Annotated in this window: 39 protein-coding genes and 2 pseudogenes; 27 read left to right on the top strand and 14 right to left on the bottom strand. The window is 42.3% G+C overall.

The genetic code is table 11. From position 1 onward, the window contains the following. A partial coding sequence (locus tag PENNN9_RS08335) for a hypothetical protein (protein WP_058369233.1) occupies positions 1–747 on the top strand: 747 nt, incomplete at its 5' end. A 164-nt stretch (positions 748–911) separates the two neighbouring features. Here PENNN9_RS08335 and hemJ read toward each other — a convergent pair. The 6 genes from hemJ to serB all read right to left on the bottom strand — a co-directional run bounded on the left by hemJ (position 912) and on the right by serB (position 6517). Further along, positions 912–1346: a protoporphyrinogen oxidase HemJ gene (gene hemJ / locus PENNN9_RS08330; protein WP_058369232.1), complete on the bottom strand. Its 435-nt coding sequence runs from the start codon at positions 1344–1346 to the stop codon at positions 912–914. 108 nt (positions 1347–1454) lie between these two features. After that, entirely contained in the window at positions 1455–2537 is a 1083-nt protein-coding gene (bioB, locus tag PENNN9_RS08325; protein ID WP_058369231.1) for a biotin synthase BioB, read from the bottom strand. Positions 2538–2766: 229 nt separating this feature from the next. Continuing rightward, complete coding sequence (locus PENNN9_RS08320) at positions 2767–3273, bottom strand: SCP2 sterol-binding domain-containing protein (protein ID WP_058369230.1); 507 nt, start codon at positions 3271–3273, stop codon at positions 2767–2769. 320 nt (positions 3274–3593) lie between these two features. Further along, the gene (gene aciT, locus PENNN9_RS08315) at positions 3594–3980 is read right to left on the bottom strand and encodes an AciT family ciprofloxacin tolerance protein (RefSeq protein ID WP_058369238.1); all 387 of its coding nucleotides are present in this window, start codon (positions 3978–3980) and stop codon (positions 3594–3596) included. A gap of 223 nt (positions 3981–4203) precedes the next feature. Beyond that, the gene (locus PENNN9_RS08310) at positions 4204–5256 is read right to left on the bottom strand and encodes a DUF368 domain-containing protein (RefSeq protein WP_058369229.1); all 1053 of its coding nucleotides are present in this window, start codon (positions 5254–5256) and stop codon (positions 4204–4206) included. A 40-nt stretch (positions 5257–5296) separates the two neighbouring features. Continuing rightward, on the bottom strand, positions 5297–6517 hold the full coding sequence (gene serB / locus PENNN9_RS08305; protein WP_058369228.1) for a phosphoserine phosphatase SerB: 1221 nt from the start codon (positions 6515–6517) through the stop codon (positions 5297–5299). Positions 6518–6864: 347 nt separating this feature from the next. Here serB and PENNN9_RS08300 point away from each other — a divergent pair, with 347 nt between their 5' ends. From PENNN9_RS08300 to PENNN9_RS08280, 5 genes are all read left to right on the top strand, one after another. Further along, on the top strand, positions 6865–8409 hold the full coding sequence (locus tag PENNN9_RS08300) for a hypothetical protein (protein ID WP_058369227.1): 1545 nt from the start codon (positions 6865–6867) through the stop codon (positions 8407–8409). A gap of 188 nt (positions 8410–8597) precedes the next feature. After that, complete coding sequence (locus PENNN9_RS08295; RefSeq protein WP_058369226.1) at positions 8598–8840, top strand: PA3496 family putative envelope integrity protein; 243 nt, start codon at positions 8598–8600, stop codon at positions 8838–8840. A gap of 293 nt (positions 8841–9133) precedes the next feature. Beyond that, entirely contained in the window at positions 9134–9691 is a 558-nt protein-coding gene (locus tag PENNN9_RS08290) for a UPF0149 family protein (RefSeq protein WP_058369225.1), read from the top strand. A 34-nt stretch (positions 9692–9725) separates the two neighbouring features. Then, positions 9726–10163 carry a YbjQ family protein gene (locus PENNN9_RS08285; protein WP_305954758.1) on the top strand — a complete coding sequence of 146 codons (438 nt, stop codon included), beginning with the start codon at positions 9726–9728 and terminating at the stop codon, positions 10161–10163. Between the two features lie 64 nt (positions 10164–10227). Continuing rightward, the gene (locus PENNN9_RS08280; RefSeq protein ID WP_058369223.1) at positions 10228–10707 is read left to right on the top strand and encodes a YbjQ family protein; all 480 of its coding nucleotides are present in this window, start codon (positions 10228–10230) and stop codon (positions 10705–10707) included. Here the strand turns inward: PENNN9_RS08280 and PENNN9_RS08275 are convergent. Next, positions 10704–11816: a formate/nitrite transporter family protein gene (locus PENNN9_RS08275; protein WP_227511769.1), complete on the bottom strand. Its 1113-nt coding sequence runs from the start codon at positions 11814–11816 to the stop codon at positions 10704–10706. The genes PENNN9_RS08280 and PENNN9_RS08275 overlap by 4 nt on opposite strands. A 288-nt stretch (positions 11817–12104) precedes the next feature. Between PENNN9_RS08275 and PENNN9_RS08270 the strand changes: the two genes are divergently transcribed. The 3 genes from PENNN9_RS08270 (at position 12105) to PENNN9_RS08260 (ending at position 17581) form a co-directional block, all read left to right on the top strand. Then, the gene (locus PENNN9_RS08270) at positions 12105–15068 is read left to right on the top strand and encodes a valine--tRNA ligase (RefSeq protein WP_058369222.1); all 2964 of its coding nucleotides are present in this window, start codon (positions 12105–12107) and stop codon (positions 15066–15068) included. 240 nt (positions 15069–15308) lie between these two features. Continuing rightward, complete coding sequence (locus PENNN9_RS08265) at positions 15309–15587, top strand: hypothetical protein (RefSeq protein ID WP_058369221.1); 279 nt, start codon at positions 15309–15311, stop codon at positions 15585–15587. Positions 15588–15673: 86 nt separating this feature from the next. Further along, positions 15674–17581, top strand: coding sequence for a serine/threonine-protein kinase (locus tag PENNN9_RS08260; RefSeq protein WP_058369220.1), 1908 nt, complete (start codon positions 15674–15676; stop codon positions 17579–17581). Positions 17582–17896: 315 nt separating this feature from the next. On the opposite strand, the gene PENNN9_RS08255 is transcribed toward PENNN9_RS08260, so the two are convergent. The 5 genes and pseudogenes from PENNN9_RS08255 to PENNN9_RS08235 form a co-directional block, all read right to left on the bottom strand. Further along, complete coding sequence (locus tag PENNN9_RS08255) at positions 17897–18706, bottom strand: MipA/OmpV family protein (protein WP_058369219.1); 810 nt, start codon at positions 18704–18706, stop codon at positions 17897–17899. A 114-nt stretch (positions 18707–18820) separates the two neighbouring features. Beyond that, on the bottom strand, positions 18821–19732 hold the full coding sequence (locus PENNN9_RS08250; RefSeq protein ID WP_058369218.1) for a rhomboid family intramembrane serine protease: 912 nt from the start codon (positions 19730–19732) through the stop codon (positions 18821–18823). Positions 19733–19789: 57 nt separating this feature from the next. Beyond that, positions 19790–20998, bottom strand: coding sequence for an L-lactate dehydrogenase (locus PENNN9_RS08245; protein ID WP_058369217.1), 1209 nt, complete (start codon positions 20996–20998; stop codon positions 19790–19792). A 91-nt stretch (positions 20999–21089) separates the two neighbouring features. Next, positions 21090–22863: pseudogene (locus tag PENNN9_RS08240) on the bottom strand (L-lactate permease). A gap of 378 nt (positions 22864–23241) precedes the next feature. Then, positions 23242–23586, bottom strand: a complete 345-nt coding sequence (locus PENNN9_RS08235) for a glutaredoxin family protein (protein WP_227511768.1) — start codon at positions 23584–23586, stop codon at positions 23242–23244. Between the two features lie 152 nt (positions 23587–23738). On the opposite strand from PENNN9_RS08235, the gene mtgA reads away from it, so the two are divergent. Further along, the gene (mtgA, locus tag PENNN9_RS08230; RefSeq protein ID WP_058369216.1) at positions 23739–24425 is read left to right on the top strand and encodes a monofunctional biosynthetic peptidoglycan transglycosylase; all 687 of its coding nucleotides are present in this window, start codon (positions 23739–23741) and stop codon (positions 24423–24425) included. A 106-nt stretch (positions 24426–24531) separates the two neighbouring features. Next, positions 24532–26730 carry a polyphosphate kinase 1 gene (gene ppk1, locus PENNN9_RS08225; RefSeq protein ID WP_058369215.1) on the top strand — a complete coding sequence of 733 codons (2199 nt, stop codon included), beginning with the start codon at positions 24532–24534 and terminating at the stop codon, positions 26728–26730. 6 nt (positions 26731–26736) lie between these two features. Here ppk1 and PENNN9_RS08220 read toward each other — a convergent pair. Further along, a pseudogene (locus PENNN9_RS08220) lies at positions 26737–27283 on the bottom strand (DUF2058 domain-containing protein). 325 nt (positions 27284–27608) lie between these two features. Here PENNN9_RS08220 and PENNN9_RS12820 point away from each other — a divergent pair. The 4 genes from PENNN9_RS12820 to PENNN9_RS08205 all read left to right on the top strand — a co-directional run bounded on the left by PENNN9_RS12820 (position 27609) and on the right by PENNN9_RS08205 (position 28985). Then, positions 27609–27779, top strand: a complete 171-nt coding sequence (locus PENNN9_RS12820; protein WP_178379339.1) for a hypothetical protein — start codon at positions 27609–27611, stop codon at positions 27777–27779. A gap of 94 nt (positions 27780–27873) precedes the next feature. Beyond that, positions 27874–28125 carry a hypothetical protein gene (locus PENNN9_RS08215; protein ID WP_058369214.1) on the top strand — a complete coding sequence of 84 codons (252 nt, stop codon included), beginning with the start codon at positions 27874–27876 and terminating at the stop codon, positions 28123–28125. 70 nt (positions 28126–28195) lie between these two features. Beyond that, positions 28196–28678 (top strand): hypothetical protein, encoded by a 483-nt coding sequence (locus PENNN9_RS08210; protein WP_075102797.1) that lies wholly within the window; start codon positions 28196–28198, stop codon positions 28676–28678. Positions 28679–28766: 88 nt separating this feature from the next. Continuing rightward, positions 28767–28985, top strand: coding sequence for a hypothetical protein (locus PENNN9_RS08205; protein WP_058369213.1), 219 nt, complete (start codon positions 28767–28769; stop codon positions 28983–28985). Positions 28986–29190: 205 nt separating this feature from the next. Here the strand turns inward: PENNN9_RS08205 and PENNN9_RS08200 are convergent, their stop codons facing one another. Beyond that, on the bottom strand, positions 29191–29895 hold the full coding sequence (locus PENNN9_RS08200) for a tRNA-(ms[2]io[6]A)-hydroxylase (RefSeq protein WP_058369212.1): 705 nt from the start codon (positions 29893–29895) through the stop codon (positions 29191–29193). 688 nt (positions 29896–30583) lie between these two features. Here PENNN9_RS08200 and PENNN9_RS08195 point away from each other — a divergent pair. The 12 genes from PENNN9_RS08195 (at position 30584) to PENNN9_RS08140 (ending at position 46137) form a co-directional block, all read left to right on the top strand. Then, positions 30584–32782, top strand: a complete 2199-nt coding sequence (locus PENNN9_RS08195; protein ID WP_058369211.1) for a malate synthase G — start codon at positions 30584–30586, stop codon at positions 32780–32782. Between the two features lie 626 nt (positions 32783–33408). Further along, a complete protein-coding gene (locus PENNN9_RS08190) occupies positions 33409–34464 on the top strand; it encodes a porin (protein ID WP_058369210.1) in 1056 nt (351 codons plus the stop codon). A gap of 232 nt (positions 34465–34696) precedes the next feature. Continuing rightward, the gene (locus tag PENNN9_RS08185; RefSeq protein ID WP_227511767.1) at positions 34697–35791 is read left to right on the top strand and encodes a porin; all 1095 of its coding nucleotides are present in this window, start codon (positions 34697–34699) and stop codon (positions 35789–35791) included. Positions 35792–36021: 230 nt separating this feature from the next. Continuing rightward, entirely contained in the window at positions 36022–37656 is a 1635-nt protein-coding gene (locus tag PENNN9_RS08180) for a CTP synthase (RefSeq protein ID WP_058369208.1), read from the top strand. A gap of 222 nt (positions 37657–37878) precedes the next feature. Then, positions 37879–38754 carry a 3-deoxy-8-phosphooctulonate synthase gene (kdsA, locus tag PENNN9_RS08175; RefSeq protein ID WP_058369207.1) on the top strand — a complete coding sequence of 292 codons (876 nt, stop codon included), beginning with the start codon at positions 37879–37881 and terminating at the stop codon, positions 38752–38754. 24 nt (positions 38755–38778) lie between these two features. Continuing rightward, complete coding sequence (locus PENNN9_RS08170; RefSeq protein ID WP_058369206.1) at positions 38779–39033, top strand: heavy-metal-associated domain-containing protein; 255 nt, start codon at positions 38779–38781, stop codon at positions 39031–39033. A 179-nt stretch (positions 39034–39212) separates the two neighbouring features. Further along, positions 39213–39437 (top strand): heavy-metal-associated domain-containing protein, encoded by a 225-nt coding sequence (locus PENNN9_RS08165; RefSeq protein ID WP_058369205.1) that lies wholly within the window; start codon positions 39213–39215, stop codon positions 39435–39437. Between the two features lie 352 nt (positions 39438–39789). Then, positions 39790–42138, top strand: coding sequence for a heavy metal translocating P-type ATPase (locus PENNN9_RS08160; RefSeq protein WP_058369204.1), 2349 nt, complete (start codon positions 39790–39792; stop codon positions 42136–42138). A gap of 316 nt (positions 42139–42454) precedes the next feature. Next, positions 42455–43771: a phosphopyruvate hydratase gene (gene eno / locus PENNN9_RS08155; RefSeq protein ID WP_058369203.1), complete on the top strand. Its 1317-nt coding sequence runs from the start codon at positions 42455–42457 to the stop codon at positions 43769–43771. A 114-nt stretch (positions 43772–43885) separates the two neighbouring features. Continuing rightward, positions 43886–44194, top strand: a complete 309-nt coding sequence (locus PENNN9_RS08150) for an FtsB family cell division protein (protein WP_058369202.1) — start codon at positions 43886–43888, stop codon at positions 44192–44194. A 123-nt stretch (positions 44195–44317) separates the two neighbouring features. After that, positions 44318–45085 (top strand): IspD/TarI family cytidylyltransferase, encoded by a 768-nt coding sequence (locus PENNN9_RS08145; protein ID WP_058369201.1) that lies wholly within the window; start codon positions 44318–44320, stop codon positions 45083–45085. Positions 45086–45516: 431 nt separating this feature from the next. After that, on the top strand, positions 45517–46137 hold the full coding sequence (locus PENNN9_RS08140) for a BLUF domain-containing protein (protein WP_227511766.1): 621 nt from the start codon (positions 45517–45519) through the stop codon (positions 46135–46137). Positions 46138–46183 lie beyond the last annotated feature (46 nt).

The following is a 46183-nucleotide window of genomic DNA, read 5'->3' as shown; positions in this document are numbered from 1 at the left end:
GCATTATTGATACTTTTGAGTAGTGCAAGTTACGTCCATGCCGATAGTATGAGCGATCTTATCGCCCAAAAAACAGCACAGCCTGAGCTTGCAGTGCCGCGTGCCAAAATTAATACGCGCTCGACCATCCAGCGTACCCGTCCCAACTACTCAACTATTAATAATCCGAATTACACAAACACTCAGCCTACTTCGAATGCATATGGTTATCGTCAGCAGACGCAAAACAGGTCTGGAGCAAATACCTCCTATCGTTATCCTGAAGTGCAACGGCAAGCACCTACTGTCTTGCCTGCATTTTTATCAGGTAATTACGATAACGTCGATAGTGAGTATTTGCCACTGCTGAGCAGTGCTGAAAATCACAGCAGTATGGCCGCACGCGAGGTGATTAGTACGGCACGCAAGATGGCACTCAACGAGCGCGCTATCATTCAAGGCGGCTGCTGGGACTATCTAAATGAGGTGTTTAAGCGGGCAGGGGTCACTCGTGATACAGTACATAAAGGCGCCTATAGACAAGGCCCTTATGCCAATAGTAATGAGATTGAGATTGGTGACTGGCTTTATTATATCAATCATGGCTATAACGGTGTCGAGCATAGCGGACTGTTTGTCGGCTGGGTCGATGAAGCGGCTAAGCAAGCGCTGATACTCAGCTATGCTGGGGAAAATCGCCGCGAGCCTGCGCGCTATCGAGTTTATGATTTGAGTAATGTGTACCAAATCATGCGTCCAACTATCTAAGTAGGATATTCAATATCTTTTAGACAATAAAAAACGCCCGTATCTAAGTAGGATATTCAATATCTTTTAGACAATAAAAAACGCCCGTGACTGATAAAAGTTACGGACGTTTTTTATTGTTTAATAAAAGCTAGCGACAGTTTAACTAATTTTTCTAAATAACTTTAGAACGGTTTAACGACCACTAATATAACAATAATGACCAAGGCAAAGACTGGTATCTCATTAAACCAGCGCCAAAATTTATGGGTTTTATAATGCGGATTATCAATCAGTTTCTTTCGATAAAAACCACATGCGCCATGATAAGCTGACAGCAAAATGACTAGAAAAATCTTTACATGCAGCCAGCCTTGGGTTTTATATACTTCCCAGCCAAGTCCTACCATCCATAGACCTAAAATCCACGTTGCTATCATCGACGGGGTCATAATGCCGCGATATAGCTTACGCTCCATCACCGTAAAACGCTCTTGACTGATAAGATCATCACTCATGGCATGATAGACAAAAAGCCTTGGTAGATAAAAAATCGCCGCAAACCAGCAGACCATTGCAATGATGTGTGCTGCTTTAATCCAATTAAAATAATCTGGCATAGTTTTTCTCTTGTTATCTTGTCAATACTTATATGCGTCGTAAATAAACGCGGGCAAGCTTAACGCAGATTAATGGATAATGGTAGCAGCACATCGTTAAGATATCAGCTATTCTGCCAACACTACTTGTGATTGATGTCCGCTCATCGCATCCATAACAGGCACTTGCTTAGCTGCTCTTGGCGCTGCAAATTGGGCAGTTAAGCCCAGCTCACGCATTAGCCTATTATCATTAGATTGGCTGGCATTGCCTGTTGTTAACAGCTTGTCACCATAAAAAAATGAGTTGGCACCTGCCATAAAGGCCAAAGCCTGCTCAGCATCAGATAAGCTTTCACGCCCAGCAGATAGGCGTACATAGCTGCTCGGACAGCAGATACGCGTTACTGCAATCGTGCGAATCCATTCCAGCACCGATAGCTCACCCTCTGCTAGCACTTTATCACCGATGGGCGTGCCGGCAATAGGGACGAGCAGATTGACAGGAATAGACTCGGGTGCCTTGGGCATTTTAAGTAACTCATGTACCCAGTCGATGCGGTCTTCGCGGCTTTCACCCATACCTACAATATTACCACTACAGACGTTAATACCCGAGTCACGTACGTGCGCTAGCGTATCGAGACGCTCATCATAGCTACGCGTACTGACTACCTCCTCATAATAGCGACGCGAGGTGTCTAGATTGTGATTATAATAATCAAGCCCTGCATCGGCCAACTGTGCGGCTTGCTCAGGATTTAGCATACCTAGCGTCATGCAAGTCTCAAGCCCTAAGCTTTTGACTTCTTTAACCAGCTCGACCACATAAGGCATATCTTTGGCGCTTGGATGCTTCCATGCAGCACCCATACAAAATCGCGATGAGCCGCTAGCTTTAGCGCGCTTAGCCGCTGCGATCACTTTATCAACCTCTAAGCGCTTTTCTGCCTGCAACTTGGTCTTGTCACGATGATGACCTGACTGTGAGCAATAACCACAATCCTCAGGACAGTTGCCTGTCTTAATCGATAGCAAGGTACTAATCTGTACTTCATTAGCATCAAAGTTTTGGCGGTGAATCGTTTGCGCTTGTAATAATAAGTCCATTAACGGTAAATCAAACAGCTGCGCAATGTGTTCACGACTGTGTTTAACAGTATTATCATTGGCTTGAGGGTTAGGTTCTTGGATTGAAAGTAGTCCTGCCATGGGTTAAATCCTTTTAAGATAAGCTGAGAAAAACTCAGTTAAGTTAAGATAATTATTGAATAATGAGGCAATAAAAAGGTCGCGGTAACCGTAGTATACCGCAACCTTTTCGTAAAATCAGAACGCTATTGATAATGCTAGTAGATGGTATCTAAGATTATATTTATAACCCAGTTGTTTAATCACATGCCATCTTAATCACATAACATCTTTTCAAAATTACAGCGCCTTATTTACCGACTTTATGCTTTACCACACCAATCCAATGGTTGGCAAATTGCTGCGCTTTATAGGCGTAAGGTTTTGCTTTTTGGACGTAGGGTTTATAGTCTTCTGGAATAGCAGGTACGATGTGTTTAGCAAGCTTATTGAACCACATCATTAAGCTATAATCGCCCTCTATACTCAAGTTACCTTCTTGAACGGCTGTCATAAAGGCAGGCAGATCGCCTTTAGACAACAGCTTTACCCCCGTCATTGAATCTTTGAAATTAATCGTCAAATCTGGCTCATCGGCGTGACCACTACGTTGACTAAAAGTCCCATTATCAAAGTTAAAATGACGTGCAACGTTTGCTTCCACACTAGCGATCTCGATGGTAACTTTACGATCAGCCAGTAGCTTTTTGACATCTTCGTTATCGCTGTCAGCAAGCGTAGACAGACGATAGCCAACCACCGCCAACATCATATCTAATGGGTCAGATTTGATATCTAATACGGGAATAGTAAACATAGTCAGGCTCCTAAAATGAGTATAATAATAAGTAAGAAAAATGTAGGTATCGAATAAAGGCTACTTTATATTGGTTTGCACTACAATCATATAGGTAGAGTATAAACTATCTTCTACCTTTAATACTTTAGTAGTTGCGTAGAAGGTATTAGATATCGTGTAACAATACCTTGAATCAAGTATAGTGCTATTGCTTAACGGGTTTACGCATACAATATTTAGATGATAAGTAGCTTAGTATTATAAAATAATAGTGCTAAAAAATGCGCCGATATTAGGCGCAATGATTAACAATAAGTCATACACGAAAAAAGGAGCTACTAAAAGCGTGGCTGATAATGATCATCATAGATAGGTGTATGTTCAACGTAGCGTGCAGCAGCTCGTTTACGCTCTTGCTGTACTGTATGGCTCACGTCATCATAACGCAGCGCACGATATAACACCCAACCTGCTAACGGCAGCCAACTGATACCAAATGCTGCAACATAACTATGCCAATCAGATAAGCCAAAACCACTCATCAACGCGCTATGTAACATCTCAACACTGAGCCAATATATCATACCACCAAGCACATACCATAGTAGCCAACGCTGTGAAGTTAAGGCAATCACTATGATAAAGCTTGCCAATAGACCATAGCCAAGTAGCGCACTACCGCCTAACGTATCTACCCCAGCAACAGAAAATATAGTCACAAACATCATTCATCTCGCTATTCATAAGGTGAATTTCAATAAGACTATTATGCTGGTTTGCCATAAAAAGCTGAATAGGGTAGAGGCGACTTTACGACAACAGTTGTCGTCTGATTTATAGTGGCTGTTTTATAAGAAAAAAAGGTTTATTATAAAAAGTAAGCGCCTTATTGTTAGGCGCTTACGGTAAAGAATTATAGAAAAATTCAGCCATATTAAATGGTTAGGACTATTGCTTGATAGGTTGTACACGCTTGGTACGATTGCCCCACCATGATAGTGCTGTTACTAAGATTGCCCCAAGTAACATCAGTCCCAATGTCGTCAGCCATTGTGCTCCAGTTGGGTAATGCCAGGGCGCAACATTATTGACAGCCTCACTATTTAAAGTGCCTAAAGCATCTACTTTCCAAGGCCATACTTTAACCAGTGAGCCAGCAATAAAGCCAGTGAGCAGTGCTAATGTTCCCTGATAATATCGCGCTAACAACCATTTGAGCACCCGCGTAAAAATGAGTAGCCCAGTTGCCATTCCTGCCATTAAAGTAATAATAATAGTTAAATTAAGAGTATGGACAGCCTCCAATACCGTATCGTAAGCGCCCATCAGCAATAAAATAAATGACCCTGAAATACCAGGAAGTATCATCGCACAAATTGCAATCGCACCTGCAAAGAATAAATACGGTAAGCTTGGCGTCGTAGCGAGCAAGGGTAAGTTACTGATCACGACCGCTGTCACGATACCAATGACAAACAACCCTGCACGCGCAGCATTCCACCGCTTTATTTCACTTAATAAAATAACGACAGTCGCGACCACTAAACCAAAGAAAAATGACCAGATAAGTAGGGGTTGATTGTCGAGCAAGTGCTTGATTAGACCTGCTAAGGTGGCAAAGCTTGTGGCAATACCTAATAGCAAAAATAGCAAAAATGTCGCATCGACTTGTCGCCAGACAGCAAGTAAACCTTTGATACCGCCATGCTGACGAAACGCCTGCCAAAGGCTTGGGCCAATACTACCCAATGCATTAATTAGGCGCTCATAAATACCTGCAATCAGAGCGATAGTGCCGCCTGATACACCAGGTACGATATCAGCTGCGCCCATTGCCATGCCTTTAATATAGACCGCCACCAACTGCTTAGGGTTGTCTGCGTTTGCTACAGTAGCTGATGGGGTCGATGATAGGTCTGCTGGTAAGTCTGATAGAGGAGCTGCATCAGTCTTCGCGCTTGATGAAGGCGTGTCTGGCCGCGGGGATTGTGATGCCGTCATGGACATTCCTTTCTAAAAAATAAAAATAAGTGTTAACTGGCTACTGGGTTGAGATGAGTGCAGGATACCCAAGTGCATAGAGTACGCCTTCAAGACCTGTGACGTTTACCGCTGCATCGGCACGAGCTTGGACGATAGATTTGGCATGATATGCAACGCCCAAATCGGCATTGGCCATCATCGGTAAGTCATTTGCGCCATCACCAACGCAGACCACTTGTGACATATCGAGACCCATACGCTCAGCGATATGAGCGACGATAGACGCTTTTTTGGCGCCGTTGACGATAGGCAACTGCACATGACCGGTCACCTCGCCATCTTCGATATCTAAGTTATTGGCATGGACTTCATCAATGCCCAACTGCTCAGCGATATAACGGGCAAAATAAGTAAACCCACCAGAGACCAGCACCGTATGGTAACCCAGCGCTTTAAAGGCACTGACAGTCGTACGAGCGCCTGTCGATAAGGTAAGACGCGCGCAAATATCATCCAGTACTGTAGTGGATATGCCTTCTAATAGTGACACGCGCTGCACAAACGACTCATCAAAATCAATTTCGCCGCGCATGGCTGCCTCGGTAATGGTTTCTACTTGCTCGCCAATACCAGCAGTCTTTGCCAGCTCAACGATGACTTCTTGTTCGATCAAGGTTGAGTCCATATCGAAACAAACAAGCTTATGCGTGCGCAGCATATGACCAATAGATAAGATATGACAATCGACTACATTCATGCTATCAATGCCCAGACTTTGGGCGCCGCTGTAGTCTTTTGCCAAGTAATTCTCTGCCAAGTCGTGACGCAGACGAGTTGTCAGCTGATCATCAATGATGTGAGCTGCTGCTGTCTTTTTGCCAGGATGCATGAGCGTATCAGTGACAGGAACCAATAAATAACGAAATACCTGAGCGGGGACAAACGGCTGTTCGTTGTCATCGTCAGTGCCAGAAACAGAAGCGGTGTCAGTAGCAGCTTTAGGAATGGTAATATCTACAAAGCTTGCTTCCGTATCTTCTGCCACTGTTACCAAATGCCAGCTTGGCTGCTCATCGACCCAAGATTGTACATATTGATGAATATCAAGCGCGTGCATATGCGCTGGCAATACGACAATTAGTGCAAATACAGGTAGAGATTGGAGCGTATCGAAGTCTAGCAGATTGGTATCGTCAGGCAACAATGACGCTACAGAATCTACAGCTTGTTGCCATGCTTTGCTGTCTTTTGGTAACGAGTAAGGCGTATTTTTTGGCATGTCTCAATTGTCCCTTGTGTGCGCAGTTAAGATTAGGAATAATAACAGTTTTACCGTGTATCGCCTATACATGACGCACAAAGTATAACAGTTGAATAATAATGCCATCACCTCTAGTATATTGACCGAACTTTGCAGATAATTAAATGTATACTGACGGATAAACCTATGATGAACCGTATAGTGATATTATAGACAATACCAGTTAGACGACTGCTTGTATGATAGTCGGTAGTGCAGTTAAATGAGACTCGTTTGAGTTAAAATGATTAGTAGCATACTTTTCCAAAAAATGAGCAGCAGCCTCGTTTTTTTAATTTCCCCCATTCAAAAAAGTTTAACATATCATGACGTATTTAGCGCCGCGGCAAGGGTTGTTTGCCATTATCATTCTAGTCAGTTTTTGTTTGCAGACTTTACTGCTGGTCATCAGCACCGATCAGCAACTGACGACAAGTCGTGAACAAAAAGGCGAACAAATGGTCGCCCAGCTGATCGATGAGGCACGTCTGTCTTTAGAAAACGAAGACCGCGTAAGCTTAAGTGTCATTGCCAATCGCTATACTAGCGAGCAGGACGTGGCGCGCATCGTCATCAAAGATAGCAATGGTGAGATTTTAGTACCGGTCGGCAATGCACCGATGCAGCAAGGCGATACCATCAGTCAGATGGCAACCAAAGGTGATGCCGTTATTGGCAGTGTCGCCTTGACCCTAAAAGATATCAGTAAGGGCGAGATTATCGCGATGCAATGGCCGTTCGTCATTGGTTCGTTGGTTCTGCATCTTTTTTTATGGCTGCTGTATGGTTATGTGGCTCGACCAACCAAAGAGCAGATCAATGCGTTGAGCCGAGATATTCAAGACTTACACCGCGAACAGTACATACAATCTGGTCAATTGAGCTATGGACGCGCGCCTAACGAAAATTATGCCGAAAGTAGAGATGCTGGGGGCGTAGAGGCGACTTTGGATAGCGCTGTGGGCAATGATGCTCATCATACTGCCGATACAAGCGATCATGAGACAGGTAAAACCGGCAAAGTTAATACCACTGGTATCCATAGTGAGCTCAATGCGTATTTAAAGTCACAACAAGCCAATGCTGCTGATAAGCAGGCAAGCTCTCATACATCAACTGACGTAGCGCAAGACACACAGTCAAATAATACTAGTAGCCAAGCTCAGCATGCAGATGATGCTCAGATTAGCACAGGAATCGAGAGTAGTGGCGCTCACAAATTTACTAGCAGCACATCAAAGCTGTCTGCGACGCGCACTTTTGATACAGTCAGTGTGCAGATTATGTTTCACGACGAATACAATATGCTAGAGCGTCTGGCTCCTGAGATGCGCATGCCTTATCTAGCATTGTGTACGCAGTTGTTAAATCAAGCGATGACAGAGCTACTCAAGCAGCCACTATTGCTTGGTGTCAGTGCTGTAAATGAGCCACGTTTTGATGAAAGTGGCGCTTGTGCAGTACTTAGAGCTGACAACAGTCATGCAAAAGCTGCCCTAGCCGGTGTTATGTTAGGGAAGCTGTATTTAATGCTTAACAAGATCATTCATGAAAAGCATATTGAACTGTCAAGATTTGCGTTGCCTGCCAAAGTTGGTGTCAGTGACGAAGCCCAAACACAAGCGATGACGCAATTGCTCAATAGCGTTGGTAGAAAAGAACAAATGCTTATTTTATTACCTAATTCTGGACTCAAGCAAATCGGTAGCCATGTACAGGTGCAGAGCTTGAAGCGTCCAACAACGGTATACGAGCGCGAATGTGCTGTTTTTGATGGTGGTAATGATGCCATGATACAACGTTTGGCGTCTGTCCGTAATGCGGTACTGATGTCAGGGGTCGAAGAGGAAGAGCAAGGTGTTACCAATTGATTTTTAGTCGACTAATGTATAGACGTGAAAGATAAATTAAACTAACTCGCAACCAAAAGCCTCCATTTATAACTAACAATAAAACAGCGATATGCGTAAAAAGGATTGACAAGGTGCGAGCGAAACTTTATAAGGCATAAGTATATCAATGTGTTTTGAATTTATTGCCCAAGTAATAGGAGTTTGTCATGAGTGATACTGATATCGATGATGATTTTGATGGCGAATTTGCCGATGATGATGATGCAAAGATGGTTGAAGAAGCAGAGACCAGTGTTCGTACCCGTCTAAGTAGCCTTGAAAAACGTCGTTTGATTGATAACTTACTAGAAGAAAAGCGTCTGGCCAAAGCATTAAAAGACGAGCTAGATGATCTAGGTGATGATGATGACGATGACTTTGATGATGATTGGGAAGATGAGGATCTTTAGACGTCTTTATCTTTAGGCCACCGATTGTTTGTTAGTTTCAATCACAGATTATTAATCAGGTCACATAGTAAGCGTAACAGATTATCAATACTCATCTATGCTAAGCTAAACTCTCTATATTTTATCGACTGCCGTTAATAGTATTCACAAAAATCAAAACGGTATTTCATAGGTAGATACATAGGTAGTGTGTTGGTCAATCGTCAAATTGATTAACACTTATTAATTATCATAGATAACTTCCGTTTTAGTATTGGTTATCACCCAATTATCGATTCAAGGATAAGTATTTCATGAGCAACCAATTAAGCTTTGATGAGCTGTTAGACTTCTTAGACAACCAAGAAAGTCAGTTTATACTCGACAGTGTCGCCACTCATGGGTTTTTGACTGCTACTGTGATAGGACGTCCGCTACCAAACTGGATAGATGCATTGTTTGAAGGGCATGTCAGTGAAGTGCCGGACAACGTCGTCGATGGTATACGCCGCTGGCGCGACTCTATCATGGCTGAGCTAAAAAACGAGACACCTATCGAGCTGCCTTTTGGTGAAGATGCGGGTAATGAAGAAATCGCAGTCGATTTTTCAGATGAGTCAGACATCGTGGCATGGTCGATTGGGTTTGTAGATGCTATGTATGGTGATGAAGCCAGTAATTGGTTTGAAGATGAAGACACGGCTGAAGATGTCGCTGTATTGACCTTACCGATGATTGTGCTAAGCGGTATCGACGATGAAGACCCTGAGCTTGCTGAGATGCGCGCTGATGAAGATAAAATGGTACAGATGGCAAACAGCATTGAAGGCAACTTAACCGAATTGTTTTTATTGTTCCATACCAATGATTAATTCTATAAGTCACTGCTAAGGTAATACCATGGCTATGCAACTCTCCAATCTTGAGCACTTGCCCAATTATCAAATCACTGAACGCTTAGATGTTGTTTATGGTAGTACTGTGCGTTCAAAACATGTCGGTAAAGACTTGTTTGCTGGATTTAAAAATATCGTTGGCGGCGAGCTGACGGCTTATACTGAGCTGCTAGAAGAGTCACGTCAAGAGGCGATTGATCGTATGGTTGTCAAGGCAGAAGCCTTAGGCGCGGATGCGATCGTCGGTTTACGCTTTTCGACATCGAGCATCGCACAAGGGGCCTCAGAGCTTTTTGTTTATGGTACTGCTGTCAAAGCGACACGTCTGCAACGGCCTATGTCCTCTCAATCTCCGCATTATCCTTCTAACGATTATCAATCCAGCGAACCATCAAGCTCAGCGCAGACCTCAACTGATGAGTTACCACGTTTTAATCCTTTTGGTTAACGATAGTGAACTAACTGCAAAACTCTTGCAACTTCACCTTCGCTTTTAAGATAAGAGACGTGCCATGAATGATTCTATGACTCAAATACTCATCAACTATGGGCCATTTGTTTTATTGTTTGTGATTGGTTGGTTTTTTGGTATGCGTCATGAACGTCAGCATCTAGCACAGCTGACAATTGCAGAAAAAGAGCTGGCTCATATCATTGTATCTAGTGAGCGTTTTTATCGACCCAATCTGACAGCTGATAGTGAAGGTGAGTTGGTGCTCGGTAGTGTCGTCATCGCACAAGATTATTTCAAAATGGTCATCGCTCGGGTTTTAAGTTTGTTTGGTAAAAACCTCACCACTTATGAGACATTACTAGACCGCTCTCGCCGTGAAGCTCTGGTACGTATGCGTACGCAAGCACAAGTTAAGGGCTACAATCACATCTATGGTCTGCGCCTGGAAGTCAGTAATATCAATCAGCTGGGTAGTATGGTCGAAGCCATTGCCTATGGCACCGCAGTCGTCAGCACCGATGATGCCAGAACACGCTAACGCCGACGTATACCCATCCGGGCTAGTCTACTGTTTCTATCATTTCTTGCTTTTTGCTTGACTCTTTCGATTTCAAATAAGAAAGTACGATTTTTTAGTACTGCCACAAACACGACACCCCCAACGGTGTTTCCTGCCAGTACTACCCCTAAAAACAGTAAGTAACCTAAGATACTTACCTTAGTGCCGTACATGAGCGCGGCGAATACTTCGATGTTGCCAACGATACTATGATGTAGTCCCAAAAAGCCGATACTACCAGTAATGAGCGTGACCAGGACAATGCGACTAATCGTATCGCGCGCTGAGGTGACAAGCCATGCTGCAACACCCATCATCCAGCCTGCTAATACAGCGCTACCGAAGATAACCCACCATTTAAAGCCTAATACATGCTCTGCATAAGCATCGATATCACTGACACTAAACAGATGCATATTCAAACCGAGTCCTATCATCAAGGCGGCAAAGATACAGCCGCCGGCGATATTGCCAGTGATAACAATACCCCAAAGACGCAGCAGCTTGTGTAATGGCTCTATTTTATTTAATACAGGTAAGCTTAATAGTGAAGTCTGCTCAGTGAACAATAACGACTGACCAATAACGACGATAATAAAACCTATCGGATATAACAATGAGGACAGTACCATTGCATATTGATTGGGTATCACTCCGCTAAGCAAGGCAAAAGCTGCTAAAATTATAAAAAAGCTAATGCCGATCTCAAGCCCAGCAGTAAAGGCACTGGTAAATAAAGAACCTAAAGAGCGATCAAACGTTTCTTTGGCATGAATGACTTGCTCGACTAAGATACTGGCGTAACTTTTTGCTTGACTTAAGTTGTCATCGCTAGCGACTTTTTTGATGGTTTCTTTATCTTCATCGCTGATCTCTTCTGGAAAGTCTTCATCCTTAAGATTTTCAGTGGCTTTGATTGTGCTACCCTTTTGCTCGTCCTCTTGATGTTGACTGTCCGCCATATCATCGTTGTGTTGCTCGTCTTCGCCATGGACACTATGCGCGTCATGAGCATTGTTATCAGCTACATGCGCATCGTTTGATGAATCAATCTGAGGGTCATTTTTACGTTCGGTATCTTGGGGCACAGTAAGCTCGCTGGTTATAGAATAATGATTTTGCTGCATAGGCTTATAGAACGTAACGCCTAACATAGGAAAGTACGCTATATTCTATAAAATGACTGTGGCCTATTATATGTAGCATTCGGCTGATTGCTGTTGTTAATTGTTTAATACACTCATTCAAACCTGATAAATTGACTCACCATCTAACAAAATCTGGCTATCTGCGTTAAAATCACCCTATTACTTATATTGCCTATTTTTCGTTATATTTTTTGGCCACATTCATTTTTACTAAAAGACAATTCTATTATGAGCAATCCTGAGAACCATACTGACATCAATACTAAGTCTAACCTAACTCAATCTATTCAAGCCGCCTTAAGCCAATTAGAAAACGCCTACAATCCCAAGGATGTCGAAGCCGGCATGTATCAAGGCTGGGAGGAGAGCGGTTATTTTGCCCCAACGTTTGATAAGGACGAGTCGTTCTCTATCGCCTTGCCACCACCGAACGTGACAGGCTCGCTGCATATGGGACATGGCTTTAACAACGCCATTATGGATGCGCTCACGCGCTATCACCGTATGGATGGTGACAATACACTATGGCAACCAGGTACCGATCACGCCGGTATCGCCACCCAAATGGTCGTTGAGCGTCGCCTAGAAGCACAAGGCATCAAACGTCGCGACATGACGCGCGAAGACTTTATCGATAAAGTCTGGGAGTGGAAAGAAGAGTCGGGCGACAACATTACCCGTCAGATTCGCAGGCTTGGCAGCTCGGTTGACTGGTCACGTGAGCGCTTTACCATGGATGACGGTCTATCAAACGCGGTAAAAGAAGTGTTTGTACGTCTGTTCGATGATGGTCTTATTTATCGTGGCAAGCGGTTGGTCAACTGGGATCCGAAGTTCCAAACGGCGCTGTCGGACTTAGAAGTAGAAAACGTCGACGAAAAAGGCAGCTTGTGGCATTTTCGCTATTATTTCACTGATACAGACCTGAAGACTCAAGATGGTAAAGACTACCTTGTCGTTGCCACCACTCGTCCTGAAACCTTACTGGGTGATACCGCTGTTGCCGTTAACCCAAGTGATGAGCGTTATTCTCATCTAGTTGGTAAAACCATCACTTTGCCAATTACTGGTCGCGTTGTGCCCATCGTTACTGATGATTATGTCGAGAGCGACTTTGGTACAGGCGTAGTCAAAATCACGCCAGCGCATGATTTTAATGACTATGAGCTGGGGCGACGTCATAGCTTGCCGCTGATTAATATCCTTGATGAGCGTGCCAACATTTTGCCAGCGATGGAAGTCTATCCTGATTTGCAGACGCGCGAGCCAACGTTAGAGACTACGCCGAGCGAGTACGCAGGGCTTGAGCGTTTTGCTGCGCGCAAACAGCTGATCGAGCAAGCGAGTAGCGAGGGCTGGCTAGAAGAAGTAGAAGACTACGCACTCAAAGCCCCGCGTGCTGAGCGTGGCGGTACAATCGTTGAGCCGTGGTTGACCGATCAGTGGTACGTCGCGGTTAAAGAGCTGGCTGGCCCTGCGATTGATGCGGTAGAAGATGGCAGCATTGAGTTTGTCCCTGCACAGTATAAAAACATGTATATGGCGTGGATGACTGATCTACAAGACTGGTGTATCAGTCGTCAGCTGTGGTGGGGTCATCGTATCCCTGCATGGTATGACGATGCGACTGGTGAAATCTATGTGGCCCGTGACGAAGCCGAAGTGCGCACTAAGTACAACCTAAGCGATGATGTGAAACTGCGCCAAGACGACGACGTACTTGATACATGGTTCAGCTCAGGATTATGGACGTTTAGTACGCTTGACTGGGCAGACCCTACTGCTGATCCGCGTGTGTTGGAGACTTTCCACCCAACTAGCGTGCTCGTGACAGGTTTTGACATTATTTTCTTCTGGGTCGCGCGCATGATTATGATGACCCTGCACTTCGTCAAAAATGAAGACGGCACGCCGCAAGTACCGTTTAAGACTGTCTATGTCCATGGCCTAGTACGCGATGGCAATGGTCAAAAGATGTCCAAATCCAAAGGCAACGTCTTAGATCCGATTGATTTGATTGACGGTATCGATCTAGAAGCGCTGGTCGAAAAACGCACCAGCAATATGATGAACCCCAAAGACGCGGCGAAGATTGAGAAGCAAACGCGTAAAGAATTCCCAGAGGGTATCCCAGCCTACGGTACCGATGCGCTGCGCTTTACCTTCACATCTCTTGCCAGTACTGGACGCGATATCAACTTTGATCTAAAGCGTGTCGAGGGCTATCGTAACTTCTGTAATAAGATCTGGAACGCCAGCCGCTTTGTATTGATGAATTGTGTGGATAAAGAAGGTAATGCCCAAGCGATTGACCAAGTGGCCAATCCTGACGTTTGGGAATTACCAGAAAAATGGATCATGAGTCGTCTAAACTCGACCATTAGCAATATCCATCAGCATTTTGCCCAGTATCGCCTCGATATGGTCAGTCATGATATTTATGAGTTTATCTGGAATGAGTACTGTGATTGGTATGTTGAGCTTGCCAAAGCTAGCCTCAATGATGACTCGGTATCTGACGAGCGTAAAGCACAAATCCGCTACGTATTGCTGCATGTGCTTGAGACCGCACTACGCTTTAGCCATCCAATCATGCCGTATCTGACTGAGCAAATTTGGCAGACGGTTGCGCCGCTATTGGGTCGCAAAAACACCGACAGCATCGTCATCGCTAACTACCCACAAACCGATAACGAGCTAATCAGTAAGCAAGTTGAGTCTGATATGGCATGGCTACAGGAGCTCATCGCCAACGTCCGTAATATCCGTGGTGAGATGAAACTGGGTAACGCGGTACGTCTGCCAGTGCTGCTACAAAACGTCTCTAGTGACGAAGAAGCGCGTCTATCACGTATCAAAAACCAGTTTAAAGCGCTTGCCAAAGTTGAGAGCTTAGAGATAGTCAAAGAAGGTGATGAGGTGCCATTGTCGTCATCAAGTATGGTCGGGCAACTGCGCGTGCTTGTGCCAATGAAAGGACTGATTGATCCAACGGCTGAGCTGGCACGTTTGGGTAAGTCATATGATAAGTTAAGAGGTCAATCCGAAGGTATCGCCCGTAAGCTAGGCAATGAAGGCTTTGTCAGTAAAGCGCCTGCTGAAGTAGTCGATGCTGAGAAGGCGAAACTGGCTGAGCTAGAAGGGCAGTTGACGGCGATGACGGCGCAGATGGAGCAGTTAAAGGCGTTGTAACTGAAGCAAAAGCTTAAAAAGCATGGCCTCAGCATCGGAGTCCTTTAACAGTGGGCAAATATGCGATGCATGGGGCGTTGTTTTTTAAATGCTCAGCTCGGCGCTCGTCCCTCGCGCAAAAAGCAAGCATAATAGATAAGCCACCATTTTATGGTGGTTTTTTATTTTTCTAAAAATAAGTCTACAATTATCTGTATAGTTGTACTATTAGTCAGATCTAATTCAAAAAGGAGCTTTACTATGGATGAGTCATACTACAACAAATTTATAAGACTGCATGAGACAAGCGATAGTGTGGAAGCTAACGAATATCTTGAGTGCGAGTGGGTGCTATTGAATGTGGTCAAAACACAAGTTGCTGAGGAAAGTTGGAACACATATTATGTTCTTGGTTGGAATAAAAAAGTAGAAGATATTAAGCGAGGCAGGTCTTGGAAGGAAAGGATGGATACAGATATTGAGAACTATAAAGAAGATAGAAATAAAGCTGTTCCAGATGATTTAGATACTTTGTTCTAATCAGTAGAAGTATTGAAAAAATAGGTAACATAAACGATGAATTCTAAATGTACTAATGGATATCTAATTATATAAGAGCCTCAATAATGAATTTTGAAGATGTAGAAACTGGCAATGTAATGAAGATAAATGATATCGACTGGATTTTAGAAGAGAAAATAGGAGAAGGGGGTAACGGCGTAGTTTGGTCAGCTTCAAAAGAAGACTCAAAATCTGAAAAAATAGCTATTAAGTTTGTTAAATGTGCAAGTTCTACTAAAAAAACAAGATTTGGTAGAGAGGTCACTATACAATCAAGTTTTGATCATAAGTCAATTGTTCGTATTTATGACTATAGTACATCTGGAACTACTCGCTGGTTCACAATGCCTATTTGTAGCTCTGCTTCTAGCCTGCTAAGCGATAGAAGTGCGACGGAAATATGTGATGAATATCGAAATATTGTTTCTGCTGTAAAGTATATCCATAATGAAGGTATGGCTCATAGAGATATTAAGCCTGACAACATATTAAACCTAGATGGAAACCTCGTTTTAGCTGATTTTGGTTTAGTAACCTCTTTATGCTCTGAAGATAGGCGTATTACTAAAGTTGGAAGTAAACTTGGTAATTTTGCAACCATTGCTCCTGAATTAAGATATGTTGAAGATATTGATGCTGATTTTAGGCCAGCAGATGTCTATTCCTTAGGTGTGACGCTATGGATGCTACTAAATAGGGATGAAAGTGGGTTTGATGGGCAGTATGCTATTGCAGCTAAAAGTATGTTGGAGATAACTCTAGAAGGTGAAAAGTTAGAGCTGAGGAGTTTGCACGACTTACTTGAGAAAGCTACAGAATATGACCCTAAGCTAAGACCTAGTATTGAAGAGTTTGAAGAAAAACTAATAAAGTGGATTGAAGCGACTAAAGACTTTGCGGTTCTTATATCTTCAAAATGGATAAATCTTCAAAAGGAAATAAACCCATACAATGCTCATTACTTAGAGTTCAGCGATATAGATGCTATTGTTTCTATCTTAAATAAAATTGTTCGGAACGATGAAACGGCTAATCATTGCTTCTTACCTAGAGTAGGTGGATTAGATTTAACTAGAGCTGAGGTTAAAGAGAACGGAGAAGTTAGGTTGTTAATGAGTGGTAGTTCTTATTATGATTGCCTACCAAAAGCATTACATTACGTCAATTATCAGTACAAACCATCAGAAAGCTATTTTTTTCTTGAAACGAAACCAATTACAAAGCCTATCAACTCAGGATTATATGAGAAAGACAAAGGAATAGTGAGCTATGCAGAGTTTGCAAATGGTGACTTAACCTCTGTTGAGTTGCATAAAGATGATATTTGGAAAGGTAGATATATTCCTAATGATACTAAAAGTGTTACTAGGGTATACGAAGGCAGTTTTCTTTTTGTCTCTAGACATTCTTTATATAATTCATATAGTCCAGCATACGATGCTAGACATTCAAAAATGGGTTTTGAGAAGTTCAAGAGTTACTACCCTAGACCTTACTGTAGTCTGCAAATTACACCTAGACCGCCACAGTTTATAGAAAATGATAATAGTTGGGAGAATGATCCAGAATCTTACATATATATGGATTCATTAGATGCACCGAGGGTATTATCGTTATTAGAAAAATGGCCTACTGAGAAAAAGAGTAATGATAACGAAGATAGTTTGTGGGAATCTATCATAGAGCAAGCATCCTTGGATTTTGATTTCTTAAAAGAGTTGAATTATGAAGAACTATTAGAGCTAGTTTGTATCATGTATCTAGGTAGAGATACATATGGTAAGAGAACTACATTAGAAATATGGAATATATATTTGAATCATATTAGAAATGTATCATATAAAGAATTAGTGAGAATTATTAAAGATAAAGTGCCTTCTGCCACCAAAGAGTATATTAGTCAGGGTTTGAAGTCTTTAGGAGCTGAGCAAGCTGACTATCATCAAAAACAAAAACCGCCCACAAAACTGTGAGCGGTTCTTTTACGCCAAAACAAAACCGAATTAGACACTACGTCCATACTATTTACCAAACACGATAACCTGTCTGCTATAAGCTATACTCGATCCACCATAAAAGAAATACAGCGCTATAGGGATAAATTTTTTGCAGCCTCTGTCTGCGTAGGCACAGCAAGCAAGAAAATTTCTATCAACCTCGCATCCAGATAAAGTACATGACACTTTTATTTTGTACGAACTATACAGGCTAGTGTCTCATATCAAAGAATTAACACAATAAAAGAGCCAAGCAAAATGCTCGGCTTTTCCTATCACATTTCTAGAACTCTAAAACTTATAAAGCAAACCAAGCGTCGTACGAGACTCAGTGCGCGAGTCAACCATTGGGCTGTCGTATTGCTCATCCGATAGATAGCTTAAGCTCTGATTGGCAAAGCCTGCCCAGCGCTCATTAAAGTCATAGTTAGCACTGATGTTGATGTAGGGGTTAAAGCTTGAGTCAGGTGAGTATGAGTCAATTCCAGTACGTGCTGATTCTTCATCGCTGACACCATAATAATATTCATTATAGTCTTCGTTATTCCACTCAATACCGATACTCGGATAGACCGTCAGTTTATCTTTGCTGTATTTAGCAAGGTAAGTTAGGCGACCAAATGTTCCATCACTACGATCTAAGACGTCAGTGGCGATTTGCCCACGCAAGCCACCGATAGGAGTACGGCGTAAATAAGTGAGACCCGCAGCGGCTGAGGATTTACGTTTATCGAGACCTTGAAGCGCACCATTGGCGTCATCAGGATCAAACTCCATACCTGCCAGCTGCGCATAAGCTGATAGCTGGTTGGTCCCATCGTTGATGATATACGCACCAGCTTGAGCACCGCGCGCATAAATCTTATTGTTATCATAAAAAACGCCTGGCAATACACGTACTTCGGTATTGTCATCCAAGTCATAAGCTGAGTTTACCGCCATGACATTGACCCCAATGCTTAGTTCAGCGTCTTGATCGGCAGGTAGATTCTTAAAAGGAGCCGCACTGGTCAAGCTAGCCACACTAAATAATGCAGTAGCTGTTAAAGTACTAAGCAAGGTGTGCTTAGTGTTATTAGAAAGTGCTGCAATTTTGAACATAATTGAATCTCGTCAGTAAGTGAAAATGATCGGACAAAAAAAAGCGAGTAAGGCGAACTATATTGATATGCTGCTTTTGTGAGCTATATAGCAATAATAAATAAGTATGACGGTTTACTCAATGGTTTTTAGTACTTGTAATATTTGCTGATGAATATCCTGCCACCACCAGACAAAACCAATGCTAATAAGTAGCATTATAAGCCATGGGAGTAGCTGCCATATCATTGCAGGTTTAGTAGGAGTCTCTAGCGAGATAGAGTAGCTGCCAGATGGTTCATGATTGATAGTAGTATTTATAGGATCATCGGTAGCAGGATAGACAGTATTTGCATCCTGGGTATCGCCATACTCAGGCACGTCATCAGTATGAGAGTATGTCATCGGTGCCATTGATGAAGTCATACGTTGACGATAAGCAAGCGCAAATCCAAAGGCGATAAGCAGTCCAGTAATAGCCCCACCAATGTGACCGGCGTTATCAATCCCTGGTACGGCAAAACCATACACAAGATTGATGCCCATAATAAATATCAGGCTTCTTAAATTGAGTACCATGCCGTTGACAGATATTTTAAATAGCGCGGCTATCAAGAGTGCAGCGCCGATACCCATGATACCGCCAGAGGCACCAGCTGATAGCCCTGGTTGTCCTGTGCCATCTAAGATACCTTGCCATGTCACGTAATTATTTAGCAAATTACCACCGATGGCCGAGAGCAAAAATAGTGCCAAAAACTTGGCCGAGCCAAACATCGGCTCTGCAACTTGACCAAAAAAGTACATGGCAAATCCATTAAACAGCAAATGCATCAGGCCAATGTGCAAAAACGCACTACTTACCAGTCGCCACGGATCATCAACCATGGTTAATGGTAATGCATTAGCGCCCCAGTTTAGCAGAGCTTGTGTTGAGGGGTTATTGGCATCAACGCCCGTTAACACTTGCATGATAAACAGTCCAATGAAGCTGACTAATAATAAGGTGCTAACAGGCGCGGTCTTTAACAATTGCTGTATGGTCATAAAACGAAGTATCAATCAAAAATAATGAATAAAATAGTGAGTACATGAAGATAAAAGCTACCAGCGTATCGGTGAGATATAAGGCTGAGATGACTTGAGCTGCTCGTAAGTCCCTTTGACTAAAATATCATCCGTCACCTGATTAATATCAGTATGACCACAGAATGCCATACTGATATCACATTCTTTATGGATAATCTCAAGCGCACGGCGCACCCCATCTTCACCATAAGCACCTAGCCCGTATAAGAAAGCTCGCCCAATCATAGTGCCTTTTGCACCTAAAGAGATGGCTTTTAAGACATCTTGACCGGAGCGAATACCACTATCGAGCCACACCTCGATATCACTATTTTCGGCATGAACCGCCTGCACGATATCGCTCAAAGCAGAGATTGAGGAGGGCGCACCATCTAACTGACGGCCACCATGGTTTGAGACCACCAATGCATCCGCACCACTACGGGCAGCCAAGATAGCATCTTCAGGCTCCATAATACCTTTTATAATTAGCTTGCCGCCCCATGCATCTTTGATACGTGCGACATCATCCCAGCTCAAACGTGGATCAAACTGTTCGGCTGTCCATGCTGATAATGATGAGATATCTTCAACGTTTTTGGCATGACCGACGATATTGCCAAACGTACGACGTTTGGTACCCAGCATATTTAAACACCATTCGGGCTTGGTCATCAGGTTCAGAATATTGGCGAGGGTCGGTTTTGGCGGCGCGGATAGACCATTTTTGATATCCTTATGACGTTGACCAAGTACTTGCAGATCAGCTGTCAAAATGAGCGCGGAACAATTTGCCGCTTTGGCACGGCGGATAAGATTGGCCATAAATTCCTGATCGCGCATGACATAGAGCTGAAACCAAAACGGTGCGCTGGTATTTTCAGCAACATCCTCAATAGAGCAGATACTCATGGTTGATAGTGAAAAAGGCACGCCAAATTTCTCTGCTGCCCGCGCCGCATGAATCTCGCCGTCCGCCCACATCATGCCAGTAAAACCAGTTGGTGCAATCGCAACTGGCATTTTGACTTGTTCGCCAATCATCTGCGTCGCAAGGCTACGATTGTCCATATTTACCAATACCCGCTGGCGTAACTTAATACGATCAAAGTCCGTCTCATTATTACGGTAAGTGGTTTCAGTCCATGAGCCTGAATCGACATAATCGTAAAACATACGCGGTATTTTGCGCTCGGCAACACGGCGTAGATCTTCGATTTCGGTAACTTTACTCAAGTCTTTCATAGGTTTATCTCTTATTGCTGTTATGTTTTAACTAGAAGGCAACCTTAACCTAACGCTACTAGATCTAGTTTAATAGCGTCAGCTTGCCTGATTATCGTCCATTCAGTTTTCTACGGAAAAATTTGCCACCAAAAGACATCAGTCCAAAGAATGTTATAGGCCAGAGAACGGCTAAAGCCCACCACCATATTTGACCGAAGATGATAGCCATACCGATCAAACCTGCTTGCACGACATAATAAATCATCGCTAGCAGTGTTTTGCGAATCACATAGCCTTCTTTATCCACCAAGCCGACTACTGCGCAAGCAGCTACCACATTATGCACCGAAATCATGTTACCAGCCGCACCACCCACAGCTTGCAAGGCTATTACTTGTGCTGCAAGGTCGCTATTGAGTCCGATCTGATTGGCTGTTGACCATTGAAAATATGAAAACATCATATTGCTAATAGTATTTGAACCGGCGATGAAAGCACCCATTGCCCCAATCCATGGAGACACTAGCGGCCACGCATTTTGAAAAGCATCGGCAGCACTTTCAGCCAGTAATATTGGCATAGGAGGTAGCGCAGTAGCGACTTCAGCGGCTGAGCCTGAATTAATGAATACTTGTACCATAGGCACCGAGAATAGCAAAGCTGGTGCGGCAGCAACCATGGTCTTTGCCGAGTTACTCCAACTGCGCTTTACCGCTTGGCTATTCATTTTGAACAGTAAAATACATAATAAAGAAGTAATAATTAGAATGCTACCAGGAGAATAGGCGAGCTGTATCTTACTAGAGATTGTTGTACCAAAAAGATTAGTAAGGCTAATGGTTGTTAAATCCCCTACCAGAAAAGCTTTGAGTGGTGCAATCACTCGAGTTATGACCAATAAGGCAATCACAATGAAATAGGGCGAAAATGCACGAATTAAAGAGAACTTTGGGGTTGCTGAATCATCATATTTTACCTCGTCTAAAGTACCCAGCCAGTCTTTGTCCCATTTTGCGCGAGGGGCAAAATCAAAAGTATCTTTAGGCATCAAAAAAACCACGCTTAGCAGCGGGAAGTACAATTAACAACCCAATGAAACCGCCAACGAGTGAAGGGAACTCAGGCCCTAGAAATTTAGCAACCAAAAAATAAGGAATAGTAAAGCAAAGACCTGCAAAAATGGCAAATGGCCATACTTTAAGCCCTTCTATGAAGGAGCGTTTTTCACCAAAGAACCGTGTCAAAAAAGCACTTAAAATTAAAGGTATCAAAAACCCAATAAGCGCATGTACAAGGGCTACGTTAGCTGTAATCTGTAATAAATAATTTTCGGCAGTAGTAGGAGCAATGGACTGTGCTAAATCTTGTTTATCAGTAATACCAGACCAAACGCCAAGTAGTAGAGGCGTACCAACTGCACCGAATGATACGGGTGTAGATTGAATGATAAGAATAACCATGACCGATGCCATCGCTGGAAAGCCTAAAGCCAACAACAGCGGAGCACCCACTGCAGATGGTGTTCCGAATCCTGATGAACCTTCTACTAAAGAGCAGAACAACCATGCCACAATGATCGCTTGGACGCGCCTATCAGGTGAAATATCCATAAAGCCCTTACGTATGGCGACAAGAGCGCCGCTTTCTTTCAGCGTATTCAGCAGTAAAATAGCTGCGAATACAATGAATAAAATAGTAAGTGCCACAATAATCCCATTAACAGTAGCAGCCGCTACCTGAGCACCACTAGCGTGCCAAATGAAAAAGGCTAGCAGAGCTGTCACCAAATAGGCAATGCTCATAGATATTTTAGCTGGAAGTCGCATGATGACTAATAGAACTAAAACCACAATAATTGGCGCTAAGGCCAGAAAAGTATACATTATCAACGATCCTTATTGATAAAATCAGCTTTATAGCAGATTTAAGACTGGTATTAGAGTCAGATTTACGAGCTTAACAGGAAATATTTTTTATCCAGTTAATTTAGTACATTGACCATTTAGCCAAAATAACAAAGGTTTAAAAATTTTACTAGTAGAAAATGAGTAGTACAGGAAATAACAGGAGTAGTACAGGAAATAACAGGAAGGCTGATTTCTAAGACGTTGATAATAAAAAAATTTAAAATTTAAATTAAAAAAACGGTTTAATAAAGACGTTGATAATAAAAAAATTTAAAATTTAAATTAAAAAACGGTTTAATAAAGATTAAACAGTGATTTGATAAAAAAGAGTAGTTTAATAAAGATAAGGTAAGATTAAAGCAGTTGCTGCAAATCCATTACCGAAAACGGATAGTTTAAGCACTGAGTTGGTGTGAGAACGACAGGAATGACGGTTGCAAATTGCATCATTAAGTCTTCATCAAAATCTGCAATATCGACATATTGATAAGTGATAGGTACTACCGCTTGTAAGCGTTTGATAAGCTGTTCTGCCACTTCACATAAATGACAGTTAGAGGTGCCAAGCAGCCACCATTGTTGCGAAGCTTGTATAGTAGGACGACCCAAAGTTGGTATAGTCGCAGTAATACGCGCGCGTAGCTTTGGTACGGCTGTATCGGCTATCATTTTTTTATCATTGTGATTGTCTATAGTCATATTTTTACTCTTAAAACTGAATGGCTGCCAATTTTTATATCATAAAGAAGTGGCAGCGATAATGACAGCGATTGTGAGATTAGGTAAGATAGCTTGCTATTAATTATTAACTGACAACTTTTAATATTTCTCATTATTTGGATACTTTGCGCATGGCAAGTTTTGGCAAGTTTATTAAACGATTATTACTGGCGCTAATGTTGTTGGTGGTAGCATTCCATATACTGGTGGCAGGTTTGCTATTGATTTGGAAAACCCAGCCAGTCAATAACAGTATGTTTATGCTAACTCATCGACTCATGGGCGGCACAGTCACTCAAACTTGGGTAGAGTATGACGACATTGCCAAATCTGCCAAACAAGCAGCGATTGTCAGCGAAGACTCAACATTTAGTCAGCACAATGGTTTTGATCTCAAAGGTATAGAGGCGGCACGTAAAAAGAATGAAGAGACAGGCAAGATGTCCGCTGGTGGCTCAACGATTAGTCAGCAACTGGCAAAGAACTTGTTTTTGACCTCGCATCGCTCGTATATTCGTAAAGGCGAGGAGGCAATCGTCACTGTTATGATGGAAAGCTTATGGGACAAGCAGCGTATTTTGACTGCGTATCTAAATGTGGCAGAGTTTGGTAACGGTATTTATGGTATCGAGGCCGCAGCGCAGCACTATTTTGATAAATCCGCTGCCAATCTGAATCGTGATGAGTCAGCATTACTGATTAGTATGTTGACCAATCCCAAGTACTATGAAGACAATCAAGGCGATAGACGTTTGCGTAACAAGCAGCGGATTATCAAAAAACGTATGAAAAATGCTGTCTTGCCGCAAGCAGCATAGTTTGATAAAAGCAAAGTCTGATTATCAATGATGAAGCTTGCTGACAATGATAAAGCTCACCGGAATAAAGGTTTAGCCACGATACATAACTATAAAGGACTGCGATATGAGCACTGCCAACCATGCATCAAACGTTACTACAGAACGCGACAATATCGATAAGCCTGATCAAACACAAGATCACAGTCTCACTCAGATAGCTTGGCAACGCTCAGAAGACGGCAGCTACTCACCCAGTAGTTATATCAATCGCGACTTGTCTTTATTGCAATTTCATCTACGGGTATTAGCACAAGCGGCAAGCCCGCGACATCCATTACTTGAGCGCTTGTTTTTCTTGATTATTTTTTCATCAAACATCGATGAGTTTTTTGAGATTCGTGTCGCAGGTATCATGCAAAAGCTTAATATCGGAGATGTCTCAACAAGCGCTCATGGCATGCGTCCTAGCGAGGTATTGAATGAGATATCAGCCATTGCGCACGAAGCCATAGATGAGCAATACCGTATTCTTAATGAAGACATCCTACCAGCCCTCGCCAAAGAAGATATCCGTTATCTAAAACGCGATGAATTGAATGCTGATCAGTCAGCATGGATGAAGCGTTATTTTACGGAGCAAGTATCGCCAGTACTAACGCCCATTAGTATTGACCCTGCCCACCCGTTCCCGCGCTTGGTTAATAAGAGCCTAAACTTTATCGCAACGTTAGAAGGCAAAGATGCTTTTGGTCGCGATATCAATCTGGCTATTGTGCCTGCACCCCGTAGTTTGCCGCGCGTCATTCGCCTGCCTGATGAATTGACGGGCGGTAAAGAGCACCATGTCATGCTCTCTGCTATTATTCATGAACATATTGGTGAGCTATTCCCTGGGATGAATGTGACAGGCTGTCATCAGTTTCGACTGACGCGCAATGCAGATTTGGACTTGGCAGATGATGTCGAAGATATCGCTAAAGCGCTTGAAGGTGAGCTTGAAAATCGCCGTTTTGGCGATAAAGTGCGGCTTGAAGTCACCACCGATTGCCCAACGCCCATCAGTGATTATTTGCTCAATGAGTTTGAGTTACATGACAATCAATTGTACCGTGTCAATGGACCAGTAAACCTAACGCGTCTGCTCTTTGATTTTAATATTCCAGCGCTGCGTTATCAGCCGTTTACCCATGTCGTGCCAAAAGCTTTTCGTAGGGAGGTTGACAAACTTGAAAAGGCGACGAGTATGTTTGCTGCCATGCGTAAAAGTGATGTCCTAGTGCATCATCCTTTTCATGCGTTCTCACCGGTGGTGAACTTATTGTGGCAAGCTGCCAGCGATCCAAAAGTCTTAGCGATTAAACAGACTTTGTATCGTTCAGGTACCAATTCAGAAATCGTACAAGCGCTCGCTGCTGCTGCCCGTAATGGTAAGGAAGTTACCGCTATCATTGAGTTACGCGCACGTTTTGATGAAGCATCCAACATTGCGGTTGCCAATTATTTACAAGAAGCAGGGGCGGTCGTGGTCTATGGTATCGTCGGCTACAAAACCCATGCCAAGCTGATGCTCATCATACGCCGTGAAGAGGACAAAATCCGTCGTTATGTGCATCTAGGGACGGGTAACTACCATGCAGCTAACGCCAAGGTCTATACGGACTACGGTTTGTTTACCGCTGACGCTGATATCTCAGAAGATGTGCACAAGATATTTCAGGAGCTAACGGGGATGGGCAAACCTGCCAATCTCAAAAAACTGTTACATGCCCCTTTTACTTTACATGAAAAGTTGATGAGCTTTATTGATGATGAAATCACTCATGCTAAAGCAGACAAGCGTGCGCATATCATTGTTAAAGCCAATGCTCTGACTGAACGTCGTCTGATAGGTAAGTTATACGATGCCTCGCAAGCAGGGGTTAAGATTGAGCTGATCTTACGGTCTATGTGCTGCTTACGTCCACAAGTACAAGGACTGTCTGAAAATATCACAGTGCGCTCAGTCATCGGTCGCTTTTTAGAGCATACTCGTATCTACTACTTTTACAATGCTGGTGATGAACGGATATATTGTGGCAGTGCTGACTGGATGGATCGCAACTTATTCCACCGGGTCGAAGTTGCGTTCCCAATTGAAGACAAAAAGATATTTGCTCAAATTTATCAAGATGGTTTACAAAGCTATCTACAAGACAATGTACAAGCATGGACGCTCGATGGTAATGGGTGTTGGGAGCAGGTGCAGCCAGCAGCGGGCGAGCCACTACATATTGCCCAAGAGCATTTATTAAAAACCATCAATCACGTTGGTGAAAAAACCTAACAATCCCTACCACATCAGATCATCTGGGATCACATAGGCTGCATAAGGATCCTCATCATCTATCTCAGTGTCTGACTTGTCGTTGGACACGACGATAAACCCTTCTAACTTGGCATCTATACGATCTGCTAACGGGCGGGGAAGTAGCGCATATCCCTCTTCTAGTCGCGCAATAACCACATGACCAGCCACTACCTGATCATACAGTTTTGGAGTGATATGGATCTTTTTTATTTTAGACTGATCAACGAATTGATAGCTAACATCACTTTCTGTACCCGTGAGTGTCTCTTTAATCTGATGCTGTTTGATCATTTGAATGATATTAGCTTTTAGCGTTTTTTTGTTCTAAGATTTGCTGTTTTTCTTGATTGAGCTTCTGATCCTTTTCTACCTTTTTTGCCTGTGCTTCTGCCAGAGCCTTTTTGGCCTCAACATTTGATGAGTCACCAGTACGTTTGGCATGTTGAGACTGTTTGTTTAACTTTTTAGCTTTTTTGCTATCAACCAAGCCAGCTTTTAAAAGTTGAGCTTGTAGGGCATTTTTGGCCATAATTTGATTACCTAGACAATAAACGATGAGTCACTTTTTTAAAGATACGTGGTTTTTAAAAATATATGGTAGCAAATTTTGTTAGCGCGTGTCGTGAGTTCTGCCAAATTGCATAAGACATACAAAAAATATAAGTAGCCGACTGTTATCAATCGTCCGCTGTCTAAGGTTACAAACTGTCTTTTAACATCACATTTATTCACATATTGATACGGCAGTACACTAGTGCTATCAATTACTTGGCACATATAATTGTTGTAGATTTAAATAATAAAGACAATTTTATAAACCGATGACAGATAATAAAGAAAGGTGGGAACTTACTATGAGTGATACAAATAACGACGTTTCAGATGTCAAAAAAGCTGCAGAACAAGTAGATAGCCAACAGATTGATAAAAACCTAAACAATACCAATCAGACTAATACTGCCGAAGATCTAAGCGAGAAAGAGCAGACGCCTTTCATTGAAGAAAATCTGCGTACAGACAAATAACTTATATTTAGAGTTATAACCGTATTAAGGTATAACCTCAGTATCTTAAAGAAACTTTCAGACCATATTAGACTATAAACGCGAGGAACATGCTATGCCAGACAATACTCGTCCAAATAATGAAGAAGCCGTGCCAATGGATGATCCTGCGTCCGCGCGCCCAGAGAACCCTAAAGACAGTTATGAAGGTCGTAAGTATGAGCCAAATATAGATGGGCCAGAGCAGACATCTCAAGAAACAGATGAAGTGTTTGTTGATCCCCGTAAGGAAGAGGATCTGCCTCCAGGAGGCAAAAATGTCGCTGATCTAAATGCTCATGACTTAAGTCAAAAGAACAACCCATAGGACTCTATAAGCTTTTAATCATTCCTCGACCAATTCAATAACTTTATAATAAAAAGATAAGGAAATATTCATGCAAACTAAAGATCCTGCCCTGACCAAGACGCCTATTATAGACGATAGTGTAGATAGCGGTGTAGACAAAAAGGACTTACGCAGTAACGATTTAGAACGCAATAATCTAGAGCGTAACAACTTAGAACGTGATGATGTGAGCAATCCGCCATTGTCGGAAAAGTCAGCCACGACCGATAAAGAAGATTTTCATGACAGTCGTGATGAAATTGAGGCCAATACCTCAGTTAATAAAGGGACTGATACCTTCAATGATGAAGTGGTTGACTCAGAGCATGTAAATGATGGTGATAATCCAGCACGTCAGCCTGATCGCCGCGATCAAGAAGGCGGTACAGCGTTTGATGATGACATCAACGAAGAAACCGTTGGTAGTTCAGCGCCCAAAAGCGAAGAGATTACTGATACAAATCGCTATGCTAGTGTTGCCAATGCCCAGTCACGTACTTTAAATCCAGACGAAAAGAATTCAATTCGTTAGTAAGTGATACCGTGTATTTTCTTTATAAGTCCTGTATAAAATGGTCTGTATTTAATTTAACTGGTCACTATAATAATAAGGAAAGCTGATGAGTACGCCACAAGACAACAGTGTTAATAAAAACAACAATGTTGATAAAGACTATGAATTAAAAGACGCAGATGATAATAACGGTATTGTGCCTGATGATGCTTTGCAAAAAGCGAACCCAGCCGCTGCCGAACGCAAAAGCGATGATCATGATCCGCATAATATCGCAAAAGATGTCAAGCAATACGATAGCCCACTTATGGAAGATGACAAGTAGCGAGTACCTTTGTAAATCGTAAAGGTTAGAAAATAAAGTAAAGTCGAACGATTTGCCTCATGCAGCTTACGTGATGTTATAAAAGTCATGTCACCATAAAAGACAAAGGTGCTATAACTGAAAGGTACTACCACTGGCTACGTAAAAAACCTTAGTCAGTAGTAGTATCTTCTATTATTATGAGACTATATATTATAAATCGTCCTTACATTGGTGTACCGCTGTGAAAGCGCAGCTCACTATCTGGACTGGATATTAGCTCTGCTTCTACTTCTTTAAATAGTGCCACACGATCATCGATATTGTCATCACATAATGACTGAGCGAGTGCCAGATAATCCTTAAAATGGCGACTTTCTGACTTGAGTAAGTAACGATAATATTTGGCTAAGCGCTCATCATCAATGACCTCTGCAAGAGCTGCAAAACGCTCACAAGAGCGTGCTTCTATAAAGGCACCAATAATGAGAACATCTACCATAGCAGCTGGCTCATAAGTACGTTTATGCTTTAACATACCTTTTGCATAACGACCAGCACTAAGATACGTCCAATCTTGACCGCGCTCATTCATGATGCCAAGTACTTGTTCATAGTGGAGCATCTCCTCGCGTATCAGCTGGGCCAGTTTACGCTGTAAATCATAAGAGAACTCGTAACGAAACAGTAGATTCATCGCAGTCCCTGCCGCTTTCTTTTCACAATTGGCATGGTCTTGGATGATTAGTGGTAAGTTAGCAATAGCAGCGTCTACCCAAGTTTGTGTGGTTCGACTACCCAAGAATTCGTAGATAGGAGACATGTCTACCTTAATAGGTGTCCGTAATTGGGTAATATCAATACTGTCGTCGTTTTGACGGTTGTTGTCTTGAAAAGTATTATCGTTTATATTATTTATTACATCACTCATGAGGTTCTCTACTACTGGCTATTAACGTAACGATTTTATTTCGAACTGGCTGGAGTTAGCACCCATCTAGTTAGCACTGATATTGTCAGCACTAATAATGAGCAAAATGAATAAAAAACAGACAGTTCAATCTGTGGGCGACACAGTATAACAGTAGGCTGTCATTACATGAATCATTAACCATTCATGCAAACAGTGAGAGACTGCTAAAGCCACTGCTGATAATATTCCACTCTGTAACCATTGCTTACAGTTTATACTTACCCTTAAGTCATTTCGTTGAGTAGTATTTGTTATAGCTTCAAAAGCTTATGGATTCTACGTTATCATTTTTATACAGCTTAAACATTTATTTGATGAATGTCTCGCTGTTGTTTATTTCGTTATTTGATAGTAGGATAATATTTCGTTTTAGAGGTATTTTATTCTAATATCAATTGTCAGTATGGCAATCATCAACGATGTTGTAATACATACTGTCAGTACCACAACTGTATAGGTAGCGCTGTCTTAACTGTTATCAGATGTTGAGCGTCTAATCTATATAGTTTACATCAAGCTCTACAATACTTGCTTGGCACTCTATTCAAATTTGGATTGAACACTGGGTGCTAAACATCTCCCAAGCGTAACCGCTATTATAATAAACCACCATTGAATTCTATCATCAACAGATAAGGACACCACTATGAACCAGACTTCTCACTCTAATCGTATCCAAAAAGGCATTCTCGCAATCGATCAGCAAATGTATAACTTCATTGAAAATGAAGTACTGCCTAAAGTTGGCGTTGATTCGGATAGTTATTGGTCAGGTTTTGAAAAGGTTGTCAAAGAGTTTACTCCGCGTAATAAAGAGCTACTGGCTATCCGTGACAAAATGCAAAGTCAGATTGATCAATGGCATTTGGACCATCCTACTAAAGATGGTGAGATTGACTATCCTACTTATAAAGCTTTCTTAAAAGATATCGGTTATCTATTACCAGAAGGCGAAGACTTTAAAGTAAGCACCCAAAACGTCGATGACGAGATTGCTAACATCGCAGGACCACAGTTGGTCGTACCTGTGCGTAACGCTCGTTATGCCCTAAATGCTACCAACGCACGTTGGGGCAGTCTCTATGATGCGTTATACGGCACTGATGTGATTAGTGACGACAATGGCCAAGAAGCAACAGGGGGTTACAATCCTACTCGCGGTGCTGCGGTCGTCGCTTATGCCAAAAACTTCTTAGATGATAATTTTGCATTGGCATCAGGCTCTTACAGCGATGCTACAGGTTTTAAAGTAGTCGATGGCAACCTCGAAGTTGCGCTGAGCGAGGGCAGTACGCAGTTACAAGATCCAGCAAAGTTCGTCGGTTATGTCGGCGAGGCTGACAGTCCGTCAGGTGTTTTGTTAAAGAATAACAATCTACACGTTGAGATTCAGATTGATGGCAGTCATCCAGTAGGCAAAGACGATCCTGCAAATATTAAAGACGTACTGCTAGAGTCTGCCATTACCGCTATTCAAGACTGCGAAGACTCCATTGCTGCTGTCGATGCAGAAGAAAAGGTTGAAGTGTATCGCAATTGGTTTGGTCTTATGAACGGCAACTTGCAAGAGACCTTTGAAAAAGGCGGCAAGACTCGTACGCGTAAACAAAACCCAGATCGTGAATACAACACGCCAGATGGCGGTAAGCTGATCCTACCTGGTCGCTCACTGCTACTCATTCGTAATGTCGGTCACTTGATGCAAAATCCTGCCATTTTAGTCGACTTAGGTGATGGGCCTGAAGAGATATTTGAAGGGTTAATGGATGGTTTAATCACGCCGTTATTGTCTTTAAATGATATAAAAGGAAGAAATGAGCTGTCGAACTCTCGCACAGGCTCAATGTATATCGTCAAACCAAAAATGCATGGTCCTGAAGAAGTCAAAATGGCCAATGACTTATTTAACGCCTCAGAAGACTTGTTGGGCTTAGAGCGCAATACGATCAAAATCGGCATTATGGATGAAGAGCGCCGCATGACGGTCAACCTAAAAGAAGCCATCCGTCAAGCAAAAGAGCGCGTCATCTTTATTAACACAGGCTTTTTAGATCGTACTGGCGATGAGATGCATACCAGCATGAATGCTGGAGCATTTGTACCCAAAGGTGAGATGAAGTCGCAGGCATGGCAACCAGCCTATGAGCAGTGGAACGTTGATATCGGACTAGAGACTGGTTTGCAAGGTCATGCTCAGATTGGTAAAGGTATGTGGGCGAAGCCTGACGAGATGAAAGAGATGATGGATACCAAGGCGGCGCATCCAAAAGCGGGTGCCAATACTGCATGGGTGCCATCTCCAACTGGCGCAACCTTGCATAGCATGCACTATCATCAAGTAAACGTCGCTGATGTCCAAGACAGTCTAAAATCGCGCCAGCGTGCAAGCTTAGATGATATCTTGACCATTCCATTGGCCAAAGACACCAACTGGACAGAAGAAGAGAAGCAACAAGAGCTTGAGAACAACGCTCAGGGTATCTTAGGATATGTCGTGCGCTGGGTAAACCAAGGGGTTGGGTGCTCTAAAGTGCCAGATATCAACGATGTCGGCTTGATGGAAGATCGCGCTACTTTACGTATCTCAAGTCAACACATCACCAACTGGTTACACCATAACGTCGTTAGTGAAGAGCAGGTCATGGATGCGATGAAACGCATGGCAAAAGTCGTGGATGAGCAAAACGCAGATGACCCAGATTATCAGCCAATGGCGTCTGACTTTGAGCATTCGTATGCGTTTAAAGCCGCCTGTGATCTTGTATTCAAGGGACGCGAGCAGCCAAGTGGCTATACTGAACCACTATTACATCAAGCCCGTTTGGACTTAAAAGCCAACGTATAAGCTGATTAAGTAGCCAAATGAGCCATTATTAACCCTATAACGGAACATTCTTTATCAAAATACTCACTATTTTTATAAAAATTGAAAATATTTTTTAGGATGTTTTGAGGGGTTTCTAGATCTTATTAGGCTATCATAAGTTTTGAGGGGTTTCTAGATCTTATTAGGCTATCAATAAGTAGCTTTGCTAATCATGGTTATAAGCATGACCACTAGTCTTTTCAAAGGCTGGTGGTTTTTTTATGGGTATTCATTTCTAATTGCTAAATAGTTCTCGAATTTTGTCTTATAAATATTTGAGCAACATTCTGTGATTAAGCAGTAAAAAAGATGTTGCAAATTATGTCAGAGTTGTTATGCTTGTAGGCGAAGTATGAGTTTGGTAACGGATGTTACGCACTAGAGCGTTAAAGACCTAAGTTTACATAATGGTTACGCGGTCAGTATCAGTTATGTAAGTCATGGTTTTTTTCATCTTACGGTAATAGAACTTCGCCACACTTGTTTCTGACTAATCTCGGTAGCCAGTTACACATTATATCTTTGAGGATTTGTGACGATACCTTTTTGAGCATTAGCTAATAACAGCTCGCTCATTACTAAAATTGTAAAGTGGAGATACACCCATGAAAAAACTACTTTTAGCTTCAGCCGTTGCTGCTTTATCTGTATCTGCAGCCAATGCAGCACCAACTCTATACGGTAAAGCTTTTTTAGCAGCTGACTATGAGAACGCTGAGTTTGATGGTCCTTCTGGTAACATGTACGACGAAGATACGTTAGAGATTAATTCTCATGCTTCACGTATTGGTCTTAAAGGTTCTGAAGCCATGACAGCTAATACTGATGTGATCTATCGGTTAGAGTATGGCACAAGTATTGATGGCGATAATGCTACCTTCACTAACCGTGATACGTATCTTGGTGTGGTAAACAAGCAATTCGGTGAGTTCCGTGTTGGTAAAAACCAATCTAGCCTAGCGCGTATTGACAACGTTGTAGTGAACCAAGGTTACTGGGATAACTTAGGTCAAACTCAAAATGAAAGTGAGGTTGTTGAAGCGTTAAATATGGCTGATAGTGGTCGTATCAATAGTTCAGTTATCTGGACTGCACCAAAGTATGAAGGTCTACCAGTACAACTGTCTGCTATGTACAGCTCTGATGATGTAAATGGCAATGATAACGAAGGTTTTGGTGTAGCAGCGCTATTTGATCAAGGTACTGGCTTCACTGCAGGTATTGCTTATGACAAAGATCAAAACATCGAAGGTGACATCATTCGCGGTACTGCTACTGTAGATCTAGGTAAGTACATGGCTTATCCAGTACAATTAGGCGCCTTATACCAAGTAGCTGACTACGATGGTGACGATAGCGGTGATGAAGACGAGAAAGGCTTTATAATCAGTGCTGAAATGGGTTTAACTAACTTTGCCCGTCCAGCGTCTGTTTATGCTCAGTATAACAACACATCAAACCTAAACGGTTTTGATAATGCTGATTCAGACCAAATCGTTGTTGGTGGCAAGTACATGTATAAAGACAACATCATTGCACATGCCTATGCTGGTATGAACAAAGCTGATAACGTACGTTATAATCCAGCTGAACTTGAAGTTGCACCAAGAGGTGACGCTGAAGTAATCGTAGTTGGTACTGGCCTAGAATACTTATTCTAGTATGAACTAGAATTTGCTTCTAAAAAACTCATCCTTCGGGGTGAGTTTTTTTTGTTGTGTTGATTTTGTTTTAGAACAGACAGAAAAAACGTAAAAACGCAAGGCCATTCTAGGTTTTGTGTGGTTCCTTGAGTAGACTATAATGCGGTTAATAACCCGCTTATGTAATCACCAAGTATTAGAGTAGATATCTACTATGAAAAAACTCCTCTTAATTCCAGCCGTTTTAACTATGTCTGTACCTACTGCTCAAGCCGCACCAGAGCTCTATGGCAAAGTATTTGTATCTGCTGATTATGTCAGTGCTAAAGCCGACAATATTAATAACAATAATAACTCTAAAGAACCTGATAGGAATTTATTGGAAGTCGGCTCTCACTCATCAAGATTGGGTTTTAGAGGCTCTGAAGCTATCACTGCTAATACTGATGTCGTGTATCAACTAGAGTATGAAGTCGAGATCGATGGCGATGACAGTCATACTTTTACAAGTCGTGATACTTACTTGGGTTTAAAGAACCCAGACTATGGCGAGTTTCGCTTTGGTCGCAACTCATCGGTCTTTAGCTATTTGTATGGTCCTATATTCAATAGAGCTTACTGGGATAATTTAGGTAAAAGAACGCTTAATGATAATGGCGGTGTTGCTGCATTGAATATGCTTGATTATACACGCCAAAATAACTCAGCGTTGTGGATTGCACCCGAATATAATGGTCTGGAATTGGTACTACAGTATGCAGCTGATGAAAGTCTTGATGATGACGATGACAGTAAAGATGGCTATGGAGCGGCGGTGAAGCTAGATAAAGGAACAGGCTATACAGCCGCTCTTGCTTATAGTAAAGATATTGAGGCGAGTGGTAGTATTAATACCTTAGATTTTGTCACTGATGATAATGCTGAAGGTCTTATACACTATGGCGGCGATGCCTTTCGTGGTACGGTAACCGTCGATTTAGATAAATATATAGATATATCCACTCCCTTAACTTTAGGGGCAGTGTACCAGCAAGCTGACTATGACTTTGCAGGCTCTGATAAAGAAAAAGGCCTGATAGTCAGTGGCAAAATGGCATTAGAGAACTTTGCTCACCCAGCTTCTGTTTATCTTCAATACAATAGGACAGACAACCTAAACGGTATCAGTAACAATGACTCGAATCAGATTGTATTGGGCGGTGAGTACGAGTTGAAAGATAATGTGATCGCTCACGCTTATGTTGGTCAAAACTCAGCCGATTATACCAGTCCTTTAGATCCTACCAACTCTGTCGCAGATATCAGGGTCTTAGCCATTGGTGGCGGTTTGGAATATCTGTTCTAATGGCTTTTATCTAAGTAGTCTTTATTTTAAAATCGTCCAAATGATAGATAATCATCATAACCATATAATGCTAAAAGACTCATCCTTCGGGGTGGGTTTTTTCGTTGTGCCAACTTTAATAGGGTAACAGCCAGTAAAACCTAAGAGTTTAAGAGACTTTGAGTTTTTGCCCTATATTTTATGGTGTATTTTTAGTAAAATCCTCTTTTACCAATTACCGATAGAGTACTATGACCAAGTTTATATTTGTGACCGGTGGGGTAGTGTCCTCACTAGGGAAAGGTATTACCGCAGCTTCCCTTGCCGCGATATTAGAAGCGCGCGGTGTGAGTGTAACCATGACCAAGATGGATCCGTATATCAACGTTGATCCAGGGACGATGAGTCCGTTCCAGCATGGTGAAGTTTTCGTCACTGAAGATGGGGCGGAGACGGATTTAGATTTAGGCTATTATGAGCGTTTTTTACGTCATTCTAAGATGAGTAAAAGTAACAACTTTACCAGTGGTCGCATTTATCAAAACGTATTGAATAAAGAGCGCCGCGGTGAGTATCTTGGCGGTACGGTGCAGGTTATCCCGCATATCACTGATGAGATTAAGAGTAAGATTCTTGCCAGTGGCGAAGGCTATGATATCGCCATTATCGAGATTGGCGGTACGGTCGGTGATATTGAATCACTCCCTTTTATGGAAGCGGTACGCCAGATGCAAGTGGAGCTTGGTCGTAATAGAGCCATGCTAATGCATTTAACGCTCGTGCCTTACATTGCTAGTGCAGGTGAAACCAAAACCAAACCCACTCAGCATTCAGTCAAAGAGCTGCGTTCGATTGGCCTTCAGCCTGATATTTTGATTTGCCGCTCTGATCATCATATCTCACAAGACAACCGCCGTAAGATTGCGCTATTTACCAACGTCGAAGAGCGTGCGGTCATTATGTGTGAAGATGCCCAGAGTATCTATCAGATACCGCGTACCCTTCATGAGCAAGACCTTGATGATTTGATTTGTGAGCGTTTTGGTCTTGATGTACCCGAAGCGGATCTGAGCGATTGGGACAAGGTAGTTGAGGCTCAGCTAAACCCTGAATCAACCGTCACTGTAGCTATGGTTGGCAAGTATGTCGAATTGCCTGATGCTTATAAATCTATCAACGAAGCATTGCTACACGCTGGTATTACTCATAAAGCAGATGTCAAAATCAATTACATTGATGCTGAGCATTTAGAAGATGATGAGAGCTTACTGACGCAGTTAAATGATGCTGATGCCATCTTAGTGCCAGGTGGTTTTGGAGAGCGCGGTACGAATGGCAAGATACAGGCCATCACCTATGCTCGTGAAAACAACGTTCCATATCTAGGTATCTGCCTTGGTATGCAGCTAGCAGTAATTGAGTATGCTCGTAATGTAATCAAAATTGATGCTAACTCTTCTGAATTTGATCGCAAGACTGCAGAGCCTATCATTGGTCTGATTACTGAGTGGTTAGATGAGCGCGGTGAGCTACAGATTCGCAGCGATGATTCAGATCTTGGTGGGACGATGCGTCTGGGTGCACAGCAAGCTGAACTGGTTTCTGGTAGCAAATTAAGCCAAATCTATGGTGCTAGTAATATCACCGAGCGTCATCGTCATCGTTATGAGATGAATAACCGTTATATCGAGCCATTAGAGCAATCAGGCATGACTATATCAGGTTATTCAGCCAAGCAGCATCTGGTTGAGTCGGTTGAGATTAGTGATCATCCTTGGTTTATCGCGGTACAGTTCCATCCTGAATTTACCAGCTCGCCACGCGGTGGTCATCCCCTGTTTAATAGCTTTGTGAAAGCTGCAAAGAACTATAGCGAAGCTAAGTAGGGTTTTAGGCTTTTATTACAGCTATTGTATTAATTAAAGGACTGATCTTCGGATTGGTCTTTTTTTATGAGGTGATAGTTGGCTGGACTTTCATAATATTTGTATATGTCCATTTACCATTTGTCTGTCGTCACTAATTACGCTTAGACACTTTTTTTAATTGAGCCATCGGTTACAATAGCGGATAGAGATATTGATAACTATAAAGAGGACAACTGTTTCATGGATAATTTATCTACAGCTCAATCGCATATTCAGCTTAACACGCCTAATAATAAGACGATAAATATCGGTAACGATCAGCCATTTGTATTATTTGGCGGTATGAATGTCTTGGAGTCCAAAGAATTAGCATTTGAGATTGCTGAGCAGTATGTTGAGATATGCCAGCGTTTGGGGATAGGCTACGTATTTAAAGCCAGCTTTGATAAAGCCAACCGTTCAAGCCTGCATTCGTATCGTGGTCCTGGGTTAGAGCAGGGTATCGATTGGCTAGGACAAATTAAAGAAAAGTTCCAAGTACCGATCATTACTGACGTGCACGAACCATATCAAGCAGCACCAGTCGCTGAGGTTGCTGATATTATTCAGCTGCCTGCGTTTTTATCGCGTCAGACTGACTTAGTCCATGCAATGGCAAAGACAGACGCGATTATTAATATCAAAAAGGCACAGTTTTTAGCGCCGCATGAGATGCGACATATCGTCAATAAGTGCTTGGAAGGTGGTAACGACAAACTTATTCTATGTGAGCGTGGCAGCGCCTTTGGGTATAATAATCTGATCGTCGATATGCTCGGGTTTGATACCATGAAGCAAATGGATATCCCAGTATTTTTTGATGTGACGCATAGTCTGCAGCAGCCAGGTGCACGTAGTGATAGTGCAGGCGGTCGCCGTGAGCAGATTACCACCCTTGCACGTGCTGGTATGGCAACGGGACTAGCAGGGCTATTTTTAGAGGCGCATCCAAACCCAGAAACGGCAAAATGTGATGGGCCATGCGCCTTGAGAACCAGTCAATTAGAGCCGTTCTTGCGCCAGCTCAAGCAAATTGATGATTTGGTCAAAGGCTTTGAAGTATTAGATACCCATTAATCGATAGGTAAAGAGGACAGCATAATGGCAATTCAGACGGCACAAGTGAGTATCGAGAATATTGATGACGCTGAAGGGTTAGACAGTGTTATGATAGCGTTAAAGAATATCACAGGCGTGACGGCGATAGATCTTGATGCAGCGAGTAGCATCGCAACCGTGCGCTACGATGATACCGATACCAGTATTCACGCCCTAACAGCTGCGATTAGTACGGTCGATTATGTGACCCAGCCATATCCTATTGATGCACCGCAAAATCCACATTATGATAACTAAATAATCTTATCATGTTAGCAAAAAGCTATTATTCTTTAATAAAGTGATAACCAAAAGGTGTTGTTGTTAACGATGATTCGGCTTATGCTAGTCGAACGTTGTTTTGATAAGTCTTTAATAGTTAATTACTAGATTTTCATACAAGCAATTCATTAATTTATAATAATAAGGAGCTCAACATGGCAAGCCAAACACGTATTATCAAAATCGACGGTATGACTTGCGGCGGTTGTGTGGCAAGTGTGCATACTGCGACTGACAGTATTGATGGTATAGACACTATTTCTGTCGATCTTGCTGACAATCTAGCAACGGTGACTTTCGACGATAGTAAGACCAGCGCAGAGGCTATTGCGTCTGCTATCGATGAAGCAGGATTTGATGCCACAGTCGCCAACTCTTAAACTTTTTTCTACCATAAAACCAGCTATGATGGCTGGTTTTTTTAATGGCTTTTTTATGGCTATGTGGTGACTATAAGTCATAGTTAGTAGTTATACTCATATCTAGCATCTGTATTTGCTTTGTTTAATGGTATACCCTTGAAATTTTAGTCGTCACAACCATCTACTATATATCGATAATATGTATTTTAGTATAATGATACAAATATTTTGTGAGAGCGACAAACTAAATACCCATACACAGACCTAACTAAACTTCCTGATTTACTTAGACTTTTATCTAATTGCTAGCCTTTTTTATAGCTCATAACGTTCTATAAATGCTTCATCAACGTTGTAACGAGTCTTACTTATGAATGATTCTATCCGTACTGCCAATGACCAATCTTATGATGTCGACACTGATATTCAGTCTAATACGCTGCTTGAGCCTCAACGCGCGCACTTGCAATTAGCCATTGATGGTATGACATGTCAGGCCTGTGCGTCTAGAATCGAAAAAGTCCTTAATAAGAAACCCTCAGTTTATGAAGTGAATGTAAACTTCGCAGGTGAGACCGCCAATGTCGATTATGATCCAGCGCAGACAACACCTGAACAAGTCGCAGAGTGGGTGAATAAAACAGGTTTTGTCGCAAACTTGCAGGCCGCTGATAACTTGTTTGCCAAGACGGATAAAGATACCGCGACAGAGTATCCATGGCGATTAATTGCGCTATGGGTCTGCTTGGTACCGTTTTTAGTCGGTATGGCGGGGATGCTCTTTGGACAGGGTATGGCGTGGATGCCGCCTGTTTGGATTCAATTTATCCTTGCAACCGTTGTACAATTTGGCTTGGCGTTGCCGTTTTATAAAAGTGCTTGGGCGTCCATCAAAGGTGGTCTTGCCAATATGGATGTGCTGGTCGTCATTGGTACAGTGACTATTTGGGCGTATTCAACCTATTTATGGCTCACGCATGGCGATGGCACATTAAACAGTTTACTGCAAAATAGCCATGGCGGTGGACATGGCCCTGCAGTATATTTTGAAGCAGGGGTCATGGTCATTGCTTTTGTTCGTACTGGTAAGTATCTAGAAGAACGCACTAAAAAGCATAGCCTTAATAGTATCGATCTATTGTTGTCATTGACGCCAGATGAAGTCGAACAACAACAGTCAAATGGCGACTTTCACAATGTCGCACTGCAAGACGTGCAGGTCGGAGATATCCTGCGTGCCAAGCAAGGCAGTCGTGTTGCCACCGATGGTGTGGTCATTGGTGGTAGTGGCTGGTGCGTAGAGAGTCATTTAACTGGCGAGTCTGTCCCTCTAAAAAAAGAAGAAGGCAATGAGCTGCTTGCAGGCGCTTTGGTCGAAAACGGTAGCTTGTTATATCGCGTCAGTGCAAAAGGTAGCGATACCAAACTTGGTGATATGGTGCAAGCTCTTAGCGATGCGCAAGGCTCCAAAGCCAATTTGGCGCGTCTGGCTGATAGAGTAACAGCAGTATTTGTCCCAGTCGTTGTGGCCATTGCTATCGTCACTTTTGCGCTGACATGGTGGCTGACCGGTACGATTGATACCGCTTTAATGCATGCAGTTTCGGTGTTGGTGATTGCGTGTCCCTGTGCGCTTGGATTGGCGACGCCAGCGGCTATCATGGCGGGCATGGGTGTCGCTGCGCGTCATGGCGTCTGGTTTAAAGATGCGCAAAGCCTTGAGGCAGCAGGCAATATTGATACTGTCGTGTTGGATAAAACCGGTACATTGACTGTCGGCAAACCTACCATCGTTGACCAAGTTATGGTCGATAAGTCCTTACCTATAGATGACGTATTGCAAATTGCTGCAAGTGTTGAAGCACATGCCAGTCATCCGTTGGCAACGGCACTCATTAATGCGGCAACAGCGCGCAATCTGTCGTTGTTGACGGTCACTGATATCAGCGTCATCAAAGGTGCTGGTATACAAGCAAACATAGAAGGTCTTGGTCTGGTCAAGGTCGGTACGGCAGAGTTTGCCAGTTTAAGTTTACCTAAGCTGATGCCAAAGGTGTGGCAGATTGCCAGTACGGTTGCCGTCAGTGTCAATGATGAACCCTTAGGCGCTTTTGCCTTGGCTGATGATCTAAAGACTGATACCTCGCAGGCTATTAATGCACTACAAGATTCTGGCATCAATGTCATTTTGATGAGTGGTGATAAGCAGTCGGTCGTCGATCATGTGGCAGGACAGTTGGGTATCGAAAAAGCTTATGGCAAGATGAGCCCGCGTGATAAAGCCAGCCAAATTGCCGTACTGCAAACGGCAGGTCATAAAGTTGCGATGGCAGGAGATGGGGTCAATGATGCGCCAGCGATGGCCACCGCTGATGCAAGCTTTGCGATGTTTGAGGGGACAGATGTCGCTCAGCATAGTGCTTCTGCACGTTTGATGGGCGAGTCGCTCATGCATATAGATGCGGCACAAAAGATCGCTCAAGCAACGTTACGCAATATCAAACAAAACTTATTCTTTGCCTTTATCTATAACTGTTTAGGTATACCGCTTGCCGCTTTTGGTTTTTTAAATCCCATGATAGCTGCCGCTGCTATGGCGCTAAGCTCTATCTCAGTATTGATGAATGCGCTACGATTAACACAGTTTAAGATGAAGGTTGAGCTTGATAATACAGTATCTACGTCTAATCTTGATAGCTATGACCCATCAAAGACCTAAAAAAGATATTTTTTAACAATATATGCACTTAAACGAGATAATAACGGCCAGCGTCATATGTAAGTTTGGTTTTATGGACGCAAGTTGGTGTAAGATAAGGGAAGTTTGACTAAATATATGCTATGATGCCAAGCACTATAGCCGAGTATTATTGTATCAAATAAACCTTCAATGCCACTTGAAAACAGATGATTGAATAAGGGTTTATCATTGTTTCAAATATATACGCTATAAGATATTTTGCTTTATTTTTTGTATTCTAGTTGCCGTTTTTTATCCCACAAACTTGGCATGACCAAAGGAATTAACAGACATTATGTACGCTGAAGAAATTACCAACGTCACCGCAATTAAAGACATTCGCGCTCGTGAGATTTTAGACTCGCGCGGTAACCCAACGATTGAAGCCGATGTTATCTTAGCTGATGGTACTATTGGCCGTGCTGCTGCCCCAAGTGGCGCATCAACTGGCTCACGTGAGGCGCTTGAGCTGCGTGATGGCGACAAATCTCGCTACATGGGTAAAGGCGTCAAAAAAGCCGTTGCCAATGTCAACAGTCAAATTCGCAGTGCATTAATGGACAAAGATGTCACTGAGCAGCAAAGCATCGATGATGCGATGATTGCGCTAGACGGTACAGAAAACAAAGACAACCTAGGCGCTAATGCCATGCTAGCGGTTTCTCTAGCGACTGCCAAAGCTGCTGCCAAATCACAAAATTTGCCATTACATCAATATATTGCTGACTTACGTAATCAGACCTCTTTGACGATGCCTGTACCGATGATGAATATTCTAAACGGTGGTGAGCACGCGGATAATACGGTTGATATCCAAGAGTTTATGATTGAGCCAGTTGGTTTTACCAGCTTTTCAGAAGCACTACGCGCTGGCACTGAGATTTTTCATAGCTTAAAGTCTGTCCTAAAATCACAAGGTCTAAATACAGCAGTTGGTGATGAAGGCGGCTTTGCCCCAAACTTGCGTAGCAACGAAGAGGCCATTACCGTTATCATGCAAGCGATTGAGCAAGTCGGTTATAAGGCTGGTGAAGACATTCATTTGGCTTTAGACTGCGCTGCTACTGAGTTTTATAAGAATGGTCAATACGTTCTGGCAGGTGAGGGTAACAAGGCTTTCGATAGCCAAGGCTTTTCAGACTATCTAGTAGGACTGGCGCGCCAGTATCCGATCATCTCTATCGAAGACGGTCTTGATGAGTCTGATTGGGACGGCTGGAAATATTTGACTGAGCAAATTGGTGATAAAGTACAGTTGGTCGGTGATGATTTATTTGTGACCAATCCTGCTATCTTGCAAGAAGGTATCGATAAAAATATTGCCAATGCAATTTTGATTAAGTTTAATCAAATCGGCACTTTATCAGAAACCCTAGATGCGATTTATCTTGCGAAGAAAAACGGTTACGCAACGATTATCTCACATCGCTCAGGCGAAACTGAAGACAGCACGATTGCAGATTTGGCAGTTGGTACAGCGGCAGGCCAAATCAAAACTGGTTCACTTTGCCGTTCAGATCGCGTAGCGAAATACAATCAGCTGTTGCGTATTGAGCAACAAGTACGTGCAAGCTATCGTGGCCGTGAAGAGTTCATCGGTCTACGTGGTTAATACTTAAGCTGTATTGGTGGTTAACACTAGACGATATATGGAGATTTATATATTGTCTAGTAAGCTTAGCTAGTTTTTATTTGATATCTTTATATTATTTGGCGTTATCGTTTTATGAAATACTTTAGCCAATTTATATTACTCGCTTTAGCTGTTGCAGTACTATTAGGGCTGCAATATCAGTATTGGTTGGGTGAAAATGGTCGATTTGAGCATAATAAACTGCTTACTCAAATCGAAGATCAGCAGCGCCTAAATGACAACCAAGTGGCGGCCAATAACCTATTACGTACTGATGTACACGACCTAAAAAACGGTCTTGAAGCAGTAGAAGAGCACGCTCGTTTAGACTTAGGGTTGATCAAGCCAAACGAGACTTTTGTACAAGTATCAACCGCACCCACCACCCATAGTCGTCAGTAGCTTTGTTGAGATTTCATCAAACCCTCCCTATACGACGACGATTCTATTTAACTTTATATTAACTCTTAAAGTTTGTCTTTTTTGAGCAAGGTTCTGATGGGCTATAACCATGAGTAGCATGTTATGAATACCAAACCTAGTGTACACGCGATGATTGTCGCTGCAGGTCGCGGTAGTCGTTTCGGTGCATCTATTGCTAAGCAATATATAAAATTGCAAGGGCAGACGCTACTACAAAACAGCGTAGCAAGACTTGCTAGTAGTGCGTATATTGATGAGTGCCTATTGGTGATAGCGGCAAATGACAATACGGCGCAGACGCTTGATTTTAAGCTTCCTATACATTATACCATCGGTGGTACGGAACGTTGGCAATCGGTACTAGCAGGTGTCAAGGCAATTAGTAACGCAGGTGCTACAGATTCAGATTTGGTTTTGATTCATGATGCCGCGCGTCCTGCTGTTCCAAGTCTTGATATCGATAAAGTGATCGAAGCGGCAATGCTGGAGCCGTATGGCGCTATTCTGGCTACTCCTGTCGCCGATACTCTAAAAGAGTCCTATCTGCAATCCAACGCTACATCTGAACTTGCAGATATACCTTCTATAAGTGATGCTATGACTAGCAGTAGCGCGCATCCTTATACTACACGTACGATTGATCGTAGTAATATGTGGCAAGCGCAAACGCCGCAAGTATTTCGCTTGGGTCAATTGCAGCAAGTATTGGCTTATGTGTCTGAACATCAGCTTATGATTACAGATGAGGCCAGTGCTTTTGAGCACCTAAAACTTCCTATTCGACTGGTTAATGGCAGTCGTCAAAACATCAAACTGACCTATCCTGACGATGCTATATTATTAACAGCCATCCTAACCGCTCAAAATTAAGATTTCCCTCTTTCTATATCTCTACTTCCATCAATGATATTAGTTATAAATAGTAATCTTGATACGCTATCTATCATTCTTATTGATCTCAATAATTATAAGTGTCTATTAGTGTAGTATTAACGTAGCGCAGTAACAAAATTTTTATTTCCTGTTTTCTTGGTCATAGACTGCGTTAGCCCTTGATATATCTACATTTCCGAATATAAGAGAAAGTATAGAACATTGTCTGGTTACAATTTTCTAGATCTAGGTTACATATTAAGTTGCTTAGTTGACCAAACTGCCTTATCATGTAACTAAGTTAATACAATTAATAATAAAACCTATAATATCAATAATATGACGAGATACGAAATTTTATTTTTAGGCTTGTTTCTTTATTTTGAAAATTATGGGCGTTCTTTCGCTTGACTTTAAGGGGCATTTACTTGTCAGACATTACTACTATAAACAAATCAGAAGAATTAGATCTTTATCAGTTTGTATATGTTAGCCGAATTACTTCCACTGGATTATCAGGCGCTAGTACATTAAATGACATCGCTGAATGTTCTATAAAAAACAATAAGGACGATAACATTACTGGCGTACTTTGTTATGGCAATGGTTATTTTTTTCAGTGCGTAGAAGGGTCAGAGCAAGTATTAACCAATTTAAAAAACCGTCTTTTATTAGATGATAGACACAAAGATATACAGACTTTAGAGTTTTCGGAGATTAGCGAGCGTGGATTTACTGGATGGTCGTTACGCTCCATCATCCTTGAACGATGGATGATTAGTGATCCTAAAGCGAAGGCTCTTATGCCTTTTAAACCCTATAACTGGGCCCCTAATGAATGGAAGCAATTCTTGAAAATATTAAAAGGTTATTATAAAGAGCAAGAAGAAACAGGCGACGTCGATGCTCAACCAATTAAGTACAATGCACTAGGTCTGACGTTAGGTAGAGTAGTGGGACAGCACCAAGCCTTTTTCTTAATTCAAACGGTACTAGGTGCACTTATTATATTGGCATTGTTATGGTTTATGCTCTCTGATAAATTCTAATAGTAAATAAATTCACAGTGCTTTATAAAAAGCCAGCGTCCTGCTG

The organism is Psychrobacter sp. ENNN9_III (assembly GCF_001462175.1).
GTDB lineage: Bacteria > Pseudomonadota > Gammaproteobacteria > Pseudomonadales > Moraxellaceae > Psychrobacter.
The sequence above is the reverse complement of the archived record's forward strand: the minus strand, read 5'-3'. Positions and strand labels throughout refer to the sequence as shown.

Excerpts from the sequence above, each read along its gene's own strand:
- hemJ (WP_058369232.1), bottom strand. The coding sequence starts at position 1,346 with ATGCCAGATTATTTTAATTGGATTAAAGCAGCACACATCATTGCAATG.
- bioB (WP_058369231.1), bottom strand. The coding sequence starts at position 2,537 with ATGGCAGGACTACTTTCAATCCAAGAACCTAACCCTCAAGCCAATGAT.
- PENNN9_RS08320 (WP_058369230.1), bottom strand. The coding sequence starts at position 3,273 with ATGTTTACTATTCCCGTATTAGATATCAAATCTGACCCATTAGATATG.
- aciT (WP_058369238.1), bottom strand. The coding sequence starts at position 3,980 with ATGTTTGTGACTATATTTTCTGTTGCTGGGGTAGATACGTTAGGCGGT.
- PENNN9_RS08310 (WP_058369229.1), bottom strand. The coding sequence starts at position 5,256 with ATGACGGCATCACAATCCCCGCGGCCAGACACGCCTTCATCAAGCGCG.
- serB (WP_058369228.1), bottom strand. The coding sequence starts at position 6,517 with ATGCCAAAAAATACGCCTTACTCGTTACCAAAAGACAGCAAAGCATGG.
- PENNN9_RS08300 (WP_058369227.1), top strand. The coding sequence starts at position 6,865 with ATGACGTATTTAGCGCCGCGGCAAGGGTTGTTTGCCATTATCATTCTA.
- PENNN9_RS08295 (WP_058369226.1), top strand. The coding sequence starts at position 8,598 with ATGAGTGATACTGATATCGATGATGATTTTGATGGCGAATTTGCCGAT.
- PENNN9_RS08290 (WP_058369225.1), top strand. The coding sequence starts at position 9,134 with ATGAGCAACCAATTAAGCTTTGATGAGCTGTTAGACTTCTTAGACAAC.
- PENNN9_RS08285 (WP_305954758.1), top strand. The coding sequence starts at position 9,726 with ATGCAACTCTCCAATCTTGAGCACTTGCCCAATTATCAAATCACTGAA.
- PENNN9_RS08280 (WP_058369223.1), top strand. The coding sequence starts at position 10,228 with ATGAATGATTCTATGACTCAAATACTCATCAACTATGGGCCATTTGTT.
- PENNN9_RS08270 (WP_058369222.1), top strand. The coding sequence starts at position 12,105 with ATGAGCAATCCTGAGAACCATACTGACATCAATACTAAGTCTAACCTA.
- PENNN9_RS08265 (WP_058369221.1), top strand. The coding sequence starts at position 15,309 with ATGGATGAGTCATACTACAACAAATTTATAAGACTGCATGAGACAAGC.
- PENNN9_RS08260 (WP_058369220.1), top strand. The coding sequence starts at position 15,674 with ATGAATTTTGAAGATGTAGAAACTGGCAATGTAATGAAGATAAATGAT.
- PENNN9_RS08255 (WP_058369219.1), bottom strand. The coding sequence starts at position 18,706 with ATGTTCAAAATTGCAGCACTTTCTAATAACACTAAGCACACCTTGCTT.
- PENNN9_RS08250 (WP_058369218.1), bottom strand. The coding sequence starts at position 19,732 with ATGACCATACAGCAATTGTTAAAGACCGCGCCTGTTAGCACCTTATTA.
- PENNN9_RS08245 (WP_058369217.1), bottom strand. The coding sequence starts at position 20,998 with ATGAAAGACTTGAGTAAAGTTACCGAAATCGAAGATCTACGCCGTGTT.
- PENNN9_RS08235 (WP_227511768.1), bottom strand. The coding sequence starts at position 23,586 with ATGACTATAGACAATCACAATGATAAAAAAATGATAGCCGATACAGCC.
- mtgA (WP_058369216.1), top strand. The coding sequence starts at position 23,739 with ATGGCAAGTTTTGGCAAGTTTATTAAACGATTATTACTGGCGCTAATG.
- ppk1 (WP_058369215.1), top strand. The coding sequence starts at position 24,532 with ATGAGCACTGCCAACCATGCATCAAACGTTACTACAGAACGCGACAAT.
- PENNN9_RS12820 (WP_178379339.1), top strand. The coding sequence starts at position 27,609 with ATGAGTGATACAAATAACGACGTTTCAGATGTCAAAAAAGCTGCAGAA.
- PENNN9_RS08215 (WP_058369214.1), top strand. The coding sequence starts at position 27,874 with ATGCCAGACAATACTCGTCCAAATAATGAAGAAGCCGTGCCAATGGAT.
- PENNN9_RS08210 (WP_075102797.1), top strand. The coding sequence starts at position 28,196 with ATGCAAACTAAAGATCCTGCCCTGACCAAGACGCCTATTATAGACGAT.
- PENNN9_RS08205 (WP_058369213.1), top strand. The coding sequence starts at position 28,767 with ATGAGTACGCCACAAGACAACAGTGTTAATAAAAACAACAATGTTGAT.
- PENNN9_RS08200 (WP_058369212.1), bottom strand. The coding sequence starts at position 29,895 with ATGAGTGATGTAATAAATAATATAAACGATAATACTTTTCAAGACAAC.
- PENNN9_RS08195 (WP_058369211.1), top strand. The coding sequence starts at position 30,584 with ATGAACCAGACTTCTCACTCTAATCGTATCCAAAAAGGCATTCTCGCA.
- PENNN9_RS08190 (WP_058369210.1), top strand. The coding sequence starts at position 33,409 with ATGAAAAAACTACTTTTAGCTTCAGCCGTTGCTGCTTTATCTGTATCT.
- PENNN9_RS08185 (WP_227511767.1), top strand. The coding sequence starts at position 34,697 with ATGTCTGTACCTACTGCTCAAGCCGCACCAGAGCTCTATGGCAAAGTA.
- PENNN9_RS08180 (WP_058369208.1), top strand. The coding sequence starts at position 36,022 with ATGACCAAGTTTATATTTGTGACCGGTGGGGTAGTGTCCTCACTAGGG.
- kdsA (WP_058369207.1), top strand. The coding sequence starts at position 37,879 with ATGGATAATTTATCTACAGCTCAATCGCATATTCAGCTTAACACGCCT.
- PENNN9_RS08170 (WP_058369206.1), top strand. The coding sequence starts at position 38,779 with ATGGCAATTCAGACGGCACAAGTGAGTATCGAGAATATTGATGACGCT.
- PENNN9_RS08165 (WP_058369205.1), top strand. The coding sequence starts at position 39,213 with ATGGCAAGCCAAACACGTATTATCAAAATCGACGGTATGACTTGCGGC.
- PENNN9_RS08160 (WP_058369204.1), top strand. The coding sequence starts at position 39,790 with ATGAATGATTCTATCCGTACTGCCAATGACCAATCTTATGATGTCGAC.
- eno (WP_058369203.1), top strand. The coding sequence starts at position 42,455 with ATGTACGCTGAAGAAATTACCAACGTCACCGCAATTAAAGACATTCGC.
- PENNN9_RS08150 (WP_058369202.1), top strand. The coding sequence starts at position 43,886 with ATGAAATACTTTAGCCAATTTATATTACTCGCTTTAGCTGTTGCAGTA.
- PENNN9_RS08145 (WP_058369201.1), top strand. The coding sequence starts at position 44,318 with ATGAATACCAAACCTAGTGTACACGCGATGATTGTCGCTGCAGGTCGC.